Here is a 48,286-nt window from a genome sequence, read left to right as displayed (position 1 = left end):
AATACATAAATATAATTGCACGGAAAAAATTAATTAGGATTGCTCTAGGTCTAGAAAATCATTTAGGATTGCTATATACCCCTTTTCAAGCTTTAACTCTTGACAAAACCGCCGGACAAAACACCAATGTTCCCTTAATAGTCGAACATGAAATTATCACTCTACCTTCTGCCTCAAGTCTCGCCATTCTCAGGCAAAATTACGGAGATAGAAAACCACCAAGCCGAAATTTAGCAATTTTAGCAGATCCTGTTTTCAGTCCAGAGGATGAAAGAATTAAAGGAAAAATTACCCAAGCAACAACAGAAAAATTAGAAGCAAATAACCTCGGTTTAAATCAATCGCTTCGTGCTTCTAATCGGCAATGGCCACCCGAACGCCTCGCATTTACCCGCCAAGAAGCCCAAACGATATCCAGCTTATTTCCCTCAGCTTCTAGCACTCAAAAGATTGATTTTGATGCCAGCCGCACTACTGCTACCGACGGCAGTTTAGCTAATTATCAAATCGTTCACTTTGCCACCCACGGCCTTGCCAACAGCCAAAATCCCGAACTGTCAGGAATTGTGATGTCGATGGTAGATGACAAGGGCAATCTTGTCAATGGTTTTTTGCGCCTCACGGATATTTTCAACTTGAAACTGGCGGCAAATTTAGTAGTTTTAAGTGCTTGTCAATCGGGCATGGGACAGAATGTTAGAGGCGAAGGAATGGTGGGATTAACAAGGGGTTTTATGTATGCGGGGGCGCAGCGGGTGGCGGTGAGTTTGTGGAATGTGGATGATGAAGGAACTTCTGTGTTAATGCAAAAGTTTTATCAAAAAATGGTGCAACAAAAGTTAGCGCCGGCGGCAGCTTTGAGGGCGGCGCAGATTGAAATGATGCAGGAGGAAAAATGGAAATCTCCCTATTATTGGGCGGCTTTTACCCTTCAGGGCGAGTGGAAATGATACAGCACTTTTGCTGGTAAGTAAGTACATAGCCCTTGTAGGGACACGGCAATGCCTATTGGTGTCAACAAACACGTTAAATCGGTAGTCCGATAGTCCGACAATCCGACAATCCGACAGTCCGATAGTCCGACAATCCGACAGTCCGACAATCCGACAGTCCGACAATCCGACAGTCCGACAGTCCGACAATCCGATAGTCCGACAATCCGATAGTCCGATAGTCCGACAATCCGATAGTCCGACAATCCGATAGTCCGATAGTCCGACAATCCGACAGGGAATGAATTCCCTGTCTAATAGCTAAAGTCCTCTGAAGAGGACTAATGAGTTTAAAAATTCGGCGTTGCTGGGCGTTGCTAAATACAGGTAGGAATTCAGATTTCCCAATTGCTATAAAACCAGTATGGTCAGTTTTGTAACATCAAGCAAAAAGTTGATTCCTACCGCGAATCAGCAACGTCAAAAATTCTTCTTCCCAGTCCTCATAGCGAGGACTTTCACTATGAGACAGGGGTTTCAACCCCTGGCGGATTGGCGGACTAACGGGTGGGCGGCGTGAATCAGCAACGTCAAAAATTCTTTTTCCCAGTCCTCTTTCAGAGGACTTTCGCTATGAGACAGGGATTTAAATCCCTGGCGGATTAGCGGACTATTGGGTGGGCGGCGTGAATCAGCAACGTCAAAAATTCTTTTTCCCAGTCCTCATAGCGAGGACTTTCGCTATGAGACAGGGATTTCAATCCCTGGCGGACTACCGGGTGGGCGGGCGGACTACCGGCTGGGCGGGCTGACAGCTTAAGTTGACACCAATGGGCCGAAGAGCCCGGAACGGGCAAGATGCCCATTCCACAAAGAATGAGTTTTCTTGTGTGTTGGGCATCTTGCCCGCCCAGAAAAGGGTTTATCGCCCGCTAGCCAAAGCCTCCCGCAATTTGCGGTCCCGCGATTTATCCCGAAGTTCGGGAGTCGCCATCCGCAAAACAAAATCCAGCAACCAAGGCGCAATTCGGTGACACCAAACTGCTAGATGACTTTGCCATCCTACCAAGATTTCCGGTGCATCTTTGTGCAATCCCGCCACCAGTGCTAGGGCAACTTTTTCGGGAGTTGTGGGCACTACCCAGCGGAATTGCTCCAAGTCTCGCACCATGTCGGTATCTGTTAGAGATGGCAGCAAAGCTGTGACTCGAACATTGTACTGAGTTAACTCGCTACGCAAAGCTTGGGTGAATCCCAAAATGGCAAATTTGGTAGCAGAATAAGTTGCCATTGTGGGAGCGGCAATTTTGCCCATTAAGCTGGAAACATTGACGATTGTTCCCTCTTTTTGAGTCGCCATTCGCCGAGCTATCAAGCGGGTAATTGTGTAGGTTCCGAGCAAATTTAAGGCGATTTCTTCCTCGATTAACGGGAGTGGCGAACGCAAGAATGATGCTTGGTGGGCGACGCCTGCACAGTTGACTAGCAGGTGAATGGGGCCGCTATCTCGCCAAGCTTGGGCGATCGCAATATTCACCGCTACTGACTGAGTTAAATCCAAAGCTAACGGCACTACTTCTGTGCCCAAAACATCGATTTCCTCTGCCAGTTCAATTAATTGCCGGCGGTTGCGCGCCACAATCAACAAACGTTTGACTCCTTGTCTCGCTAATTCCAGGGCGATCGATCGCCCAATTCCGCGCGAAGCCCCTGTAACAAGAGCTGTTTTTCCTTGAAGTTGCATAGATTAAACCTTTTGGTAGATGCTCACCGCGGCACGGAGTTATGAGTTGTGAGTTGTGAATTATTAGTTATGAGTTGAATGTTTTGGCGGTAACAACTCATAATTCATAATTGTTGAAAAGGCTATCTTGTTTCGATAGACCTCATTTACTTGTGGGGTTAACTCAAAACTAAAAACTTTTGAATCGCTAACGTGCGCGTGAGCTGAACTAAACTTTTGGTTTGCCAGAAATCAGTTAATTATCTGGTCTTTTAACCTCATGCCAGCAGACAAAGCTGAGATGGGCAAACCTAGTCGATAATCATGTCAAAGCGGGCTTTATTACCGCTTTTTCTTCAGTCTGCAGAGGCGGACTTTGCCTGTGTAGCCGCGAATTTATTCGCCAGGTATTGGTTTCCTTCAGTCTGCAGAGGCGGACTTTGCCTGTGTAGCCGCGAATTCATTCGCCGGGAATATTCGCCGGGATTAGTTATTCGCCAGGGCTTAATTACCCCTCTTTTTTTAGTCCGCAGAGGCAGACGAAATCCTGTGCAGCGGCGACTTACAATCGCCGGGGATTCGTGCGAATTGGCACAGGATAATTGAGCAATGCAGATTATCAATTCCACACCTCCTAGATATGAGAATTTCCTATCTACACACACCTTAACAACTTGACAGAGAAGCGGCAACAATTTTTAATAAATCTTCCGCAACACTTCTTTACAATTTTCTCAGACTGCCGATTTCCAAGTGCCGTGAAAGCCCAAAGGTATGACACCGGGCAGTTCTAGCTTGCAAACAGGTTCGCGATCAAGCCCTTCGCTGTCAAATATCCAGACTTCGCTGCTGTCAGAATTGCCGTCGTAAACAACTGTTACTATCCAACCTTTCTCCGAGGAAATATCTGGAACGTAGATGGGCTCTGCGGGATAGCGATTTTCGCCACAGTCGGCAATTGTGAGATTGCGGCTTTGCGTGTCGAAACGGGCGATCGCACCGAAACGTTCCGGTACAATATCAACGTCAGGGCGATACATTGCCAGATAAATATATCGTGAGTCTTGCCCTATTTCGGCAGCAGGTACGATCGGAAACTCACAAGGTTTATCCAACAATTCTTCTATTCCTGTCACTTTCGCCGTCAGAGGATTGAGATGCACTCGGCAAAGAGTACCCTCCGCATCGGTGCTAGTTTCACCAGTCGGTACTTCTTTCAGTCGCTGATTAGTTTGAAAGTCAGCGAAGCGCACAAAATCTACAGCCACGGAACCATCTTCCTTGACAAAACCGTTAGCAAAATGCCACTGAAACCAAGGTTCAGTTTCGCCGCGACTAACTAAAGAGAGAGTTTCTGAGTCAAAAATTAATATCTGAGTACCTAACTCCGGTTTCCACTGAAAGGACTCGCTATAACTGCTAATTCCCGTTAACAATGGCAAAAAATTGACTTGCACCGGCGGGATAAAAAATATCAGATATTTACCCGCCAAAACAAAATCGTGGAGCGCGTAAATTCCATCTAAAGCAACTGTTGATTGTTGCACGACTTGGCCAGTAAAATCGCTTTTATACAGATTCAACTTTGTAGTCGCACCGTTGGTAACTCCAAAGTTGAAAATATTGCCAGTAATCGGGTCGCGCTTGCAGTGAGCAGAATAAACAAATTTACTATCTAAACTGCCTAAATCGTCCGTTCCCTGAGTTTCCAGGGTTTGCAAATCGAGGCGGTGAGGCGGGCCACCTTCCCACAATGCCAAAAGGCGATCGGGCAAAGCTAAAACAGAAGTATTGGCAGCATTTTTAACAGTTTTAGTCCACCGCAACCACACAGGGCCCGGTGCTGTCATGCCATAATTACTGTAGAGAAATTTATCAGCTTTTTCTTCAGCTAGATATCCCGCTGTTTTCACGTAGCGATAAACAGCCGTAGCACCGACATCGGTAAAATGTACAGCCAAAATTGCACCGTCGCCATCAAACCAGTGTCCCGCAGCAACACCGCCACGTTCCAAACGTCCGGGCCCGTTGCGGTAGAGAGTGCCGCGCAATCCGTCGGGAATTTTACCAGTTTTAACCGATAGCTGAGTCAGCGGAAACTCCGCAGCAGGACGGGCTAAAGCTTGAGCCCAAGATTTTTTAGCTGAGATTTTAGTGTCTGTTTTCATTGGAAACTCGCAATTTTAAACTGATCTGACAGATATTTTGCTATACAATTATAGCAAAAACCATCTATAACAGTTCTCGCGTGAGCCATTCATCAATGAATTAACAATTGCTCAATCCCCCAATCTAAAATCTAAAATCTAAAATCTAAAATCTCAACCTGTACCTCACTTAATCGAACAAGGGTATAACACTTATGACTCTCCGCCGCCGTGCTCTGATCAGAACTTTTGGGCTGACTGCTATTGGTACTCAGCTTTTGCCCCTCGCCCAAACCAACCTATCTCCCAAAAGTGCGATCGCTAATCCGCGCCGCCTGCAAGTCGGCGATACTGTAGCCTTAATCAATCCTGCCGCTTTCAACTACGAAAAAGAAGTGCAGCCATTTTTTAAAGTTCTGGATAACCTGGGTTTAAAAGTTAAATTGGGAGAGCATTTTTACGATCGCTACGGCTATTTAGCCGGCAAGGATGCCGATCGCGCCGCCGATGTCAACGCAGCCTTTGCCGACGACTCAGTGCGAGCTATTTTTACCGGGATGGGCGGCTGGGGCTGCGGTCGGATATTGCCACTCCTAGATTACAATATTATCCGCAACAATCCCAAAATTATTATGGGATTTAGTGATATTACGGCGCTGTTATTGGCGATTTATGCTAAAACTAATATAATTACTTTTCACGGCCCTTTAGGTGTGTCAACTTGGAGCCCCTTTACAGTAAATTACGTCAAAAAAGTTTTGTTTGAGGGCGGCTCTGTGACCATGCAAAACTCCCCAAGCGTGCAAGTTCAAACAATCGGGCGCGGCACAGCTAGGGGAAAACTAATCGGCGGCAATTTATCAGTAATCGCAGCAATGGTGGGTTCTGCATATTTACCGCAGTGGGAAAATAGTATTTTGTTTGTCGAGGAAGTTGGCGAAGAAGTTTATCGCATCGATAGAATGTTGACGCAGCTTAAATTAGCGGGCATTCTCGATAAAATATCAGGTTTTATTTTCGGACAGTGTACCAAGTGCGAAGCTGAAAAACCCCAAGAGTCCCTAACCTTACCTCAAGTCTTGTCCGACCACATTCGGCCTTTGAAGATTCCCGCGTGGTATGGTTCTATGGTGGGACACATCCGGGAGCAGTTCACTTTGCCGATCGGCAAACAAGTCGAAATCGACGCTGACTCTGGTACAATTAAATTGTTAGAATCCGCTGTCAGCTAAATCTTAAATTATTCTCGATATTCGCTCGGCTCTTCCTCCAGTTCTGCATGACCGCGCAGAGCCTGGTAATGAAAAAATTAAACATACAATTAGGACGATCGTGAAAAACCGACAATTCATTAAACCGCTAGCAGCAATTATCTTAGCAATAATGTGCCTGTTGCCGCTCAACGCCTGTGCAGCAGCAAGTAAAACCGCCAACAGCGACTCCATTTATCAGCAGCGAACCGTCCACAATCCCGACGGAATCGGCAAATTTTACATGGGTCGAGAAATTGCCCAAGTCATGGGATATCAAGGCGCTAGTTGGCTAGAAAGACCGTCTCGCGGCATGGAAGAAAAATCAGCTCGATTAGTCAACAATCTCGATTTAAAACCAACCGATATTGTAGCAGACATTGGAGCCGGAACGGGATATTTTAGCTTTCGCATCGCTCCCTTAGTTCCAGAAGGAAAGGTTTTAGCAGTTGACGTGCAGCCGGAAATGATTAATTTTCTGGAATTGAATAAACAAGAAAAAAATATCGCTAACGTTGAGCCAGTTTTGGGCAGTATCGACAATCCGAATTTGCCAGAAAACAGCGTAGATTTAGTTTTGATGGTCGATGCTTATCACGAATTTGCATATCCCAGAGAAATGATGCAAGGAATTGTGAAAGCACTCAAACCGGGAGGCCGCACAGTATCGATCGAGTATCGGGGCGAAAACCCGCTGATTCCCATTAAAGGTTTGCACAAAATGACGCAGAAGCAGGTGAAAAAAGAAATGGCCGCCGTCGGTTTAGTATGGAAAGAGACAAAAGATATGTTACCCCAGCAGCATTTGATGGTGTTTGAGAAAAAATCTCAAATTTAGCAGCCAAATAGAGCGATTCTATACCATTTTTACTGAGTTTTGTCAAGGTACAAAAGACGTATTTTTGAGGCGCGCAGGCGATCGGTCAAAAATTCTAAGCCTTAAGTAACCCTTAAGAGAGACATTTTACTAAAAATACCATTTACAATTAAAAATTGATAACCCAGAGGCGCTTCCTTCATTTTTCAAGCGAAGAAGTGTCGCTATTAAGAAGTACCAGCGTGAACATTCCAAGTTCCATCCTCACCATGCTCGCCGGCATCGGAGTGACTCTGATCAGTCTCTGGTACGGGCAGAATCACGGTTTGATGCCGCTCGCCGCCTCTGACGAAGCATCCCAGATAGACGGACTATTCAATACAATGATGACCATTTCCACTGGACTATTTATCATGGTCCAGGGAATTCTCATCGTTGCTGCAATTAAATATCGCCGCCGTCAAGGAGACAACACAGACGGGCCGCCTTGGCATGACAACTTTCCCTTAGAAATTCTTTGGACAGCCGTGCCAGCGGTGATTATTTTAGGAATCGGAGTCTACAGTTTTGAGATTTACAACTCAATGGGAGGCCTCGATCCGATGGGCAATCATGACCACGGCACCATGCAAGCGCACTCTAAAATGCGGGGAAGTGCGATCGCAGCCACACTCTCAGATACACCCCAAAACGCCCCTCAAATTCCGTCTAGAAAACTTGTTGCTTTAGGCGTAGGCGCTTCCCCAGAAAATGAAGACAAACCAGCAGATTTAGTTGTAAATGTCACTGGTTTGCAGTACGCCTGGATTTTTAGCTATCCAGAAAGCGGCGTTAGTTCCGGCGAACTGCATATGCCAGCCAACCGCGACGTACAGCTAAATATCGCAGCTCAAGACGTGCTGCACGCATTTTGGCTGCCAGAATTTCGCCTCAAACAAGATGCAATTCCCGGCCGGCCGAGCGAACTGAGATTTACACCAACTAAAACCGGCGAATACCGGGTGGTTTGTGCTGAATTGTGCGGCGCTTATCACGGAGCGATGAAAGCTGTAGCAGTCGTTCACACGCCCGAAGAATTCGACAGTTGGCTGCAAGAACAGCAAGTTGCTAGCAGTCAAAACTTAGAGCAAGCAGTTGCAGTCAATCCAGGGGAATTGTCAGACGGTGAATTTTTGGCTCCCTACGTCAGGGAAATAAAAATTAATTCCGAAACCCTAGAACAACTTCACCCAACTCATCACTAAAAATAGTCATTAGTTCCTGGCACTGGGTGTTTGACCCAGAGCTAATAACTAATGACTAATAACTAATGACTAATAACTATGACACAAGCACAGTTCCAAGAAAGTGCAAACACTGAGGCTCGCGGAACAGCGCCCGCCGATAGACATTGGCGCGACTACTTCACTTTTAATACCGACCACAAAGTCATCGGTATTCAATACCTAGTCACAACATTTATTTTCTATCTAATCGGCGGCGTGATGGCAACTTTGGTGCGAACAGAACTCGCCACCCCCGACGCCGATTTTGTCACCCCCGAACTCTATAACAGTTTATTTACTGTTCACGCGACGGTGATGATCTTCCTGTGGATCGTACCCGCCGGAGCCGGATTTGCTAACTTTTTGATCCCCTTAATGATTGGGGCCAAAGACATGGCATTTCCCCGGCTAAATGCCGTTGCCTTTTGGATGATTCCCGTAGGTGGCATTTTGCTGTTGAGCAGTTTTTTGGTAGGAGCTCCACAGGCGGGTTGGACTTCCTATCCGCCTTTGAGCTTAGTTACTGCTCAAGCGGGGGAAGAAATTTGGATTCTCAGCGTTTTGATTCTGGGAACTTCTTCGATTTTGGGGGCGGTGAATTTTGCCGTTACCATCTTTACCATGCGCGTTCCGAGCATGGGTCTCAATGATATGCCTTTGTTTTGCTGGGCGATGATTGCGACTTCAGCGCTGACTTTGATTGCTACTCCAGTCTTAGCCGCAGCTTTGATTTTGCTGTCGTTTGACTTGTTAGCAGGGACGGCATTTTTTAACCCGACAGGCAACGGCGATCCCATCGTCTACCAGCATTTATTCTGGTTTTATTCGCACCCGGCAGTTTACATTATGATTATGCCCTTTTTCGGGGTGATTTCAGAAGTTTTGCCGGTGCATTCGCGCAAGCCAATTTTTGGTTATTTGGCGATCGCCTATTCGAGTCTCGCAATCAGCTTTTTAGGGTTGATCGTGTGGGCGCACCATATGTTTACCAGCGGCACCCCCGGCTGGCTGCGGATGTTTTTTATGATCACCACTATGATCATCGCCGTACCAACTGGGATTAAAATATTTAGCTGGTTGGCAACTATTTGGGGAGGCAAACTCCGGCTTGTCAGCGCGATGCTATTTGGGATGGGTTTTATCTCAACATTTGTCCTCGGCGGCATCACCGGGATCATGGTAGCTTCCGTACCTTTTGACATTCACGTTCACGACACTTATTTTGTCGTCGCTCACCTACACTACGTGCTGTTTGGCGGCTCAGTGTTTGGAATTTACGCTGCTTTTTACCACTGGTTCCCCAAAATGACGGGGCGGATGATTAATGAATTTTGGGGTAGAGTTCACTTTGTTTTAACCTATGTGGGCTTTACTGTAACTTTCCTGCCGATGCACGCTTTGGGGATGCAAGGAATGCCCCGGCGGGTGGCAATGTACGACCCGAAATTTACCACAATTAATGTCATTTGTACTGTCGGTGCTTATATGCTGGCAGTGTCTACAATCCCGTTTATCATTAATGTGATTTGGAGCTGGATGTACGGCCCGAAAGCAGGTGACAATCCTTGGCAAGCTTTGAGTTTGGAATGGATGACGACTTCGCCACCCCCGATCGAAAATTTTGAAGGAGTGCCGGTATTGGCAACGGGCCCTTACGATTACGGCATGGAAAAAATTCAGCATACAGGGGAACGTCTCAGGCTCAAGCTGAGGGAAAATGCTACCCGCAATGCCCAGAAAACAGGTATTCCTATTGCGGAGGCTCAAGCTTCAACTTTCTTTGGCGGTACTGCCACTTTGGTCGCTCCTGAATCAGAGAGAGATGTTGATTCTCCTGCTGATGAAAGTCAAGATGGCGAATAGTTATTAGTCATCAGTCATCATTCATCAGTCATCAGTCATTGGGCATTGTTGACTGTTGACTGTTGACTGATGACTAATGCCCACGGACAACTGACAACTGACTTCTTCATTACCAATTTCTTATGCAAATTCCAGCGATCGATCCGACAAAAACAGCCCTAAATTACCACCACGAGGGCGAAGTAGAAGCACACGGCGTCGAGCATCCCGACCACAGAATGTTAGGCGTAATTGTGTTCCTGTGCGCTGAAGGCATGATATTTTTCGGTATGTTTGCCGCGTATTTGATTTATCGGGCGATGGCTCCCGTGTGGCCTCCTGAAGGTACGCCTGGACGAGAGTTATTGCTGCCGGGAATTAATACGGTGATTTTGATTGCTAGCAGTTTTGTGATTCACAATGCTGATACTGCAATTAAAAAGAATGATGCCACTGGAATGCGGAATTGGTTGCTCGTAACTATTGCTATGGGCGCAGTTTTCTTGGCAGGTCAGGTTTACGAATACACTCATTTAGAGTTTGGCTTGACGACTAATTTGTATGCCAGTTGCTTTTACGTTTTGACTGCTTTTCACGGCTTGCACGTTACGTTTGGAGTGCTGCTGATGGCGGGGGTAGTTTGGCGATCGCGCACCCAAGGTCACTATTCTAGCGAGCACCACTTCGGCATCGAAGCGACTGAAATTTACTGGCACTTTGTCGATGTGATTTGGATTGTTTTGTTTTTGCTGCTGTATATTTTGTGAGCCCAGAGGCTTTTGGGCCTCTGCCACAAGAGATTTGTATGACCCCCAATTGGGGGTTTTTTATTGTTTGGAGAGTGCGATCGCCTTTCATATCAAGTCCGGTCGAGCGACCGCGATTTTCGTAGGGGCGGGTTCGCCAACAATACCTGCCAATAATTGACAATCTCAAAAACCCGCCCCGACCGGGATATTATGGTTAATCGATCGCACATGATATCATTCACCTCCTCAAAGCCGATCGCGCTAAACTAAAAGTAGCAATTCTCCTATCCAGCAGCATTGAGAAAATTATGCAGTGCGAATTGTGCGATCGACAAATGGAAGCATTAACCGCCCATCACCTCATCCCCAAACAAAACACCAAGCGGAAAAACGAAGATCCCAGCCCGACAATCGACATTTGCTCAGCCTGTCACCGCCAGATTCACTCTCTATTTGACAACAAACACCTCGCCCAAGAGCTCAACACCCTGGAAAAGCTCAAAAATGACCCTGAACTCCAGAAATTTGTCTCTTGGATTAAGAAACAAAAAACCGACAAACGCATTCAAGTACGCGGCAAAAAAGCTTGATTGCAGGGCCAGAAATTAGGTATATACTCCTGGACGCAGTTACTGTCTGATGCCCGGTTTCTTCATTAATTTTCGTTTCCTAACCCAAAATTTTATATAGCAACCCGGTTTGTTTGCCTAAATCCTAGTATAGTTATTTACTTATTCGTAACAAGCTGCCAACAATTATCATGAACCTCACCTCCCTCGAACTCGCAAAAGACCGAGCGCGCATCTACAAAAACTACCTCCAAATGGAAATAGATGCCCAAGCTAACATCAACAAACTAGCTTTTTTAGACAGGGGCGTTGAAAAATCCCCTTACCAACAACACATTAAAAACTATCCCGATTATCTCAAACAGAAACCCGACGGCTTAAAAGTAATTAGCTCTATTCCAGGCCCCAATAATCCCCTCAAACCTACTCCGTTTCCCAGCCTGGGAGAACTACCTCAAATTAACTCTCAAGCTTTAAGTTTCCTCCACGCAGACATCAAAGAAGCCTGCGTTTGCATTGGTACTTTTGTAGATGGCAAAATTCAGGCGCAGTGGCTGGGAAAAAACGCACTTACCAAAGCTGAACAGTGGAGTGCTACTAAAATTATCGCACTCCTTAATATCGTTAGTCAAGTAAATACCAAATATCCAGACTGCGACATTGACAACTGCGTTGTTAGAGATGGCAACGGGCTAAGACACGATTTTTACTTTTACGATTTAGCAAAAGATATGATTAGCTATGCCTCAAATATAGCAAGTTCAAACTCCTTAGCTGCGATGTTCAAACGCTTCGATACTCGCATAGGATTAGAGCAATGGCTCAAGAGCGCTACTGGCAATAATGACCTAATTTTTCGCGGCGATTACGGCGAAAATCCTTATCACAACAACCCCAAAATCTTCGATCTCACCAAAAAACAAGTGCTGCTAAGTGCGGCATTAAACAGTACCAAACAAAGTAATACCGTATCTGCTTATGATTTGACCAGGCTAATTTCCATGTTAGGATGGCACTTCCACATCGAACAGCGATCGCGCATGAAAGGATCTCAGTGGAACAGTTTAGAAAGCATTGTCAGAGCAATGGGACATGATAGCGCTCGATATGTGGACGTAGCAATTAAAACTTTGGGGATGGATACCCTTATTACTTCTCCAGTAATTATCTCAAAATTGGGTTACGGACTCAGCTCGATCCGGGGAACCCTAGAAACAGTTTATGTGGCTTTAGTGCGGTTTGTTGACGAGCGACCGAAGGCGGCGGGAAATCCCGCAAAACTCAGAACTTTAGCCATGACTTTGCGGGCTGAAAAACCTGTAGGCGGTTCCAGTGTCGATCGCCTAGCCATCGAACTCGACGCCAGATTTTGCGCCGAAGTCACGGAAATTCTCCGCCGATTGTTTGCGGAAGAATTTTAAAGGCGGGCGATCGACTAATGTGAAAGTCGGTGAAACTTGCGATAAAGCATCCTCTCTACCGGCTTTCCTCCCCGCAAATGTTGCTCAGTTATTGCCGCAACTTCTTCAGGGCAAACCCCATTGTACCAAACCTCTTCTGGTAGTACCAACACCATCGGCCCGTTGCCACACTGTCCCAAACAACCGCTAGCAACAACTTCAACTTCTGAGGGCGACAATTTCTGAAAAGCTGCCAGTACCTTTGCTGAATTTTGCTTGCGACAAGTGCGGTTTTGGCAAACGAGAACTTGCCTAGAAGATTGGATAATTTTCATGTTTTTTCACTTGACAATCTGCTCAATATATGCTATTTTTTTATCATGGGAATATGTGTGGCCATATATGCCCAAATTGTAGGAAAGTCGTTAAAAACTTTGGACGGGCTAGAAGCCCATCCCACAACTCATTAAACTTGAATTGCATTCAATCGCTTTGAATTCCTCAAATTATCGTGGGGAGTAGGGGCCCTAGCGTCCCGCCCGCCCGAAAAATACAATTTAGATGCGGGACAGCTTAAGACTTCAACGCACCCTATAATTAATCTGGTGACAAACCTTTGGAAGCCAACCATTGTCGATCGAACAAACGCGACTGATACCGAGCCCCGCCATCACAGAGTACCGTCACAATCGTATGTCCAGGCCCCATTTGCTTCGCCAAAGCCACCGCCGCCCCCACATTAATCCCCACAGAACCGCCCATAAACAGCCCTTCTTTCCTCAGCAGTTGGTAAATCACCCGGACAGCTTCAGTATCGTGAATTTGGATGGCGTCGTCTACCGGGGCATTCTCCATATTTCCAGTGACGCGACTGGTGCCAATTCCCTCAGTAATCGAACTACCTTCAGTCTTAATTTCCCCAGTTTTGAAATAACTGTAAAGCCCGCTGCCCATCGGGTCTGCCAAGACAATTCTCACAGCAGGATTTTTTTCTTTCAAAAACATTCCTACCCCAGCAAAAGTGCCGCCTGTACCCGTTGCGGCTACCCAAGCATCAATTTTCCCATCAGTTTGTTCCCAAATTTCCGGGCCAGTTGTCTCGTAATGAGCTCGGCGATTGGCTAAATTGTCAAACTGATTTGCCCAGACAGCATTCTCCATTTCTGCCGCCAATCTTCCCGACAATTTGACATAATTGTTCGGGTCTTTGTAAGGAACAGCGGGAACAGTCCGAACTTCCGCGCCCAAGGTTCTTAAAGCATCGATTTTTTCTTGAGATTGGTTATCGGGAATCACAATCAAACATTTGTAACCTTTAGCGTTGCAAATGTGGGCCAAACCGATGCCAGTATTGCCCGCAGTGCCTTCAACAACGGTGCCGCCCGGTTTCAGCAAGCCTTTTTCTTCTGCATCTTTGATGATGTATAAAGCAGCCCTATCTTTAACGGAACCGCCGGGATTGAGAAACTCTGCTTTGCCGAGAATTTCGCAGCCAGTTTCATCGCTGAAGCTGTTTAAGCGAATTAGTGGTGTGTTGCCTATTGTGCCTACAAAGCCGTTTTTAATATCCATATTTTTTTGATTTTTGCATCCTATTATTAATTTTTACAAGAAGTTGATATTTATTGCTACCAGTTCTACCAAATCTTGCTCATATTAAGTACGAATCCCGGCAAAACGGGGTCGCCGCTAACTGTAGCCGGATTCTCCAAACATTCTTCGGGCAAACCGGGACGGTAAATATAAACTCTGCGATTTTTGCGGTCAATTAACCAGCCTAACTGCACTCCTGGTTCTCTCATATATTCTTGCATTTTTTCTTGCAATGGCTTGAGATTGTCAGAAGCCGACCTCAGTTCTACTACAAAATCCGGGCAAATAGGTGGGAATTTATCTTGCTGTTCTGGTGACAAAGTATTCCACCGTTCCAGTTTAATCCACGAGGCATCTGGAGACCTGTCACCCATTGAAAGCTTAAATCCCGTACTGGAGTCAAAACACATACCTGTTCCATCTTGGCGAGCCCAAATATACAACTCTCCAAAGACGCTACCGCTGCGATTTCCTGTTGTTCCACCAGTAGGGGGCATAATTAGCAATTCTCCCGATTTGTTGCGTTCAATGCGTAATTCACTATTGATTTGACAGAACTCGAAAAACTCGTCTTCTGTCATTTGCAATTTTGGCGGTATTCGCAACACAATTGTTGATGACAGCATTTTGCCTTTCCTCCAATCTAAAGTGTTTACACAAGATTGCACAATTTCTTTGTTTGTAGTTAGCACTTGAGTGCTCGAAAATCAGGATTAAGGACTCAATTCCTAACTATAAGCTGGTGTGGGATCAATTCCGGTTGTATCGGAATGATTAAACCACAGAGGGCACAGAGAACACAGAGAAAGAGAAGAGAGAGATGCATAATTCCGATGTCAACGGATTTGATATTACGTGCGAATTATAGAGGTAAGGTGCTCCGTGGGCACCTTACATAATTAGGTTCTGCGTCCAGGAATGTTAAACCTATTTATTCGGCTGAGGAGTCATCCGCAAATAAGGCTTAATCGGCGTATAACCTTTAGGAAATTTCTCTTCCAACTCTTTCGGGTCGGTAATCGAAGGTACGATGACGCAATCGTCGCCGTCTTTCCAATCAACCGGAGTCGCAACGCTGTATTTGTCGGTAAGTTGCAAGGAATCAATTACTCGCAAAATTTCATTGAAATTCCGACCAGTGCTCGCGGGATAAGTAATGCTCAAACGCAATTTCTTTTCCGGGTCAATAACAAAAACTGTGCGGATTGTTAAGTTGTTTAGCGAGTTGGGATGGATCATGTCGTAAATGTCGGAGACTTTACGATCGCCATCTGCTAAAATCGGATAATTGAGGGTGACGTTTTGAGTTTCCTCAATATCTTTAATCCAGCCCATGTGAGAATCCACATCATCGACGCTGAGGGCAATGGTTTTAACGCCACGCTTTTCAAATTCAGACTTGAGACGGGCCACTGCACCGAGTTCTGTGGTGCAAACTGGAGTATAGTCTTTCGGGTGAGAAAACAACACCACCCAGCTATCGCCAGCCCAGTCGTAGAAGTTGATTTCCCCTTCAGACGAAGCTTGGGTAAAGTTGGGAACTGTATCGCCTAATCGCAGAGTCATAACTGATTTCCTCTAATTTTATTTAAGGACTGTTCCTTATCATGCCATAATTCCCCGGTTTCTCGATCGAGCTGTAAAGGATTCTAAACTTTTTGGTCGATCGATCGGCAATTCCACTACTGTAATGTATGTGTGGCTTATACCGCTAAATTTGATTGCTATGCTTTACTTTTTGCTCAAGGCAATACAGCCTGTTTTAGTCCCGCTGTGTTTTGTCTCCGCCTGGGGTTTAGTTTTTTTGATATTTTCGAGTATCGGGCGTACTGTCGCCGACTCCCTGCGCCGAGCTCAGCGGATGCACCAAATCCCTTGTGCTAACTGCGTATTTTTCACCGGCGATTACCACCTCAAGTGTCCCGTTCAGCCTACCATAGCTTTATCTGAAGATGCGATCGACTGTCCTGATTATCGAGGGCATTCGGGAATTTACGGTTGAAAAATCCGGCCGCCACTTTACATATTTCTTAACATCTCTGGCTCTTTCAATTAAACTTAAGTTGTGGTAAAGAGATTTTCAGGAGTGTCGAAAGAATGCTAATTCAAAAGCTAAATGCCTGCGACGAGTTTATTGCTGGCGACGGTACTCAACTGCGAGAATTGCTGCATCCAGACAAACAAGCTGTGGATTTGCGTTACAGTTTAGCCCACGCCACTTTGCCACCGGGACAAACTTCTGCGCTGCACTCCCTGACAACTTCTGAAGTTTACTACATTCTCAGTGGCGTTGGAGAAATGCACATCGACGAGGAAAATCAATTCGTGGAAGCCGGAGATGCAGTTTACATTCCGCCAAACGCCAAGCAGTTTATTTACAACTGTGGCACAAAGCCGCTAATATTTATTTGTATCGTCGATCCCGCGTGGCGAAAGGAAGACGAGACAATTTTCGAGTAATTTTCTAGTTTTTCTCCTGGTCTGCTCGTTACCAGGTTCTGCCCGGTAACGCATATCTAGAGGCTCTGCCTTGACTGAAAAAAACATCACAAACCAAAAATCTATTTTAACAACAACAGCACCCAGCCATATGTACCGAGTGATTTCCTCTTTTTTCAACTTCGATGTGGAGTTGCAATAATCCTCGGATTCAGTTGCATTGCTCCCCTCTCATTAGTTGAGGAAGTATCAGCTTTGTTGGTGGGTGCTGCTATTGGTTTTTAATGAGACAGATGTGAGATTAAACAGCGTTTTTACTCCTTAGATTCTATTGTGAACTTCGCTGTGCTATCTAGATGTGGTATCTGTCAGAGAAGCTTTTTGTTCGCTTCATATTATTAATTTAGCACCTTATTCTAGAAGCGCAAGTACCTGCAACTAAACTTTACATTTTTAGAAGTAACGGCGGAAAATGATGAAGTTAAATTAAGCATTGAGCTTTCTAGCTGCTCAGGTAAAATAGTAGAGTTCGGCTGTGCTTGCGGCTGCGAGAAACGGCATAATATTTGTATGAAAACAACCAAACTCATCAAACTGTGCGCCTTGTCGCTGAGTATCTTTCTGCTGTGCAGCAGTGCAGTGACAGCCCAAACGACGGCGAACCCTCAACCTGGGCAGACTTACACTAACCAAGAGATTCTGCAACAGTTGGTGAAGGCAAAAGTCGTGTATCTGGGAGAAACCCACGATAGTGCGGAAGACCACCAAGCTCAACTGAAGATTATCCGAGAAATGCAGCGGCAAAATCGGAAAATTGCGATCGCGATGGAAATGTTTCAGCGTCCCTTTCAAAGTGCGATCGACAACTACTTAGCAGGTAAACTGACTGAACAGCAATTAGTCGAGCAAACAGAGTACGATCGCAGATGGCGCTTTCCCTGGGAATCTTACGCCCCCATTTTGCGGTTTGCCAAAGAAAATCAACTACCTGTCCTCGCCTTAAATACACCATCCGAAGTAACGAGAAAAGTTGCCACTCAAGGTTTAGAAAGCCTCACAGCGGAGGAAAAAAAGCACATTCCGCCAATATCGGAAATTCGCACCGACAACGCGGAATATCGGCAACTGCTGCTAGAAGTTTACCAGCAACACCAAAAGGCAGGACAGGGAAATAGTACGGCTTTTGAAAGATTCTTGCAAGCTCAAGTTTTGTGGGATGAAACTATGGCGGAAAAAATAGCCCAATTTGTCAAAGCAAACCCCGACTATCAAGTTGTGGTGTTGGCGGGGAAAGGACACATTATTTACGGTTACGGCATTCCCAGTCGCGTCGAAAGGCGTTTGGGTGTCGGGAATGTAAAAATGCGATCGGTTTTACTCAATTCCAATGACAATCCTGTTTTGTCGGCAGATAGACCCATTGCTGACTTTGTTTGGAATCACTCGGAATAGTACAATTATACGCGGAAGCAATAATTAGGAAAAAATCCATGACAAACAGACCAAAAATTCTCGCATTTGCCGGAAGTACCCGCGAAGGATCATATAACAAACTGCTGGTAAAAGTTGCGGCGGCTGGGGCTACTGCGGCGGGTGCAGAAGTTACTTATGTAGATTTGCGCGATTTGCCGCTGCCGCTATTTGACGAAGATTTGGAAGCAAAAGAGGGAATGCCAGAAAATGCCCGTAAATTGAAGGAATTAATGGTAGCGCATGACGGCTTTTTGATAGCTTCCCCTGAGTATAACAGTTCAATTACGCCTGTGTTGAAAAATGCGATCGATTGGGTATCGCGCCCAGCACCGGGTGAACCGGGATTGGTGGCATTTACTGGCAAAGTAGCGGTAATTATGAGTGCTTCTCCAGGCGGAATGGGCGGTTTGCGGGGATTGGTTCATTTGCGATCGATCCTGGGGAATATTAACGTATTGGTACTCCCGGATCAGAAAGCAGTTCCCCAAGCTTTTGAAGCATTTAATGCTGACGGTACGATGAAAGATCCCAAACAGCAGGACGCTGTTGAGAATCTAGGTGCTAAGTTGTCTAATGTGCTGTCGAAATTAATCGCCTGAAGCAATAAATTCATTTTGCAGTAGGGACACAGCAATGTTGTGTCCCTATCCTAGTATCTGTTATTTTGCTGGCTGCATCAAGTGCGATTCATAGAATAAAAGCCTTGAAACGGCATTGTTAAAATGCCCAAAATCCGACTAATTTCATTAACAAAAAAGTCTCGCTTGTCAATGAAAATTGTGCTGTTACTCAATTTAAGAAACTTCCAATCAGTACCCGTAGTAACAGCCCCATAAATGCTTTCAATTTGCTCTCCGCTGCGCTGATTAAATAATTGGGCGGCTACCATTTCTGCAATACACTGGCCTAAACCGGATTTAATACTTTCATTCTTAGCCTCTGTGAGAGTAATTACGGGGGCGCGAATTTCATAGGAATCCTTCGATGCAGTGAGAATATAATCGCAATACCCGTTTAAGCCCGCTTCTACATCTACATTGAATTCTGAACCAGAGAAAAAACCAACTTGAAAATTAAATTGCCGCCTGACTTCCAATAATATTGGAGCAATAATTAATTCAGCGCGAGCCTTTTCTGTATTAATTGCAGTAGCTAAAGACAGGTTTTCAGTTAAAGTAGTTTGCAAATAGGAACTTGGCTGTACCTCTGGGATATCACTAAACAAATCTAAAGGTTCTTCTACGGTTAAATTAAAAGATTCTCTAACTTTCGCTAAAGTTGTAAAGTCGCTGTATGCCACAGGTTAACCTCCTTGCTCGATTTGGGCGATCGCATTCTCAAATTGCTACAATTATAATTGATTGCCTGTTATACTCAACCCCAAATTAACATGACATTCACCGGAGATCCCGACTCAGCACCTGCTTTACCGACAGCAGCAGAAGCAGCGGTTGCCAAAACCAGCAGCCGCGCTTTAGAATCGCACTTGCAAAATCATCCGTCTGGCGAATCCCTCAAATTGATATTAAACGAAAAAGAGGGAAAGACAATTGACATACCTGCCGCAGCATTGCCACTGCTATTAGCGATTTTGCAACAGACAAGCAGCGGCAATACTGTCAAGCTGATTCCAATTACTGAGGAACTCGATATCTGGCAGGTTGAGGCCATACTCAATGTCTCCCGCGAGTATGTGTGGCAGTTACTAGATTCTGGCGAAATTCCTTACAAAATGGTAAGTACCTGTCGCCGGATACGTTATGAAGATGTAATGAAATATAAAAAGCAGGATTATGACAAAAGAAGTAAAATACTTGACGAACTTGTCGCAGAATCAGAAGCACTCGGTTTGTACGACTAACTCATGGAAATTGTAAAAGTTGTCTGCGATGCTAATGTTTTGTATTCAGCCGCACTCCGCGATTTTTTGATGGAATTAGCAGTTGGTGATGTGTTTGAGCCGAGGTGGACAGAAGAGATTCACGGCGAGTGGATGAGAAACGTGCTTCAGAACAATCCAAATCTCACATTAGAACAGCTTGCCAGAACCAAAAATCTGATGAATGCAAGCATTAAAAATTGTGTGGTGACTGGCTACGAGCCAATTATACCAGAGTTGGAACTTCCAGATCCGGGCGATCGGCACGTTCTAGCAGCAGCAATTCATTCTCGCGCGGATTTTATCGTTACTTTCAATCTCAGGGATTTTCCTACTGAGAATCTCAAACAATATAACATTGAACCGCTGCACCCAGATGACTTTATCCTGCGCTTTCTCAACTTAAAGTTTGAAGGTGTATGCAAAGCAGCCGAGAAACAAAGAATCAGGCTCAAAAATCCGCCAAAAACGCCTGACGAGTATTTGGGAACGCTGGTAGAATTGGGACTGCCGCTGTCAGCAAATCGGATGCGAGAATTGTGCTATGGAGATTAGTGCGATCGCCAACCGCAGACTTTTCCGAGTTTCTTCCCAGGTTTATTCTTGTATCTTCTCACAGGCTAACTCTTCGGCATAGCCAAGATACCACTCATCTACTTTTTCCCACACCGCAGTAAATCTATTTACCCTTGTGCCTCTACTTGAAAACGGGTATAATTTTATTTCCGAGAGATAATAGCTCGTGAAAACATTACCACAAATTGTACCGAAACCGCATCACCCGATCGACGTAAAACAAAACCACCCGATCGCAGATTGGCAGAAATAGACAAGAGTAGGCATACTTGAACCATCGGTCATCGGTCGGTATATTTCTTCCAAACAGCACGGCAGGCGTGGGAGACTCCTCCGTTACGCCTGCCATGCAGTTTTATTTGATAATTGTGTGATTTGTGCGATCGCCAATGATACCAGTTCGCAAAAAGAATGAAACTGTAGATTATATTCAAACCCTTTGGGAATTAGTAATTCCTTAATCGAAAATCTAAAATCGAAAATCTCAAATAGTATCACCCCATTTTTTTCTTCTTCCAAGCCTCCACAAACGGCAAAAACACCGACACCAATTCCTGCCGATTCATCACCAAAGTCGGATAAGAAATCCTCCCGTAATTCTTCCCCACTTCCAGCGGAAAAATAGCCTGAGATTCCAGCGGTAGCCAAACCGCACCCGCCGCCTTCACAATTACCCAACTCCCCGCAATATCCCAAATTTTCGGAGTCGCTTCCACCCCTCCCATAGCCACACCCGAAGCCACAGTCAAAAAATTGTAACTAGCCATGCCCAACATCCGAATTTTACTCGGAAGATGAGGCCCGATTCCCACACTCCGGGAACACAAATTAAAAATATGATTCCCGCTCATCTTATCAGCACTCGGAGAAATCGGCCGATTGTTCAAAAACGCACCTTGAGGCATATTTGTCAATACATTGTCGCCTGCCAAATCCCCTGCATAAAAACCGTGAAAAAACTGATTCACCGGTGGCAAATGCACGCAGCCAAAAACCGGAGTTCCCCGATACAATAAACCCAAAGAAATCCCCCAAATCGGAATTCCCCGAGCAAAATTAGTCGTAGCATCCAGAGGATCGACAACCCAACACCATTCCTTATCTGGGAAAACGTGTTCTCCTTCCTCACTCAAAATTCCGTGACTGGGAAAAGTAGATGCGATCGCACTTCTAATTTCCGCATCAGCCCAATTATCCGATTTCGTCACCAAACTCCCGTCATCCTTCTCATCCGCTTGCGCGGAACCGAAATCTTGCAACAACTGCTGTCCGACTTTCTCGACAGTAACCCGTGCAAAACTTAAAATAGAATCCCAAAAATTAGTCATTAGTTATTAGTTATTGGTTATTGGTTATTGATTATTGGAACTAACAACTGCCACAGCCCAACTGACAACTGACACCTGCTTTCCTGACAACACATCAGTCTAATTCATTTTCAAGAATAGTGGCGATCGCACTTTTAGCATTATCCTGAAACTCCCCAACATCCACCCTACCCAACAGCCAAACAGCCAGAATCATACCCACCGCAGGCACAGCAAAAACCAACCCATAAGCCAACATCGGCACCCCAAACAAACTTCTGCCCAAATCCAAAATAGCACCGCCGCTAACCGTCGCCACACCACGCGCCATCGCCTGCGACAAACCCCAAGCACCAATAAAAGTCCCCGCAGTTTCCGCAGCAGTCAAATCCAACATCAAACTCAGTGCACCCGTCGTCGTAATACCCGAAGCAAAACCAAAAAACATTAAAGCCGACTTAAACACAATTGGATTCCCAGTAAATCCAGATAAAATAATTAAGACAAAACAAGCCGCCACCGACAAACAGCCCAACCTAATCGTATTTTGCTTGCCAATGCGCGGCACAATTAAAAAACCAGTTGCGCTCAAACCGATCAGAGTACCAGTACCATAAATAGCATTCAACCGCGTAGTTTCCGAAATCGACATCTTAAAAATTTCCCCGCCGTAAGGTTCCAAAACCGCATCCTGCATAAACAAACAAATTGTCATAATCAGCAGGAAAGTAAAAAACAAACCGGTTTGGCGGCTAGCAGTCAAAATCCGCAGCGCACTTCCCAGAGTAATTTTATCTTCTCGATTCACTGCGGACGATCGCACCCCGTAGCGCGAATACTTTTTCTCAACCCCAAAAGTGGCAATCCCCACCAACAGCAAAACCAGCGCCGGCACCTTCACAAACAAACCATTAATCGAAGCCTGCAACACTTCCCGTGGCACATCACCATCAATTTGCTTCAGCAAACCGCTGCTAACAATCGCCCCGATAATAATACCAACCATCAGCATCGACCACACCACACCAATCAACTTCGATCGATCCTCCTCATCGGAAACATCCACCAACAAAGCAGCAAAAGGAGTCGAACTCGAACAAATAGCAATACCATAAAGCGCAAAAATCAAACCCAACAAACCCACCCAACCGTAAGTAGGAGTAGTCCACCCCACAGCCTCCAAACTGCCGCCCAAGCGCCACATCACCTGCACCGCCAAAAAAGCAGAAATCACAAACAAAACCCCGCCCATCCACACATAACCCGTGCGGTGATGGCCAAACAAAGGCCTAGCATCAGACATTTGCCCGAACCACACCCTAGCCGGGGCGACAAACTGGTGCATAGCCAGCGTACCAGCCACCACAGTAGCCGGAATCGCCAACTCTTTAATCATGACGCGATTGAGTACCCCCAGGGTCAAAATCGACATCATGCCCAATCCCATCTGAAACAAACCCAACCGGAACATAGTCAGCAGGGTAACTCTCTTGATAGCAGGAGTCGCGGAATCTGTTAATCTTGAATCTGGTAAACGGTCGATCGACATAACTACTCAAATAAACACATCATTTGCACTTATAGTAACTGAGATATCGCCACCAGCCGCCATTCCTCCCCCGGCTAGAAGCTCGATCGGGATTATTCGTATAAATTCATATAAAAATAAAGAGAATCAATAACTGTGGATTTACCAACCGTGACAACCATTACCCTAGGACAAAACGGCCCCGCCGTCATTCCCCTGTGCGTCGGAACTTGGGCTTGGGGCGACAAACTATTTTGGAACTACGGCAGCAACTACGGCGCCGCCGAAGTCGAAGCAGCATTCAAAACATCCCTTGACAACGGAGTCAACTTTTTTGACACAGCCGAAGTCTACGGTAACGGCTTGTCAGAAGAATTGCTGGGGCAGTTTATCAAAAAAACCAGCCAACCCGTGCAAATAGCCACCAAATTCGGCCCCGTACCTTGGCGGATTACAGGAAAATCAGTTTCCGACGCTTTGAGTGCCAGCTTAAAACGCTTGCAAGTAGAACAAATAGCCCTCTACCAAGTGCACTGGCCATTCACTTTTTTACTCAGTCAAGAAACCCTAATGAACGCCTTAGCTGATGAAGTAAAACAAGGCAGAATTCAAGCAGTAGGAGTCAGCAACTATTCAGTAGAACAGATGCGCCAAGCCCATAAAATCCTAGCAGCCAGAGGCGTTCCCCTAGCAACAAATCAAGTCCGTTACTCCTTGCTGTCGCGGCAAGTAGAAAAACAAGGAATTGTGAGTGCTGCCCGCGAATTGGGAGTTACAATTTTAGCATACAGCCCATTAGCCCAAGGATTGCTCACCGGCAAATACACAGCCCAAGAACCACCTACAGGAGCCCGCAAAATGGACTCCCGCTTCAGCAAAAGCGGCATCGAAAAAATTGAATTAGTCATGTCTACCCTGCGGAAAATGGGCCGAAAGCGCGATCGAACGCCCGCCCAAGTTGCCCTAAACTGGTTGATATGCCAAAACGGAGTCATCCCCATTCCCGGCGCCAAAACCGCCAAACAAGCCCAAGAAAATGCAGGCGCTTTAGGCTGGAATTTGAGCCAAGATGAAGTCAATCAATTAGAACTAATGACTCGTCCTTGGCGAGAATAAATTTGTTAATTGTTGACTGTTGACTGTTGACTGTAGGTTGTTTTTACTTCTGTCTACCCAACCTACAGTTCACTTCCTTCTCCCCTCTTCCTTCTCCCTCCTTCCTTCTTCCCTCTCCCCTCTTCCCTCCTTCCTTCTTCCTGACATCCGTTACATCCGTTACATCCGTTACAGAATCCGTTGCCGAACTTTGTCTTACTATGAAAATCTTAACTGACTGGGGCTTCACGCGCGAAGGCTGGCGCAATAACAGCCGCGGCGAATATTTAGTTTTGCTTCAAGGAGGATTGCTCACAGCATTTACAATCTTGCCAGTTTATCAACCGCCGGGATTAAAAATTCAATCAACCCACTTACTTTATATTATCTGGTTTATGGCCAGTATTCTAGGCTTAAGCGGATTAATTTTCATCATCAAAGGATTGATAGACTTAGGAAAAAACCTCACACCTTTACCATATCCCAGAGAAGACGGAGAATTAGTCCAAACAGGCATTTACGGAATAGTGCGGCATCCATTATACAGCGGCTTAATTTTAGCAGCCCTCGGCTGGACACTTTTTCAAATGAGCATATCCCACTTAATAGCCAGCGCACTATTAATAATACTTTTCGAGATCAAAGCCAACCGAGAAGAAACCTGGTTAACCAAAAAATATCCAGACTATTCAGAGTACCGCCAGCGAGTAAAAAAACTAATTCCCGGAATTTATTAACAGTTCGATCTAAAAACCTCCCTGTCAACAGTCAACTGTCAACAGTCAACTATCTAAAGACCATTACCAATCAGAATAAACGGTGCCCAGTAGTATGGATGATGCAAACGACTGGCCACTGACGGTTTCAAACCGCTGCGAGTTTGAGCTAAAATTGATAAATTAGCCGATCGACCGAACACCGAATCATCACCTGTAATTAAGGCAATTTGCGCTTTTTGCAAAGCTTCTGCCTTTTTATTTCCCGACAGCAACGCCGTATAAAAAGCTGTCATCAACGCTTGAGTGCCGCCATCATCTACTTTCCATAAAGATGCGATCGCAGCTTTTGCTCCTGTTTCCTGTATCTGGTAGCCAAAACCTAAAATTTCTTCTCCATTACCGAGTTTACCACCTTTCCCCGTCTCGCAAGCACTCAATACTACCAAGTCTACATTTAGTAGGTTTAAAGTTTGAATATCGGGCAGGGTAATTAGACCCCCATCACCTAGCAAAATAAACGAATCTTCTGGTTGTCCGGTAACAAACATAGCATGAGTTGCCAAATGAATAATGTTATAATCTGGCAAACGCGGAATCATTGTGGCACGATTGAATTCCCGATCTATTAATTTTGTAGTTCCCGGCACCATCGCAGCTAAATTTTCCACTTCCAGCCCCGCAAATTGCAAGCCAGAAAAAGCAAATGGAGTAGATCCACGTTCAAAAGTAGAACGACGCGCACCAAAAGCAGCCGCCAAAACGCGAGGTTGATAAGTCGTTTCTCCATTGAATTTTGTGAGGCTCGTAGCAGTAATATTATTAATGGCAAACCGCTGCCCCAACCATTGTTTACCATCATATAAAGCTGCTAGAGGAATGTAGCGCAACTGTCCATCAGGAGCATAAATAATGCTTTTAGCTTGTGCTTCAGTCAGATCGTGTTCGACGGGTTTGATTAACCAATTATAAAGTTTATTGGCTGGGATTGTGGCATCGGAGTTGGGATCTTCCAAAGCCCTGCGAAATTCCACAATTGCTTGATTCAGTTCTTGTTTTTTAACTGCTACAGTACGGTGGAATGGGGGAGCATCTGCAGTTGTTATTACCAATTCTAAACGGTCTTCTAAAATTAAAGGCTGAATCAATACGGCTTTTTTTTCTAACCGCTGCAATAGGTCTCCCCGTATGGTATTGAGTTGAGCTAGATTCACAGTTTGTACTCTAGCATTAGGGCTGAGTTGTCGGACAATAGCAACAATTTCAGGAGAGTTAATAAATTCATTGAATGTGCCGCGCATTTCCTGCTGCATTTGCCTGAAATTGGCAATTTCTTGTTGCTGCAGGGGCGTGCGGTTAGCTACGGGAATTTTTTCTAATTCAGCAAGCTTTCTGCCTAGTTGAATCTCTCGATTTAAAATTTCATTGTGCCTGTTGCGAATTTGCTGTTCTTGAGGAGTTAAGGGAATACCTTGTGCTGTTTGTTCGTTTCCCCGAACGGAATGCAGGTAATCTTCTATTTCTTGAATTTTGAGTAAATCGAGGACTTGTTGTGCTTCTAAAACTCGGTCTTGTTGCAGTAATAGATCGGCGAGGCGGCGGTAGGTATCGGCGACAGTTGTTGTATAAGAGCGCTGTTTTTCGGCGGGTAGGGAGCGTAATTGGCTGCGAATTGATTCGGTAACGTTGACAGATTCTTTATAGAAAATTATGGCTAATTCTGGTTGATTTTGTTTGGAAATTACGTCAGCAATGTTACTGAGAGTAATTCTTTCTCCAGGGCGATCGCCTACTTCTTTACGGATTGCTAAAGATTCCTGATATAATTGCAAAGCCTGGGAATATTGACCAATTCTTTGATGAACTGTACCTAAACTGTCCAGGGTATCACCTAGATCCTTACGATTGCCAAGATTTTGGAAAATTGACAATGCTTGTTTGAGGACATCTATGGCTTGAGAATACTGACCTAACTGCTGGTAAACTACGCCTAAATTGTTAAGAGTATTTCCAACTCCTGTAATATCGTCAATCTCTTTACTAATAATTAAAGCTTGCTGATAAAAGTTTAATGCTTGGGCATACTGAGCCATTTTCTCATAAACAAAACCAATGTTATGAAGAGTTGTTCCCATGCCTCGTTTATTATTTGTTGCTTGATAAGTAGCTAAAGCTTGTTGATATAAGTTTAGTGCTTCCGAGTATTGACCCAGTTCGCTATAGGTTGAACCAGTTAGATCGAGAATATCAGCTTTATGAGTAGGATTATTTAAAATTTCAAATATCACTAACGCTTGCTGATAAAACTCTAGAGCACGAACATACTCTCCCAAATTTCCGTAAATTATTCCAAGATTGGCTAAGGCACGTCCTTCACCAGCTCGATCTCTCTCTTCTCTACTAATAGTAAGAGCTTTTTGATAGAACTCTAAAGCACGATAATAATCCCCCATTTCTTGATAAACAGCACCAAGATGAGTGAGAGTTTTACCAACTCCTGCTCGATCGTTAAACTCTTGACGAATAGCGAGAGCTTGCTGCAATACTTCTAACGCTGGTTGGTATTCGCCTAATAATCGATATACGTCTCCAAGCTTGTGGAGAGTAGCTGCTTCCCCAGTACGATCGCCTAAATTTCGACGCACTTCTAATGCTTTTTGGTAAAACTCTACTGCTTGATGATATTGACTGAGACGGTCGTAAACAACGCCTATTTCGTGAAGAACTTCCCCCTCACCTGGGCGATAGCCGATTTTTCTCCTAATCTCCAAAACTTGTTGGTAGGTTTCCAGTGCTTTTTGTAGCTCGCCGCTATTTAATTGCTCGTTCCCCTGTTGAAAAAGTCTATCTGCGTCAGTTTTAGTATTTTGGGCATTTTGTGCTTGTTCTGGCACTTCCAGCGCTAAAGCATTCGATTTTTGTAACAGGGGGGAGCCGAGCAAAAGCAGGTAGCAAAAAATAAAAGTTGATATCAAAGATAATTCCCTCACTTTTAGCTAACCCCAAACAAGTTTACCTCAATAGGCCATTGGTCTTAAGAACAAGAAATTCCTAACCTGTACGATCGGCTATATTACCTGGAGTGGGTGGTCTGACACTAAGTAGGTAGGCGCTGTAAAACACAATTATGTAAACGACTGTAAAGTATCCAAATGCCCTAAGCCTGGCTAAGTTAGCCCTGTTTACATACAGTTACATAGCTGTGTTTAATCCCGCTTACCTACTTAGGAGGATTTTTTTTTCTTGTTTATTTCTTCTTTAGGAGGAACTGTAGAATCCTCTCTGAGCGGTTTTTTCTTCGTAGTGCTATGTGCAGGAGGCTCTGTGATCGATGGTTTTTTCGTAGTGCTATCTGCCTTTTTTTCTGGCTCAGAAACACGAACACTTAAAATAGTTTCTCCAGCACCAAGCCTCAACCCGTTTGTTACAGAAACTAATTCCTCAGCTACCTGACTGGCAGATTTTTCATTATTACTCATTTTCGTTATTGCCTCTCACTTCACTATTTTCAATAGTCACTCTCAAAAACTTTTTTCCGGAAAAAATCAAAATTTTCTCTAAATTAACTCCCCAATCCTCCGGCAAAGCGTTGCGGTTTTGCCAAACTTGCCTTGAGTTTGGCAATCTGTGTTTCAATTTCCTTGACTCTTTGCGTATTTCCTAAAACTTTGTGACTATTGAGTGCTTGCGTCAACCAGCGAAGTGCTTCTTGCTTTTCGCCGATCGCCCCGTACAACTCCCCCAAAGCCTCCTCTAACTGTGCTTGCTCCCCGATGTCTTTGGCTGCACTAGCTAATTCCTGTGCTTTTAGATAATTGCTCTCCGCCAGCAATGTCACCCCTTCTTGCCAGAATAAATCACCTAGCTTGCGATAGGCAATAGCTTCTTGAAAACCCGTTGCTACCAATGCTTCCAATGTCTCGATCGCCTCAGATTTCAAATCCGAACCGATGTAAAAATAAGCACGTTGCAAAGCTTGGGTTTTCTCGGCAATTTTTTGACTGTTAATTTGCTCGATCGCCCCTTTCACCAGTTGCTTTTGGGTCGTTGGTAGCATTCGGAAGCTTCGATCGGGCAGTTTTTCCTCGTCAGATGTCCTGCCGTTCTCAGCTTTTACCACAAGTAAATACACAAATCCCGGTTCCAGTTGTGGTGTTCCCGGATACACTACCTCATTTCCATTAACATTTGTTTCCCAAATTGTGCGATCGCCCTTCACTAAACTCACAGTATAATTATTAACACCGGGAACTTTATTCCAACGCAACTTCGGGCGATCGTTCAGCAATAAAGTGCGTCGGGGACTGATAATATAAGGAATTAAGACATCAAGAGGCCCGCGAGGATCGGCAGTATAATCCTCACAGTCGATCGCTAGCATTTCCGATCGCTCGATACCTGAAACTTGAGGATGCAATCCATTAATTATCGGATCAACTCTTGACGCTGTGACGATCGGGATTAAAGGCGTCAGCCCAAAAATAGCAAAGTAAGTAAATGTTTTGCCTTTGAGATTGATTGGTGTCAGCTTGGATGGATGATTATTTTTCATGACCTAAATTATTTTTCATTGTTCGCGATAGCGAAGCGATCGCATAAACTTTGGAAATCTTCATTAGTCCTCTGAAGCGAGGACTTGTGCTTTGAGGCAGGGGTTTAAACCCCTGCCGGACTATCGGGGATACGCTATAACTTTAAATTTTGAAAATTTTTGCTGAATTCTTGCAGCACCCATCTCTGTTCTTCAGGCAATTCAGACGACAAATTATTATAGCATTTTTTCCAATTAAATCTAGATTTTTGTTGATTTCCTTGACGTTCTAAAAGAACCGCTTGCAAACAGTAAGCAACAGAACGATCGCTAGAAATATTAATCGCTTTCGTCAGGTTATTGTTAGCCTCTTCATATCGCCCTAACTCCAACTGCGCCCAACCTAAATTTTTGTGTATAGTGTACGTTGTCTTAATATCTGTGGCAAGTGGTAAAGCTTTTTCTAACAGCGGTAGAGCTTTCGCATATTGTTTATCTAAAATTTCCAGTCGCGCCAAATTATTTAAAGCTTTATTAACACCTGCATTGATAGCAATTTGATATGCAGCGCGAGCCTTGTCATACTCTTGTTTGTCTTCATAAATTACGCCTAAGTTATAGTTAACTCTTCCATCATTTTCTTGAAATAATAGAGCTATTTTATAATATAATTCCGCATTGTCTAAACGTTGATTTTTGTAATTGCTCAAACCTTCTTTGTTAAGATAAAATACTATCTGGGGTGAGAAAGTCCACAAACCGCCTAGCAAAAAAAAGCTAGCTAGAGCTAGTTTGCCTACCCAGTTAAAACGAATCCTATCAAAAATAGGATTCGTTTTACTGGGTTCGATGGATTGTTTAATTTCTGGCAATGGTTGCGCCACGCTTTCCAAGGGCGATCGCGCGTCTCCTCGTGCCAAAATCTGCAAGATTTCCTGGCAGTTTTGTGGTCGCTTGCCAAAAAAAGGAGCCATCATGCGGTCAATTAAATCTGCCAAATGTGGTAAAACTTGCGTTGCTTTATCTCGCCATATCAATTCACCATTGTCAGGATTTTTATGTAAATCGATCGGCACTTTTCCTGTCAGTAAATAAACAAAACTACGCCCCAAAGCAAAGAAATCCGATTGCGGTACTGCATGACCCTCTGCTTGTTCGCTTGGCGTATAGCCAGCAGAAATAATCGCAGTTGCCGTATAATTTTCTTTTTGTTGCCGCAAGTAAGTTTCTGTTACTTCTCGCACCGCACCAAAATCAACTAATACCAATTTCCCATCCGGCTTTAACATGATATTGGACGGTTTAATATCTCGGTGAAAATACTGCTGCTGGTGCAGTAAATTGAGAATTTGTGTGAGTTGTGTCAACCAGTCGATCGCAGTTTCTGTATTTATTGGTTGATTCGCTCTTGCTAACATCCACTCTTGTAAATTTTGCCCCGGTATTTTCTCCATTACCAAACATGGTAACGGTTTGCTACTACCTTCAGGCCAATTAAAATATCCGTCTTTTTCTACACGAGGAATGCCGGGGTGTCTTTGGCTCATTAAGAACTTTGCTTCTCGCTGAAATAAAATGGTGGCTTTTTGCTTAATATCTGGGTTATTAAAGTTATCTAAATTCAAAACTTTTAATACTTTGATAATGCCACCATCGTCTACTTCAAAAATATCGCCAAAGCCACCGCCACCAATGCGATCGATAACTTGGTAGCGACCTTGCAGTAAAAACCCTGGATGAATTAAGTTACCTGGAATCATAGAACCTCTTGAGAAATCTCGTTTTTACCTGATTCTAGATCCCCCTAAATCCCCCTTAAGAAGGGGGACTTTGAGAAGACTTCCCCCTAAAAAAGGGGGACTTTGAGTACATCCGGTCCCCCCCTTCTTAAGGGGGGTTAGGGGGGATCTAAGTCTAATACTCAAACAGCATTCTTTAACCCTAGATTTTTTTCCCAAATGATTTAGGCTCGCTATATTTCAGTTTGTCCTAGCAGTTTGAGAAGATTTTTCTCTGCATATTGAAGCTTTGGGGAAGGACACTCGCGCACTTTTGACAAAAGTTCTTTTAGCTGCATTTGATAATTATTTATTCGAGTTAAATCTAAGCGTTCTCGAACTTTGGTTAAGATCGGGTGTAGCTGAGTAATTTTAGTGTCCTTGAGTTCGGGCGATCGCTCGAAAGCATGACTTCCGATTAAACCTAGCTTGTCGGTGGATTGCGCTTCCATTGCTTCGAGAATATTTTGGCATATTTGTTCGATCGAATTATGGGTGAGATATTTCATCATCACGGGTTCGAGAGTGAATTTTGCTTCAGCACTAGAGGGAGAAAGCTCTTTTTCGATTAACGAACGCCTTACCAAGGATTCTAATACTGTTAGTAATTCTGAACTAGAAACGCCTGCTGATAATTTTGCTTTCAGTTGGTTCCAGGAAATCGGCTGCTGTTCGATCGCCAGCCAGTACATGACAGCTTTTCCTAAATCCGATAACCGCTGAAAATGTTCGTTAAGTAGATTGGCAAAAATATCGCCAATAACTAAGGAGCTTTGACCCATAAATTGACTAATATTGCCATTAAACAACTCTTGAATTGTGGTAGCAGTAATTTTCAGTGCAGCCGGATGACCTCGGTATACTTGTATTAGTTCGTCTAAGCCGTTTTCTGAGTCAGAAAAACCAATGGATGCCAACAGCATTTTTGCATCTGTTTGTTTTAAGCCTTTAACTTGTAATGTACGCACAGGTAAGGTTTCGCCTGCTAAAGATGCAACCTCTACAGGCTTTTCTCGCGATAAAAGTAGCAAGCAGCTTTGATGCCTTTCTTCTGAGATTCGTCGCAGTAGTTGACCGTACCCTTCATAACCATCTCCGTAATACCCAGCGATATCTCCACTTTGCAAAATCATTTCCCAATCATCTAGGATCAGCAAACAACGGCGATCGCGCAAACTTTTGATTAGGGAAGAAATTTGCTCGCCTATAGTAGTTGGCAGTTGCGTTTCTGGGGAACTGCTGGCAAATGAGTTCAACTCAGTCAAGATTGTCAGCAAGGGAGGTGCATGACGGAGACTGCGCCAAATTAGATATTCAAATTCACCCTGAACTTGTTCTCCCAGTTTAGCAGTCAAAGCCGTTTTACCAATACCTCCCATACCCAACAGCGCCACCAAGCGACAGCGATCGCGGAGTACCCATTGACTGAGGGTATTTAATTCTGCGGCGCGGCCGAAAAAATTTGAGACTTCCGGCGCTTCACCCCAATCTTGGCGTAAGGGAGTGCTTGTAACTCCTGAAACATCGCCAAAATCCTCGATGTTGACCAATTGTTCCGCTATTTCTGGTGCAATTGGCTGTGCGGCTGTCTCTGACTGCAAGAGCGATCGCCTTTCCAATGCCGCTTGAAAGTTTTTTTTACTGACCCTTTCCCCTAAAGCTTCAGAAAGCAGCTTCCATAACTTGGGGCCCACATCTTGCATCAGGTATTCGGCAGCATATCCGTAAGTCTCTGCAATCTTATGATACTCATGACCGTGCCAAGATCCTGTCAGAATTATTACTTCTATATCTTTTAAGTGTCTGTTTGTTTTGGCAAATACGGCGGTATCTGCGAGTTTCAGCCCTTCTTCAAAATTCATCAGGTTAAAATTTTTTCATTGGATCTTGAGTATAACCTGAAGTTTACTGAGGTTTACTTAGTTAGACTGAGGTTGCCTCAGTCTTTTTATTTTTGTATTTAACTTTAACAACTTAGGTTATCTATATAGACCGTACAATAACAACTCGCTACTGTATACATATCAGCTCAAACAAACGAGCTGAAGCCAAATCAATTATTTACAACACTTACCTTGAGGTAAATTATGGCTGTCAATCATAACGTTCCGTATTTCAGTCAAGAAGATAACGAGATTCAGCCCTGGCGCACTTGCGGTGCTACAAGTTCCGCAATGTGTCTGAAATACTTTCAAGTTGCAGATTTAGGTTCCTTTCCACAGTACGAAGATGATGTTAAAAAACGTTTCGATCGGCTGGGAATAGATCACGGTTCTCCCGATGGCATCAAAAGATTGTTAGAGGGTTTAGGGTTGAGAGATAAGTTGACATTAAAGGGAAGTCTTTCAGACATCACTCGGTCTCTCGATTCTGGCGAGATCTGTATATTGCACGGTTTTTGGACGAATTCAGGTCACATTCTAGTTATTCGCGGCTATAACAACAACGGTGACTTTTTTGTGAATGACCCAGCCGGAGAATGGTTCCACTCAGGCTATCGGAAAAATTCCTCATTTTCACCAGATAACAAAGGCGAAAACAAGTTATACAGCGGTAAATTGATATCCTCCGCGGGCAATGCCTCTAGTTTGCGTGAAGCTTTATCTTTTTATGACAATTGGGACAGTAGCACGATCGAATCTACTGCAACAATGTGGCTGCATCGAGTTTCTAAATAGCCGAAAAACTTACTGCGTTTGCAATTAAAATTGCGTCCGGTAAAGCCCCTGAATAAAAAAAGTTTGTAGTGAGGACTTTAGTCCGCATTTTTCCCAAACCTGCAACAAAAGACTGAAGTGCTTACTACAAACATCATTACTACTTGGAGAACTGAATATGACCATTAAAAAAGTCGAGTTACAAATCAATGACGGGATTATTGATAGCCCTCACCTGATTGACGAGGTAGAAATCCTGCAAAGGCGCTTGAAAGATTGGGGATTATTACCCAAAGATGCCAAAATTGACGGACTTTTTGGGTCTGTCACAAAAGCAGCAGTCGAACAATTTCAACGGATGCGCCCTGCTAATAAAAGCCAATTTGTCCCCGGCGGACTACAAGTTACTGGAAAAGTTGATCGCAATACCTGGGCTGAGTTGCTGAAAGTGAAGCCAGAAGAAATAATCATAGTTAGTCGCACACCCAAGACTTCGGATATGCCCGATGGATTCCCTAGCATCGATCGTATTTTAGATGTTGCTCAATGCCCATCCGAAATTCGCCCCTTTGCTCAGAAAAATTTGCCTCTTATTCTCAATCAATGTCTCAACGATGGAGTTGTCGATCTAGGGCAAATTGCCTATGTTTTTGCAACGGCCCAACATGAATCCCTTTTGGGACGGTTCATGATGGAATTAGCTGATGGGTCGGATTATGAAGGTCGCGAAGATTTAGGAAATACTGAACCCGGTGATGGCCCTCGCTTTAAAGGCAGAGGTTTTGTCCAAATTACAGGGCGTCGCAACTATCAAATCTGGAGCGAAAAACTCGGAATTAATTTGATAGATAATCCAGAAAAAGCCGCTCTCCCTGAAATTGCTGCCATGATTCTAGTTCGGGGAATGCGCGATGGTAGCTTTACGGGTGTAGGTTTGAGTGGTTCCATTGTGGGCGATCAACGCGATTTCTCTAAGGCCAGAAAAATAGTGAATGGACGGGACAGGGCCGATCTCATCGCGCAGATTGCTGAGCATTACTTCAAAGCCATAGCCTAAACAGAAGTTGCCCCCTCCGTGGGGGAAATTCCACCTACAAATTAAACAATTCGGAGTCATTTTTTATGTCATTTACAGCAAAAGTTGTAACAGCAGCAGCGTGGGGAGCCAGACCGCCAAAATCTGGAACATTTCCTTTTCAAATGACTATTCCCCGCTATGTAATTGTCCATCATACAAACAACCAAAATCCTCCCAACGATGCCTCAAGAGGCACGCTTGAAGGAGCGATTAAGTTAGCGCGAAACATTCAAAACTTTCACATGGATGATAATGATTGGTCGGACTCAGGACACAACTTCTTAAATACAACCGGAGGGTTGATTTTAGAAGGTCGGCACGGTTCCCTAGATGCTGTGAAAAAAGGGTTTTGCATTCAGTCAGCCCATGCAGGGCAAGATCCAGGAAAATTAGCCAACGGCAATCAATCTCCTGGTATTGAAAATGAAGGGAATTTCATGACTTTCCAAATGAGTGAAAAGCAATGGGAGAGCCTTGTAGAACTTTGTGTGTCATTATGCGATTCTTGCAATATTAGTCCGCTCAATATCAAGGGACACAGAGATTTCAGCAATACTGATTGTCCGGGTGATTTGCTGTACAGTCAACTTCCCCGTTTGAGAAAACAAGTTGCTGATAAGCTAGGTATGCAATTCACTCCCGAACAGCTAGAAAATGATTCGCAAGTTGTGGATCTAAAGTTTGGTTCAACAGGTTCAGCCGTTATAAAACTCCAACAGCGATTGCGCGATCGGGGATTTAATCCAGGAGCAGTTGATGGTGTATTTGGTGAAAATACACAAACGGCTGTAAAAGCTTTCCAGCGTTCTGTTGGACTTGAAGATGATGGAATAGTTGGTAGCCACACTCGAACTAAGTTAGGACTTAGTTAAGCTTTAATCATTTAGGAGGTTAATCAAATGACACATTCTTCTATAGTTGAGACTCAACCAAATTCTTCAGAACATGGAAAAGAGCTTGCCGAATTATTCCAGGAAGATAATGGGAAATACTCGACAATGCGAGCCATGAGTTTTATTGCGCTGATTGCAGCGATTGTGTTTGGTGCAATAACAATAACTAGCAAAGATTCTGAGGGGAAATACATTACAACTGCTTTTTTAGTTGCTGCTTTCGCGCCAAAAGCTGTTCAAAGATTTGCAGAACGTGTGTAAGTAAAGTTGGTATGACTTACGCACAGGGGCTTAGAAACCGGGTTTTTTTACGAAAATACACAGGTGGTGACCTGCAGATTCGGTAAAAAACCCGGTTTCTGGAGTCGGAGTGCGTCCAAGACTGGCTGAGTTAGATAGATGATTAAAGCAGCCGACGCGCTTGTAAAATCTGCTCTATTAGAATAGCGATCGCACCTCACCCCTTCATCTCCTCACCAAATAACCAGAAATGAAGGTTGCAGGTGCGATCGCCCTCTGCTCTGATTAATGACAACTGACAACTGACAACTATCAACTGTCAACTGTCAACTGACTTTCATTCCTGCCGCGTACCATCAGGCATCACCGCCCCCTTTAAATTCGCCCCTGCCAAATTAGTATCCAACAGCAAAGCATTTCTCAGATTAGCACCCTTCAAATTAGCACTTTCCAGATTAGCCATCCACAGATTAGCCCCCTCCAAATTCGCCCCTTCCAAATCAGCGTTAACGAGAAAAATACCTTTCATAAAAGCACATCTTAAGTTAGCACTTATCAAATTACTCCCTCCCAAATAAGCATCCTCTAAAAACGCCTTTTCTAGATTGCTTACCTCCAAAATTGCCCCAGCCAAATTGCTGCTTATCAGGTAAACCCCAGCCAAATTGGCCTGTTTCAAGTTAGCATTTACCAAAGGCGCGCTCCACAAATTGGCATCTTTCAGGTTGACTTTTTCTAAATTGACGCCTTCCAGAAAAACTTCGCTCAAATTCCCCCCGGAAAGATTGCAACCTTGACATTCCCTCGCTGTCAGCAATTGCCGGACTTGATGCTTGACTGACGAACGGTTCGCTGCGAAAATTATTAAACCTGTAGTTGCTAAGGCAATAATACTAAAAGTTGCCAGCCCGATCGCACTTACAATCTTACTTTGCCCCGCGCCTCTAAACATCCGCTTGCAGCCCCTAAAAATATTTCGATAATTGTTCGTATTTATAACCTAGTTCCTTCCTTCCCGTGCCCCTATGAAAAAACAGTTAAAATTTAAATTACTCGCGATCGCCCTTATTGTAAGCTTAGCAACAATCGGTGTCGGATGCGATCGCCTTTTCAAAAAACCCTTTCAACTTCCCGCCTCAGCCAAACAAGAACCCTGGCCAATTCAAACAGGCCTCCGAACCGCCATCCTCCGATCAAACATACCAACAGTCAACCGCGTAGTTTTAGTACCCGACGAAGCCACATTTTTAGCAGCCATCCAAAAATGGAATCTCAAAGGAAACTGGCCGATTCTCATCGAAGATAAAAAATATGCGCCCATGTTTTTGCAGCGCTTTCAACCCGAAGAAATAGTCCGTTTGCCAAGCATCAAACAGCAATTGCCCACCAATCAAAAACTCCAGCAATTAATGCTGAACGCCACAGCAGCAGCCTGGAATGCCACGGATACTCAAACCTTAAAAGCAAAATGGACGCAACTCGGCTGGGAACCCCCAGGAGTAGTAATCACATCAGAAAACGACCCCGCACGCTCAGCAGCAGTTGCCTTAGCAGCCGCTCACGGCCAACCTTTAGTATTTCTAGAAGGCAACTTCGGAAAACCCAATGATACCCTCAATAACACACAGTGGAAAAATCTGCAACTAGCCGTTACAAAAGCTGTCGAATCAACCGGATTTTTTTATTCTCAACTCGCAGACCCGATCGACACAATAACCATTGTACGCCAACAAGCAGTCAAATATCAATCTCCTGAAAAACCAGACGAACAACTAGCCGTTACCGATGGTTTGGGAAGGCACCCCAACGACGAACGCTGGGCTGCTGTCGGCTGGATTTACGGTTCCGAGGTACGATCGATCTATCAAGCCATGTGTGCCATATTTCTAGACAGCCAAACAGCCATGCTTTATGACAGTTACCCCAAGGAAGGAAATTGGGCAAAATATGAAATGGAGGAAGCAGCTAGCGAACTAAAAACCATAGGTTTAAATGTCGAATTAGTGCAGAAACCCGAATCGAGCCTAGAAAAGTGGCGGAGTTTAGCCTCAAAACCGTGGACATTTGACTTAATATTAATTAATTCCAAAGGCTATCCAAAATCATTCCAAGTGGGCAACGGCGACGCTTTAGTTGAAGACATACCAAAACTACAATTTCCCGCAGCAATCCACATGATCCACAGTTGGTCAGCAGCAGCGCCAGATGACACAAACACCGTTGCCGGAAGGTGGCTAGAGAATGGTGCTTACGCATATATTGGCAGCGTCAACGAACCTTTTTTATCGGCATTTATTCCACCTAAAATAATCGTCGATCGCCTAAAGCGAGGAGCACCCTTTTTAATCGCAGCACGTCAGCTCGAATCCCCACCCTGGAAAGTCGCCACCATCGGCGATCCGCTAATGTCGATCGCCAAACCCAGACCAAGAATCCCGCCCAATCAACAACCGATATGATAGTATGCGCGAGCGAGGATTTTAAAATTAGAGATTTGAGATTTGTGGTTTGAGATTTGTGGTTATCAGGGAAAATCTCCCATCGACAATTCTTTAATTTGAAAGTTGTTTTTTACTGAGTTATATGATATTGCTAGTTCACTGATGCGATCGGCATAGCCACCCACAAGGTAAATATAGTTGATTACCATTATAGCCAGAGTATATCTAAGTTTGAATGTAACTGAGCATACAATCACGCCAAATCCGTCGCTCCTCATAATCAGTCATTCCACCTCAGCGGCTAGCCCCAAAAATTTACCCGAAAATACGCCTTAATTAAGTTGTCAATTCCCCTAAAATCACTCAAAATGAAAATAAGAAATAAATTGTAATAATTATATAACTTCTCACCGAAGAATTAACCGCTAAATGAGAGCCATCCCTCCTGTGGATCTGCAGCCACCCGGGCCAACCGCAGCAACTCCCCAAGCCTCCCGACTGAGCCCGTTATTCAACCGCCTGCACCCCAGCCCAGAAACCCTCCTGCTCATCCTCTCCCTAGTCATAGGGGGAGTTACGGGCGCAGGCGTCGTCACCTTTCACTACCTCATCCACTTCATCCACAGCCTGATGCTGGAAGACTTCATGGGGGCGATCGCCTCGAAAGGCTCTTGGACGCTAGCCTGCATTCCCACCCTCGGCGGAGTCATCATCGGGCTGATGCGGTGGCGATTTCGGGACTTTGGCCCGAATATGTCTTCCTTAATTGCAGCCACCCGCGGCCTGCAAGAACTCTCCCCCCTCAAACCCATCACCAAAATGGTGGCAGCCTCAGTTTCCCTCGGCACCGGCGCCTCCCTCGGCCCGGAAGCCCCCAGCGTCGAAATCGGCGCTAATTTTGGAATGCTGCTGGCTCAAGTTTTGCAGCTCTCCCCAGAACGGCAGCGCTTGCTCCTGGGCGCCGGAGCAGCAGCAGGTTTATCCGCCGGATTTAACTCTCCCATCGCCGGAGTCTTCTTTGCCTTAGAAGTCGTGCTCGGCAGCACCTTCGCCACTTCCTCAGTCAGCGTAGTCTTGCTCTCCGCCGTAGTTTCGGCGCTCATCGCTCAAATCTGCTTGGGAGCTCAGCCGGCCTTTTCTTTGCCAGTTTACGATGTCCGCAGCCCCCTGGAACTGCCTCTGTATATGGGATTGGGACTTTTAGCGAGCGGAGTGTCTCTAGCCTACACAGAAGCAATTCAATTAGCCGAGGGCTGTTTTCAAGGAAAAGTCCGAGGATTTGCTTGGCTCGGACGACTGCCCCGGCCGCTTCACCCGATCGTCGGCGGGGCCGCAGTCGGCTTAGTCGCCCTGCAATTGCCTCAAATTTTGGGTGTTGGCTACGAAACAGTCCAAGCCATGCTCCAAGATGTTAAATTTTCCTTGCCTTTGCTGTTGCTGCTGCTGTTTGTCAAACTGGCGATGACCGCAATCAGCCTCGGCAGTGGTTTAGTGGGCGGTATATTCGCTCCGGCGATGTTTTTGGGAGCTTCCCTGGGTTCGGCTTACGGCCTCTTTTTGGAAATGCTGCCGGCAATGAGCGATCGAGTCGCTGGCCCTGCCGCCTACGCAATGGTGGGAATGGCCGCCGTCCTCGCCGGCAGCGCCAGAGCACCGCTGACAGCCATCCTATTGATGTTTGAATTAACCCGCGATTACCGGATTGTCTTGCCTTTGATGGCAGCAGTCGGATTGAGCGTTTGGCTGGTGGAGTGTGTCAACCGCCGATCGACAGCCCACAGCCTCAACCTTCAGCAAATGGGCGTAGACGTGGCTGTCAATACACCGATCAAAGCCAGAGAACAGTTGCAGGATTGGGAAGATGTTCTGGGCGATCGCATCGTCACAGAACTGATTTCTTGCCAACTCCCCACCGACGGCGAACACAGTATCGAGGAGCCAGTGCTGGCGATCGCCAATGCACATTTGCCGGAAAATGTCAAACCATTACCTGAAACAAAATCAGCAGTTTGACGGATCTCAAATCCGGTTATTTCGTCACCAAACCGATCGCCTTAAAGCTAAATCTGACAACCATGATATTTATCAACCCGAAAACCGATTACGCCTTCAAAAAAATCTTCGGTTCCTCAGAAAGCAAAGAGATTCTAATTAGCTTTCTCAACGCCTTAATTTATGAAGGAAATCCCACCATCCAAGACTTAGAAATTATCAACCAGAATCTGCCGATCCAAGTAGAAAATTTAAAAGATACTTACCTTGATGTCACAGCCAAACTAGACGATGGCACCTTAGTCATTATTAAAAATCTAGTTCTCAACGTTCAATATTCTGGCAATCGGGTGTTGTACAATGCAGCCACAACCTACGCATTTCAATTGCAAAGAGGAGAAGGCTATCGAATGCTCAAGCCATTAATAGCTTTAACCATTACAGATTTTGAAATGTTTCGCAACAGCCCTAACTTAATTTCGAGATTTGTGTATAAAGAAGTTAAAAGCAATTTAAACTATCCCGAAGATGCCATGAATTTAGTGTTTATAGAATTACCTAAATCCCATAAAGAAGCAAGTCAACTAGAAACTTTGACAGATAAATGGATATATTTCATGAAATATGCCAGAATTCTCTCAGAAGTTCCCGAAACAATCGATAGCGTACCGGAAATCCACAAAGCATTCGATCTTGCCAATCAAGCCCGGTTAAGTCGGGAAGAAGTAGAAGTTTTGGAACGCAGGGAACAGTTTATTCACGATCAACAGGGGGTAATTATTAAAGCTGTTGAAGAAGCAAGACAGGCAGCAAGACAGGAAAGAATACGAAAAGAAACGCTAGCGATCGCCCGACAATTACTTTCACAGCTAGATAATGCCACGATCGCCCAAGATACGGGGCTTAGCGTTGAGGATGTGCAGAATTTGCGACCGGGCGATTCATAGTTTAAAGTAATTGGGTACAGGAGTGGAGCTATACATAGTGATCAACGATTTTTGATTATGGATTATAGAAAAAAACTATTGATCCTCGATCTTGATGAAACTTTAATTTATGCTGCCGAAGCATCTCTCCCTCGGCAAGCTGATTTTTTAGTGGAGCCATATCACATTTACAAACGACCGTTTCTAGATGTCTTTTTGAAAAATTGCCTGGACTGGTTTGATGTGGCAGTTTGGACATCTTCTTCGCCGTCTTATGCGAGCGCAATTGTCTCAGCCCTCTTTGAAAATCCTAAAACTTTATCGTTTGTGTGGGCAAGCGATCGCTGCACAGTTGCTTACGATATGGAATGGTTGGAATATTACAATCGCAAAAATCTCAAAAAGGTCAAGCGCAAAGGGTATCGTCTAGAGTCAATCATTGCAGTGGATGATACACCTCAAAAGTGGGAGCGCAGCTATGGCAATCTGGTGCGAGTAAACCCCTTTGAGGGGGAGGAGACGGATGATGAATTGAAGTATTTGCTGCTTTACTTGGATCAACTCAGATATGAAGAAAATATCCGCAGTGTCGAGAAAAGGTTCTGGCGAAATCGGCTTATCCGATCCATCGGTGAGTCATATCAAATCCGTTGACATCGGAATTATTATCTCTCTCTTCTCTTTCTCTGTGTCCTCTGTGCCCTCTGTGGTTTAATCATTCCGATATAATCGGAATTGATATCAGATATCTCAAACACTTCGTCAAGTCGCATAACAAATCGATGAAGCCGAAGGCATGAATATCTTGGTGCTGAGTTTGATGTTACTTGCCGTCGCCTTACGCCCACCCTCAACCCCTCGACATCGCAGACAGTGGCGCTACCCTCAAATCTGCTCTAAAATAATCAAAAATTATAAACAAGCCCAGAGGCGCTGAGGTGACTCCTAACGAGGGAACGGCAAACAGCAAAAGTCAGAAAATACCCGGCAAAACCCCCTTGGGTTCTAGTTACTACGGCTTGTTAGGGCTGCATCCTTCCGCATCGCCGATCGAAATTCGGCGATCGTACCGGGAACTGAGCAAACTCTACCATCCCGATACCACCGAGCTGCCACCCGCAGTCGCCACCGCCAAATTTCAGCAGCTAAACAACGCCTACGCCACCCTCAGCAACCCAGAACGTCGCCTCGCCTACGACCTCAAAATAGGCTATTCTCGCCAGAACGTGATTGGGCCACCCCCAGGCTTCAATACTCCGGTTTCGGCATCGGGCAAAAAAACTTCCAACTCCGCTTACCTAGATCCCACGGATCGACCTCTTTCCCCCGGAGAAATGTTCGCCCTGTTTATCATGGGAGCTAGCTTAATCGGATGTTTGGTACTGGCGATCGCGATCGGCTTAATTCGCGGCAATTAAACCCTCAAATCCCAAATCTCCAATCTAAAATCGGCAATCCTCAATCCTCAATCCCAAATCTAAAATCTAAAATCTAAAATCTAAAATCCCATGACTCTTCCTTCCGCCGACACTCCTTTGTACAACCATCCACTCCCAGAAATCGAGCAGTGGCTAAAAAGCCGCGGCTGCCAGCAAGATCGGCGAGAACTCCACTGCTGGCAGATCGAGCAACTTACATGGAAAGCAGAACTTTCCCTCGATATTGACCAACTTACCGTCCGCTACATCGATGCTGGAGCCGACGGCCAAGACATTCAGCGAGCATTCAAATACTCCCTCTCACGTCAGGACATTGAAGCGGCCGTTTTCTCCGGCCCCTAATTTGATTTTAGATTTTAGATTTTAGATTTTAGATTTGTCCTCCAATCTCACATCTAAAATCGTTATGTTGAGCAGGAACTGAGTGAAATTGGTATGAGATTTTAGATGGGGAATCCAGGTAAAAAGCCTCAACCCTGCAAGCATTTACATGGGATTGCGATCGTCCCGGTCGCTCTATTTTGCTGTGCAGGACGCTCGCAGGTGGCGTAAAAACGTTTTTTACTTTTATGGAGATGCTCCCTCAGAATCCACACCTACTTGGAAACTGAAAAATCAACCAAAAAATCTAAAATCTAAAATCCAAAATCCAAAATCCAAAATCGTTAGACTTTGCCAAATCGGCGGCTGCGCTTCTGATAATCAGACAAAGCGCGGTGAAACTCCGATCGATCAAAATCCGGCCACAGCGTCTCAGTAATGTAAATTTCCGAATAAGCCATTTGCCATAGTAGAAAATTGCTCAACCGCATTTCCCCGCTCGTCCGGATCAGCAAATCCGGGTCACAAATATCAGCAGTATACAAATAGCGTTTAAATAAAACCTCATCAATCTCCTCCGGCTGCAACTTGCCCTCTTTCACCTGAGTGGCGATCGCCCGACAAGCTTGTACAATCTCCTGACGCCCCCCGTAATTCGTCGCCACCGTAAACAAAATCCCCTGATTATGCTGAGTGGCCGTCACAGAACGCTCGATTTGGGCCTGCAAAGACTTCGGCAAAGCCTGCAAATTCCCCATAAATTGAATTTGCACGTCCTCGTCCACCATCTCCCGCAATTCTTGTCGCAACTTTCCCTCAAATAAACTCATTAAAAAATCCACTTCCCCGGCAGGCCGCCCCCAATTCTCCGTCGAAAAAGCATAGGCCGTTAAAGCTGGAATCCCCCAATCTTTGCAGCAGCGCAGCAGTTCCTTCAGAGTGCTAGCTCCTCGGCGGTGCCCCGCAATCCGCGGCAAGCCCTTCTTCTTAGCCCAGCGCCCGTTCCCGTCCATAATCACTGCTATGTGCTTAGGCAGTAGTTCCTGTTGCAGATCCTCCGGCAACTTTTCCAAGCAAATTCCTTGACTCATGGTTTCTCCCGATTACCCGACTAACGGCGCAGTATCCGTTTTAATAGCGTCACTCCCTTCAATCCTATCTGGCGTCCGAGATTGCCGATCGGAATTGGAGCCACAACTCTTTCTCCCTCGGACGGAAACAGCTTTGCTTCCAGCAATTCCTTAAGTTTGTTGCTAGTCAAAGGTCGATTTAAAAGTCCCATCTGGGCTAAAGAAATAGAACCCGTTTCCTCGGACACCACCACGCACACGCAAGCTTGCACCCGTTCCGTAATCCCCATCGCCGCCCGGTGGCGCGTTCCCAACTGCCGCGACGCAGTGCGATCGGACAAAGGCAAAATTACCCCCGCCGACACGATCCGCGAACCTCGAATCAAAACAGCTCCGTCGTGCAGCAAAGTTTGCGGCTGAAAGATAGTCTGCAACAATTCTTTAGAAACTTCAGCATTTAGCTTTAATCCCGGCACAGAAAAATCTCGATCGTCGATCGGAGAATCTGTTTCTATAATTAGTAAAGCGCCCGTGCGGTTTTGCGAAAGTTCTTTTACTGCGTCCACAATTTCATCTATTACGCTGTCCGGTTCGGGAGTTGGCCGGCGATCGCGTCCAAACAATTGCCGAAATTCCCCCCGACCCAATTGTTCCAGAAATCGGCGAAACTCCGACTGCAATATTACCGCCATTGCCACAGCCGAACCAGTCACCAAGCTATTTAGCGCAACGTGCAACAGCCTCAATCCAGCCCAGTTGCTCACCGCCGCCGCCAGCATCAAAATGATAAATCCCCGTACCATCCACAGCGTTCTGCGCTCGCCAACAATGACGAGCACCAAATACGCAAGGGCAAAAACCAGTCCAATATCGATCCCTTGAATCAATAAGGACTGAACCAGGGCCAAGTCAAAGCCAGATTGTTGATTGTTCATGGTTCATCGAACGCTACCGCCTGTGAACCGCGAACCGTGATGCACTCGAACCCGTGAACCATGAACAGTTGTTATAAGGAATACTCTGAAAATCCCCGTGTTTTTAGACCGGGGAGTGTCAATCCAATCGCGTGACTGAACAAGGCAAAAGTTAAAAGTGAAAAGGCAATCGTCACTAAGTAAACATGGATTGTCTTTCTTTTAACTTTTAACTTTTAACTTCTAAGTTTTTACTTTTGAGCTCCGAGTCGTTCAGGAAGGCGGTCAAGCCTCAGCAAATCCTGGTAAGTTTCCCGCTGTATAATCGTGTTAACTTCCCCATTTCTCACTAAAACCGCTGCCGGTCGGGGTACTCGGTTATAGTTAGAAGCCATACTGTAATTGTATGCCCCTGTGGCCGTAACCGCGAGGACATCTCCGGTCTGACACTCGGGCAATTTGGCATCTTTAATCAGAACATCGCCTGATTCGCAGTGTTTCCCAGCAATTGTCACTGTTTCCGTTAAGGCAGCAGACATTTTACCGGCTGCGAGGACTCGATAAACTGATTGATAGGTAATAGGACGCGGATTGTCCGACATCCCTCCATCCACAGCTAGATACGTCCGCATTCCCGGAATGACTTTTTGAGAGCCAACGGTATAAGCAGTGACGCAGGCTGTACCGACGAGCGATCGACCCGGTTCGCAAAGCAATTTTGGTAATGGCAATTGCTGCCGCTCGCAAGCTGCTACCACTGCGGAGCAAATTGTACGAGCCCAATCTTCAATGCTGGGAGGATCGTCCGCTTCAGTATAGCGAATGCCCAACCCACCGCCAATATTAATTTCTGTTGCTGGCAAACCATAACTCTGTGCTTTTGTCAAGGCCTGAATTATGACTTCGGCTAAATCGTCATGGGGTTGCAGTTCAAAAATCTGAGAGCCGATGTGAGCGTGCACTCCCACGCAAAATAAGGACGGCTGTTGGCTGATGAAAGTAAATACTCGATCGAGTGAGTTGGGATCAAAGCCAAATTTACTATCGATTTGACCCGTCTGAATGTACTCGTGGGTGTGACACTCAATTCCAGGAGTAAACCGCACCATAACTCGTGTCGGCCCACCTGTGAGGCTGCTGACACCCGATTCTCCCAACTCTGCTAGAGTCTCTAAATCCCGCCAATTGTCGGCTACGGTAATGCAGCCGCTTTCGACAGCTAGCTGGAGTTCCTCGCGGGACTTGTTGTTACCGTGGAAGTAGATTTTGTCGGGACTGACACCGGCTTGCAGTGCAGTGTAGATTTCCCCGGCGGATACGACATCTATGCCTAAACCTTCGTCCGCTGCGATCGCGCAAACTGCCAAACAACTCCAAGCTTTAGAAGCATAGAGCACTTGAGATTCGCCCGGATAGTAACGCTTAAAAGCATCCCGGTACTGGGTACAAGCCGCCCGCAACGTTTCTTCGTCTAAAATATACAACGGCGAGCCAAATTGCTCCACCAAAGCTGTCACCTCGCAGCCTCCGATTTCCAACCGATCGCTGCTGTTAACACTGGCTGTCAGCGGTAACAGTTCTTGATTGGGCGATCGAGTTTGCAGAGCTTGTTGAGACTCAGACAGATACTTAAGTCCCGATTCCACCCCGAAAGATTGAGTTGATACCATCGCGCAATAACTATCCTTACGGTCTTTCCCAGTGTACAATTGACGGCAAGCAATTGGGTCAGTTGCCCCCAGATTCATTCCGCAAGCAGGCTGACTGACTGAGACTCGATCGAACTGGAGCATCCTTGCAGTGAGTAATTATCAAATCTAAAATCTAAAATCTAAAATTTAAAATCGACTGTGCGTTTTCTACAAATTAAACATCTCGTCGCAGAAGACCTCAACAGTGCAGTCGAACTCGATCGGCTTTGTTTTGGGGGACTTTGGGCGATCGAAGGCTACAGGCGCGAGTTAGACAGTCCTAACAGCGATTTATTAGGTCTTTGGACATGGGAAACTGACGACTGTGAATCAGCTCAAAACCGGGCGGGCACGGAGACACCGCCCCTACAGATTCCGCCAACTCTCATTGGTATCGGTTGTTTGTGGGCGATTTTAGAAGAAGCTCACATTATCATGCTGGCAATTCATCCTCAGTTTCAAGGTCAGGGTTTGGGACAAGCTCTGCTTTTGGCTTTGCTAAAATCGGCTTGTGAAAGACAATTAGAACGGGCAACCTTAGAAGTGCGGGAATCGAATTTAGCCGCAGTTTACCTGTACAAAAAGTTTGGTTTTAAAGAGGCTGGACGGCGCAAGCGATACTACGAAGACACCGGAGAAGATGCTCTGGTAATGTGGCGCAGCGGTCTGGAAAAACCGGAATTTCAGCAATATTTGACGGTTGAGAAACGGGAGATGTGCGATCGGCTGCATCAGAAAAACTGGCATTTGGCGATCGACATTTTTGAGTTGTGAGCATGAGGCTCCAGAAACCGGGTTTTTTACGACCATACTTCATTGCCACCCGCAAACTCGATAAAAAACCGGTTTCTTTTGTCGGTATTCAAGCACCCATGAGGCTTCAGAAACCGGGTTTTTTACAACAATACTTGATTGCCGCCCATAAACTCGATAAAAACCCGGTTTCTTTTGTCGGTATTCAAGCACCCATGAGGCTTCAGAAACCGGGTTTTTTACAACAATACTTGATTGCCGC

Annotated in this window: 49 protein-coding genes; 28 read left to right on the top strand and 21 right to left on the bottom strand. The window is 45.2% G+C overall.

Annotated features, from left to right (window positions below; all coding sequences use genetic code 11):
* Positions 1-950 (top strand): CHAT domain-containing protein (locus QT984_RS24200; RefSeq protein WP_333375137.1); only part of this gene is annotated, 950 nt, incomplete at its 5' end.
* Here QT984_RS24200 and QT984_RS24195 read toward each other — a convergent pair.
* From QT984_RS24195 to QT984_RS24185, 3 genes are all read right to left on the bottom strand, one after another.
* A complete protein-coding gene (locus QT984_RS24195; protein ID WP_333259338.1) occupies positions 932-1,222 on the bottom strand; it encodes a hypothetical protein in 291 nt (96 codons plus the stop codon). The two genes, QT984_RS24200 and QT984_RS24195, sit on opposite strands and share 19 nt — an antisense overlap.
* Before the next feature lie 632 nt (positions 1,223-1,854).
* A complete protein-coding gene (locus tag QT984_RS24190; protein ID WP_333312709.1) occupies positions 1,855-2,676 on the bottom strand; it encodes an SDR family NAD(P)-dependent oxidoreductase in 822 nt (273 codons plus the stop codon).
* Positions 2,677-3,389: 713 nt separating this feature from the next.
* Positions 3,390-4,823, bottom strand: coding sequence for a carotenoid oxygenase family protein (locus QT984_RS24185; protein ID WP_333208067.1), 1,434 nt, complete (start codon positions 4,821-4,823; stop codon positions 3,390-3,392).
* A 194-nt stretch (positions 4,824-5,017) separates the two neighbouring features.
* Between QT984_RS24185 and QT984_RS24180 the strand changes: the two genes are divergently transcribed.
* From QT984_RS24180 to QT984_RS24150, 7 genes are all read left to right on the top strand, one after another.
* Positions 5,018-6,034: an LD-carboxypeptidase gene (locus tag QT984_RS24180; RefSeq protein ID WP_333271501.1), complete on the top strand. Its 1,017-nt coding sequence runs from the start codon at positions 5,018-5,020 to the stop codon at positions 6,032-6,034.
* Positions 6,035-6,131: 97 nt separating this feature from the next.
* Complete coding sequence (locus QT984_RS24175; RefSeq protein WP_333208183.1) at positions 6,132-6,890, top strand: class I SAM-dependent methyltransferase; 759 nt, start codon at positions 6,132-6,134, stop codon at positions 6,888-6,890.
* A gap of 221 nt (positions 6,891-7,111) precedes the next feature.
* The gene (locus QT984_RS24170) at positions 7,112-8,113 is read left to right on the top strand and encodes a cytochrome c oxidase subunit II (protein ID WP_333208071.1); all 1,002 of its coding nucleotides are present in this window, start codon (positions 7,112-7,114) and stop codon (positions 8,111-8,113) included.
* A gap of 78 nt (positions 8,114-8,191) precedes the next feature.
* A complete protein-coding gene (gene ctaD / locus QT984_RS24165; protein WP_333208072.1) occupies positions 8,192-9,997 on the top strand; it encodes a cytochrome c oxidase subunit I in 1,806 nt (601 codons plus the stop codon).
* 122 nt (positions 9,998-10,119) lie between these two features.
* The gene (locus QT984_RS24160) at positions 10,120-10,743 is read left to right on the top strand and encodes a heme-copper oxidase subunit III (RefSeq protein ID WP_333151381.1); all 624 of its coding nucleotides are present in this window, start codon (positions 10,120-10,122) and stop codon (positions 10,741-10,743) included.
* A gap of 290 nt (positions 10,744-11,033) precedes the next feature.
* Positions 11,034-11,315 carry an HNH endonuclease gene (locus QT984_RS24155; RefSeq protein ID WP_333175565.1) on the top strand — a complete coding sequence of 94 codons (282 nt, stop codon included), beginning with the start codon at positions 11,034-11,036 and terminating at the stop codon, positions 11,313-11,315.
* Positions 11,316-11,485: 170 nt separating this feature from the next.
* Positions 11,486-12,715, top strand: a complete 1,230-nt coding sequence (locus QT984_RS24150; protein WP_333208074.1) for a hypothetical protein — start codon at positions 11,486-11,488, stop codon at positions 12,713-12,715.
* Positions 12,716-12,729: 14 nt separating this feature from the next.
* On the opposite strand, the gene QT984_RS24145 is transcribed toward QT984_RS24150, so the two are convergent.
* The 4 genes from QT984_RS24145 to QT984_RS24130 all read right to left on the bottom strand — a co-directional run bounded on the left by QT984_RS24145 (position 12,730) and on the right by QT984_RS24130 (position 15,853).
* Positions 12,730-13,029, bottom strand: coding sequence for a (2Fe-2S) ferredoxin domain-containing protein (locus tag QT984_RS24145; protein WP_333208076.1), 300 nt, complete (start codon positions 13,027-13,029; stop codon positions 12,730-12,732).
* A gap of 262 nt (positions 13,030-13,291) precedes the next feature.
* On the bottom strand, positions 13,292-14,266 hold the full coding sequence (locus QT984_RS24140) for a cysteine synthase A (protein WP_333055524.1): 975 nt from the start codon (positions 14,264-14,266) through the stop codon (positions 13,292-13,294).
* Positions 14,267-14,331: 65 nt separating this feature from the next.
* Positions 14,332-14,913: a Uma2 family endonuclease gene (locus tag QT984_RS24135; RefSeq protein ID WP_333206102.1), complete on the bottom strand. Its 582-nt coding sequence runs from the start codon at positions 14,911-14,913 to the stop codon at positions 14,332-14,334.
* Between the two features lie 301 nt (positions 14,914-15,214).
* Positions 15,215-15,853, bottom strand: a complete 639-nt coding sequence (locus tag QT984_RS24130) for a peroxiredoxin (protein ID WP_006632618.1) — start codon at positions 15,851-15,853, stop codon at positions 15,215-15,217.
* 160 nt (positions 15,854-16,013) lie between these two features.
* Between QT984_RS24130 and QT984_RS24125 the strand changes: the two genes are divergently transcribed.
* From QT984_RS24125 to QT984_RS24110, 4 genes are all read left to right on the top strand, one after another.
* Positions 16,014-16,289 carry a hypothetical protein gene (locus tag QT984_RS24125; RefSeq protein WP_333055589.1) on the top strand — a complete coding sequence of 92 codons (276 nt, stop codon included), beginning with the start codon at positions 16,014-16,016 and terminating at the stop codon, positions 16,287-16,289.
* Positions 16,290-16,384: 95 nt separating this feature from the next.
* Positions 16,385-16,747, top strand: a complete 363-nt coding sequence (locus QT984_RS24120; protein ID WP_333055521.1) for a cupin domain-containing protein — start codon at positions 16,385-16,387, stop codon at positions 16,745-16,747.
* A gap of 549 nt (positions 16,748-17,296) precedes the next feature.
* Positions 17,297-18,178 carry a ChaN family lipoprotein gene (locus QT984_RS24115; RefSeq protein ID WP_333055520.1) on the top strand — a complete coding sequence of 294 codons (882 nt, stop codon included), beginning with the start codon at positions 17,297-17,299 and terminating at the stop codon, positions 18,176-18,178.
* Positions 18,179-18,216: 38 nt separating this feature from the next.
* Positions 18,217-18,798 carry an NAD(P)H-dependent oxidoreductase gene (locus tag QT984_RS24110; protein WP_333055519.1) on the top strand — a complete coding sequence of 194 codons (582 nt, stop codon included), beginning with the start codon at positions 18,217-18,219 and terminating at the stop codon, positions 18,796-18,798.
* Positions 18,799-18,875: 77 nt separating this feature from the next.
* Here the strand turns inward: QT984_RS24110 and QT984_RS24105 are convergent, their stop codons facing one another.
* Positions 18,876-19,499, bottom strand: a complete 624-nt coding sequence (locus QT984_RS24105; protein ID WP_333312704.1) for a hypothetical protein — start codon at positions 19,497-19,499, stop codon at positions 18,876-18,878.
* 90 nt (positions 19,500-19,589) lie between these two features.
* Here QT984_RS24105 and QT984_RS24100 point away from each other — a divergent pair, with 90 nt between their 5' ends.
* Positions 19,590-20,060, top strand: coding sequence for an excisionase family DNA-binding protein (locus tag QT984_RS24100; RefSeq protein WP_333055517.1), 471 nt, complete (start codon positions 19,590-19,592; stop codon positions 20,058-20,060).
* A 3-nt stretch (positions 20,061-20,063) separates the two neighbouring features.
* Positions 20,064-20,633, top strand: coding sequence for a PIN domain-containing protein (locus QT984_RS24095; protein WP_333055516.1), 570 nt, complete (start codon positions 20,064-20,066; stop codon positions 20,631-20,633).
* A gap of 196 nt (positions 20,634-20,829) precedes the next feature.
* Here QT984_RS24095 and QT984_RS24090 read toward each other — a convergent pair whose 3' ends face one another.
* The 3 genes from QT984_RS24090 to QT984_RS24080 all read right to left on the bottom strand — a co-directional run bounded on the left by QT984_RS24090 (position 20,830) and on the right by QT984_RS24080 (position 23,510).
* Positions 20,830-21,003, bottom strand: a complete 174-nt coding sequence (locus QT984_RS24090) for a hypothetical protein (RefSeq protein WP_333055515.1) — start codon at positions 21,001-21,003, stop codon at positions 20,830-20,832.
* 145 nt (positions 21,004-21,148) lie between these two features.
* Positions 21,149-21,982 (bottom strand): inositol monophosphatase family protein, encoded by an 834-nt coding sequence (locus tag QT984_RS24085; protein ID WP_333312702.1) that lies wholly within the window; start codon positions 21,980-21,982, stop codon positions 21,149-21,151.
* 94 nt (positions 21,983-22,076) lie between these two features.
* Positions 22,077-23,510 carry a BCD family MFS transporter gene (locus tag QT984_RS24080; protein ID WP_333375134.1) on the bottom strand — a complete coding sequence of 478 codons (1,434 nt, stop codon included), beginning with the start codon at positions 23,508-23,510 and terminating at the stop codon, positions 22,077-22,079.
* A 150-nt stretch (positions 23,511-23,660) separates the two neighbouring features.
* Between QT984_RS24080 and QT984_RS24075 the strand changes: the two genes are divergently transcribed.
* Both QT984_RS24075 and QT984_RS24070 read left to right on the top strand, forming a co-directional pair.
* Positions 23,661-24,605 carry an aldo/keto reductase gene (locus QT984_RS24075; protein WP_333055588.1) on the top strand — a complete coding sequence of 315 codons (945 nt, stop codon included), beginning with the start codon at positions 23,661-23,663 and terminating at the stop codon, positions 24,603-24,605.
* A gap of 200 nt (positions 24,606-24,805) precedes the next feature.
* Positions 24,806-25,321 carry an isoprenylcysteine carboxylmethyltransferase family protein gene (locus QT984_RS24070; protein WP_333055512.1) on the top strand — a complete coding sequence of 172 codons (516 nt, stop codon included), beginning with the start codon at positions 24,806-24,808 and terminating at the stop codon, positions 25,319-25,321.
* A 53-nt stretch (positions 25,322-25,374) separates the two neighbouring features.
* Here QT984_RS24070 and QT984_RS24065 read toward each other — a convergent pair whose 3' ends face one another.
* The 5 genes from QT984_RS24065 to QT984_RS24045 form a co-directional block, all read right to left on the bottom strand.
* Entirely contained in the window at positions 25,375-28,275 is a 2,901-nt protein-coding gene (locus QT984_RS24065; protein WP_333375132.1) for a tetratricopeptide repeat protein, read from the bottom strand.
* Between the two features lie 249 nt (positions 28,276-28,524).
* On the bottom strand, positions 28,525-28,779 hold the full coding sequence (locus QT984_RS24060; RefSeq protein ID WP_333375130.1) for a hypothetical protein: 255 nt from the start codon (positions 28,777-28,779) through the stop codon (positions 28,525-28,527).
* 83 nt (positions 28,780-28,862) lie between these two features.
* On the bottom strand, positions 28,863-29,852 hold the full coding sequence (locus QT984_RS24055) for a tetratricopeptide repeat protein (RefSeq protein ID WP_333375128.1): 990 nt from the start codon (positions 29,850-29,852) through the stop codon (positions 28,863-28,865).
* Positions 29,853-29,986: 134 nt separating this feature from the next.
* Entirely contained in the window at positions 29,987-31,591 is a 1,605-nt protein-coding gene (locus QT984_RS24050; protein ID WP_333055508.1) for a protein kinase domain-containing protein, read from the bottom strand.
* Between the two features lie 212 nt (positions 31,592-31,803).
* Positions 31,804-33,471: an NB-ARC domain-containing protein gene (locus tag QT984_RS24045; protein ID WP_333055507.1), complete on the bottom strand. Its 1,668-nt coding sequence runs from the start codon at positions 33,469-33,471 to the stop codon at positions 31,804-31,806.
* A gap of 225 nt (positions 33,472-33,696) precedes the next feature.
* Between QT984_RS24045 and QT984_RS24040 the strand changes: the two genes are divergently transcribed.
* From QT984_RS24040 to QT984_RS24025, 4 genes are all read left to right on the top strand, one after another.
* Entirely contained in the window at positions 33,697-34,287 is a 591-nt protein-coding gene (locus tag QT984_RS24040; RefSeq protein ID WP_333055506.1) for a C39 family peptidase, read from the top strand.
* 157 nt (positions 34,288-34,444) lie between these two features.
* A complete protein-coding gene (locus QT984_RS24035; RefSeq protein ID WP_333055505.1) occupies positions 34,445-35,323 on the top strand; it encodes a peptidoglycan-binding protein in 879 nt (292 codons plus the stop codon).
* Between the two features lie 65 nt (positions 35,324-35,388).
* Complete coding sequence (locus tag QT984_RS24030) at positions 35,389-36,216, top strand: N-acetylmuramoyl-L-alanine amidase (RefSeq protein WP_333055504.1); 828 nt, start codon at positions 35,389-35,391, stop codon at positions 36,214-36,216.
* A 27-nt stretch (positions 36,217-36,243) separates the two neighbouring features.
* Positions 36,244-36,498, top strand: a complete 255-nt coding sequence (locus tag QT984_RS24025; protein ID WP_333055503.1) for a hypothetical protein — start codon at positions 36,244-36,246, stop codon at positions 36,496-36,498.
* Positions 36,499-36,814: 316 nt separating this feature from the next.
* Here the strand turns inward: QT984_RS24025 and QT984_RS24020 are convergent, their stop codons facing one another.
* The gene (locus tag QT984_RS24020) at positions 36,815-37,429 is read right to left on the bottom strand and encodes a pentapeptide repeat-containing protein (protein WP_333055502.1); all 615 of its coding nucleotides are present in this window, start codon (positions 37,427-37,429) and stop codon (positions 36,815-36,817) included.
* A 73-nt stretch (positions 37,430-37,502) separates the two neighbouring features.
* Here QT984_RS24020 and QT984_RS24015 point away from each other — a divergent pair, with 73 nt between their 5' ends.
* Positions 37,503-38,936 carry a hypothetical protein gene (locus tag QT984_RS24015; protein ID WP_333055501.1) on the top strand — a complete coding sequence of 478 codons (1,434 nt, stop codon included), beginning with the start codon at positions 37,503-37,505 and terminating at the stop codon, positions 38,934-38,936.
* A gap of 65 nt (positions 38,937-39,001) precedes the next feature.
* On the opposite strand, the gene QT984_RS24010 is transcribed toward QT984_RS24015, so the two are convergent.
* A complete protein-coding gene (locus QT984_RS24010; protein ID WP_333208091.1) occupies positions 39,002-39,127 on the bottom strand; it encodes a hypothetical protein in 126 nt (41 codons plus the stop codon).
* Between the two features lie 220 nt (positions 39,128-39,347).
* Between QT984_RS24010 and QT984_RS24005 the strand changes: the two genes are divergently transcribed.
* The 5 genes from QT984_RS24005 to QT984_RS23985 all read left to right on the top strand — a co-directional run bounded on the left by QT984_RS24005 (position 39,348) and on the right by QT984_RS23985 (position 43,617).
* Positions 39,348-40,931, top strand: coding sequence for a chloride channel protein (locus QT984_RS24005; RefSeq protein WP_333338848.1), 1,584 nt, complete (start codon positions 39,348-39,350; stop codon positions 40,929-40,931).
* A gap of 62 nt (positions 40,932-40,993) precedes the next feature.
* The gene (locus tag QT984_RS24000; protein ID WP_333259471.1) at positions 40,994-41,857 is read left to right on the top strand and encodes an Rpn family recombination-promoting nuclease/putative transposase; all 864 of its coding nucleotides are present in this window, start codon (positions 40,994-40,996) and stop codon (positions 41,855-41,857) included.
* Between the two features lie 57 nt (positions 41,858-41,914).
* Positions 41,915-42,490 carry an HAD family hydrolase gene (locus QT984_RS23995; RefSeq protein ID WP_333055499.1) on the top strand — a complete coding sequence of 192 codons (576 nt, stop codon included), beginning with the start codon at positions 41,915-41,917 and terminating at the stop codon, positions 42,488-42,490.
* A gap of 284 nt (positions 42,491-42,774) precedes the next feature.
* The gene (locus QT984_RS23990) at positions 42,775-43,254 is read left to right on the top strand and encodes a J domain-containing protein (RefSeq protein ID WP_333055498.1); all 480 of its coding nucleotides are present in this window, start codon (positions 42,775-42,777) and stop codon (positions 43,252-43,254) included.
* Between the two features lie 90 nt (positions 43,255-43,344).
* Positions 43,345-43,617 carry a DUF3143 domain-containing protein gene (locus tag QT984_RS23985; RefSeq protein ID WP_333039717.1) on the top strand — a complete coding sequence of 91 codons (273 nt, stop codon included), beginning with the start codon at positions 43,345-43,347 and terminating at the stop codon, positions 43,615-43,617.
* Positions 43,618-43,940: 323 nt separating this feature from the next.
* On the opposite strand, the gene QT984_RS23980 is transcribed toward QT984_RS23985, so the two are convergent.
* From QT984_RS23980 to lysA, 3 genes are all read right to left on the bottom strand, one after another.
* Positions 43,941-44,687, bottom strand: coding sequence for an isoprenyl transferase (locus tag QT984_RS23980; protein ID WP_333055497.1), 747 nt, complete (start codon positions 44,685-44,687; stop codon positions 43,941-43,943).
* A 20-nt stretch (positions 44,688-44,707) separates the two neighbouring features.
* A complete protein-coding gene (gene cdaA, locus QT984_RS23975; protein ID WP_333055496.1) occupies positions 44,708-45,601 on the bottom strand; it encodes a diadenylate cyclase CdaA in 894 nt (297 codons plus the stop codon).
* Between the two features lie 230 nt (positions 45,602-45,831).
* Positions 45,832-47,250 (bottom strand): diaminopimelate decarboxylase, encoded by a 1,419-nt coding sequence (gene lysA / locus QT984_RS23970; RefSeq protein WP_333055587.1) that lies wholly within the window; start codon positions 47,248-47,250, stop codon positions 45,832-45,834.
* A 180-nt stretch (positions 47,251-47,430) separates the two neighbouring features.
* Between lysA and rimI the strand changes: the two genes are divergently transcribed.
* Both rimI and QT984_RS23960 read left to right on the top strand, forming a co-directional pair.
* Positions 47,431-48,045: a ribosomal protein S18-alanine N-acetyltransferase gene (gene rimI, locus QT984_RS23965; protein WP_333055495.1), complete on the top strand. Its 615-nt coding sequence runs from the start codon at positions 47,431-47,433 to the stop codon at positions 48,043-48,045.
* A 2-nt stretch (positions 48,046-48,047) separates the two neighbouring features.
* Positions 48,048-48,286 (top strand): hypothetical protein (locus QT984_RS23960; protein ID WP_333375123.1); only part of this gene is annotated, 239 nt, incomplete at its 3' end.

This window comes from Microcoleus sp. Z1_B2 (genome assembly GCF_036700325.1).
In the GTDB taxonomy this organism is placed as follows: Bacteria; Cyanobacteriota; Cyanobacteriia; order Cyanobacteriales; family Microcoleaceae; genus Microcoleus.
Note: the sequence above shows the minus strand (reverse complement) of the source record. Positions and strands in the feature narration are given on the sequence as shown.

Excerpts from the sequence above, each read along its gene's own strand:
- QT984_RS24060 (WP_333375130.1), bottom strand. The coding sequence starts at position 28,779 with ATGAGTAATAATGAAAAATCTGCCAGTCAGGTAGCTGAGGAATTAGTT.
- cdaA (WP_333055496.1), bottom strand. The coding sequence starts at position 45,601 with ATGAACAATCAACAATCTGGCTTTGACTTGGCCCTGGTTCAGTCCTTA.
- QT984_RS24025 (WP_333055503.1), top strand. The coding sequence starts at position 36,244 with ATGACACATTCTTCTATAGTTGAGACTCAACCAAATTCTTCAGAACAT.
- QT984_RS24090 (WP_333055515.1), bottom strand. The coding sequence starts at position 21,003 with ATGGCAGGCGTAACGGAGGAGTCTCCCACGCCTGCCGTGCTGTTTGGA.
- QT984_RS24035 (WP_333055505.1), top strand. The coding sequence starts at position 34,445 with ATGACCATTAAAAAAGTCGAGTTACAAATCAATGACGGGATTATTGAT.
- QT984_RS24120 (WP_333055521.1), top strand. The coding sequence starts at position 16,385 with ATGCTAATTCAAAAGCTAAATGCCTGCGACGAGTTTATTGCTGGCGAC.
- ctaD (WP_333208072.1), top strand. The coding sequence starts at position 8,192 with ATGACACAAGCACAGTTCCAAGAAAGTGCAAACACTGAGGCTCGCGGA.
- QT984_RS24005 (WP_333338848.1), top strand. The coding sequence starts at position 39,348 with ATGAGAGCCATCCCTCCTGTGGATCTGCAGCCACCCGGGCCAACCGCA.
- QT984_RS24015 (WP_333055501.1), top strand. The coding sequence starts at position 37,503 with ATGAAAAAACAGTTAAAATTTAAATTACTCGCGATCGCCCTTATTGTA.
- QT984_RS24040 (WP_333055506.1), top strand. The coding sequence starts at position 33,697 with ATGGCTGTCAATCATAACGTTCCGTATTTCAGTCAAGAAGATAACGAG.
- QT984_RS23985 (WP_333039717.1), top strand. The coding sequence starts at position 43,345 with ATGACTCTTCCTTCCGCCGACACTCCTTTGTACAACCATCCACTCCCA.
- QT984_RS24010 (WP_333208091.1), bottom strand. The coding sequence starts at position 39,127 with ATGGTAATCAACTATATTTACCTTGTGGGTGGCTATGCCGATCGCATC.
- QT984_RS24190 (WP_333312709.1), bottom strand. The coding sequence starts at position 2,676 with ATGCAACTTCAAGGAAAAACAGCTCTTGTTACAGGGGCTTCGCGCGGA.
- QT984_RS24050 (WP_333055508.1), bottom strand. The coding sequence starts at position 31,591 with ATGATTCCAGGTAACTTAATTCATCCAGGGTTTTTACTGCAAGGTCGC.
- QT984_RS24180 (WP_333271501.1), top strand. The coding sequence starts at position 5,018 with ATGACTCTCCGCCGCCGTGCTCTGATCAGAACTTTTGGGCTGACTGCT.
- QT984_RS24145 (WP_333208076.1), bottom strand. The coding sequence starts at position 13,029 with ATGAAAATTATCCAATCTTCTAGGCAAGTTCTCGTTTGCCAAAACCGC.
- QT984_RS24095 (WP_333055516.1), top strand. The coding sequence starts at position 20,064 with ATGGAAATTGTAAAAGTTGTCTGCGATGCTAATGTTTTGTATTCAGCC.
- QT984_RS24055 (WP_333375128.1), bottom strand. The coding sequence starts at position 29,852 with ATGAAAAATAATCATCCATCCAAGCTGACACCAATCAATCTCAAAGGC.
- QT984_RS24000 (WP_333259471.1), top strand. The coding sequence starts at position 40,994 with ATGATATTTATCAACCCGAAAACCGATTACGCCTTCAAAAAAATCTTC.
- lysA (WP_333055587.1), bottom strand. The coding sequence starts at position 47,250 with ATGGTATCAACTCAATCTTTCGGGGTGGAATCGGGACTTAAGTATCTG.
- QT984_RS24085 (WP_333312702.1), bottom strand. The coding sequence starts at position 21,982 with ATGACTAATTTTTGGGATTCTATTTTAAGTTTTGCACGGGTTACTGTC.
- QT984_RS24140 (WP_333055524.1), bottom strand. The coding sequence starts at position 14,266 with ATGGATATTAAAAACGGCTTTGTAGGCACAATAGGCAACACACCACTA.
- QT984_RS24150 (WP_333208074.1), top strand. The coding sequence starts at position 11,486 with ATGAACCTCACCTCCCTCGAACTCGCAAAAGACCGAGCGCGCATCTAC.
- QT984_RS24160 (WP_333151381.1), top strand. The coding sequence starts at position 10,120 with ATGCAAATTCCAGCGATCGATCCGACAAAAACAGCCCTAAATTACCAC.
- QT984_RS23980 (WP_333055497.1), bottom strand. The coding sequence starts at position 44,687 with ATGAGTCAAGGAATTTGCTTGGAAAAGTTGCCGGAGGATCTGCAACAG.
- QT984_RS24130 (WP_006632618.1), bottom strand. The coding sequence starts at position 15,853 with ATGACTCTGCGATTAGGCGATACAGTTCCCAACTTTACCCAAGCTTCG.
- QT984_RS24045 (WP_333055507.1), bottom strand. The coding sequence starts at position 33,471 with ATGAATTTTGAAGAAGGGCTGAAACTCGCAGATACCGCCGTATTTGCC.
- QT984_RS24030 (WP_333055504.1), top strand. The coding sequence starts at position 35,389 with ATGTCATTTACAGCAAAAGTTGTAACAGCAGCAGCGTGGGGAGCCAGA.
- QT984_RS24110 (WP_333055519.1), top strand. The coding sequence starts at position 18,217 with ATGACAAACAGACCAAAAATTCTCGCATTTGCCGGAAGTACCCGCGAA.
- QT984_RS24115 (WP_333055520.1), top strand. The coding sequence starts at position 17,297 with ATGAAAACAACCAAACTCATCAAACTGTGCGCCTTGTCGCTGAGTATC.
- QT984_RS24100 (WP_333055517.1), top strand. The coding sequence starts at position 19,590 with ATGACATTCACCGGAGATCCCGACTCAGCACCTGCTTTACCGACAGCA.
- QT984_RS23995 (WP_333055499.1), top strand. The coding sequence starts at position 41,915 with ATGGATTATAGAAAAAAACTATTGATCCTCGATCTTGATGAAACTTTA.
- QT984_RS24155 (WP_333175565.1), top strand. The coding sequence starts at position 11,034 with ATGCAGTGCGAATTGTGCGATCGACAAATGGAAGCATTAACCGCCCAT.
- QT984_RS24080 (WP_333375134.1), bottom strand. The coding sequence starts at position 23,510 with ATGTCGATCGACCGTTTACCAGATTCAAGATTAACAGATTCCGCGACT.
- QT984_RS24125 (WP_333055589.1), top strand. The coding sequence starts at position 16,014 with ATGCTTTACTTTTTGCTCAAGGCAATACAGCCTGTTTTAGTCCCGCTG.
- QT984_RS24185 (WP_333208067.1), bottom strand. The coding sequence starts at position 4,823 with ATGAAAACAGACACTAAAATCTCAGCTAAAAAATCTTGGGCTCAAGCT.
- QT984_RS24135 (WP_333206102.1), bottom strand. The coding sequence starts at position 14,913 with ATGCTGTCATCAACAATTGTGTTGCGAATACCGCCAAAATTGCAAATG.
- QT984_RS24070 (WP_333055512.1), top strand. The coding sequence starts at position 24,806 with ATGAAAATCTTAACTGACTGGGGCTTCACGCGCGAAGGCTGGCGCAAT.
- QT984_RS24020 (WP_333055502.1), bottom strand. The coding sequence starts at position 37,429 with ATGTTTAGAGGCGCGGGGCAAAGTAAGATTGTAAGTGCGATCGGGCTG.